The following is a 57,671-nucleotide window of genomic DNA, read 5'->3' on the forward strand; positions in this document are numbered from 1 at the left end:
CATCTTTTTCAACGACATCCCATTTATTAACAACAAAAATGGACGCTTTTCCAGCTTCATGGGCATAGCCGGCAATATGCTTGTCCTGCTCAATAATCCCTTCCTCACCGTTTATAACGATAAGACAAACATCAGCGCGTTCAATTGCCTTCATCGCACGCATAACACTATATTTTTCCGTTGATTCGTACACTTTGCCGCGCTTACGCATACCTGCTGTGTCGATTAAAACATACTTTTGTCCGTCCACTTCAAATGGGGTATCGATCGCATCACGCGTTGTTCCCGCAATATTGCTAACAATAACGCGTTCTTCACCAAGCAAAGCGTTGACCAGTGAAGATTTTCCGACATTCGGACGACCGATTAATGCAACCTTAATAACATCTTCTTCATACTCATCATCCTCTGGTTCAGGCAGCAATGAAGTGGCTGCTTCTAGCAAATCCCCAATTCCTAAACCATGTGCCCCAGAGATTGCAACTGGCTCGCCAAAACCAAGTCCATAAAACTCATAGATTTCCTCTTGACGGTTTTCATTATCCACCTTGTTTACCGCAAGCACAACCGGTTTTTTAGAGCGATATAACATTTGCGCTACTTCCTCATCGGCATGAGTAATACCAGTCTTCGCATCCGTCATAAAAATGATGACATCTGCTTCAGCAATAGCAAGCTCTGCTTGCATTTTTACTGAACGCATAATTTCATCATCACCATCAATTTCAATACCACCTGTATCAATAATACTAAATGGCTTGTTATTCCATTCAGCAGTACCATATAAGCGATCACGTGTAACACCAGGTTTATCTTCAACAATTGCCAGTCGATCCCCAATAATGCGGTTAAAAATCGTTGATTTTCCCACATTAGGTCTTCCGACGATTGCAATAACAGGTCTAGCCATACAGTAAATTCCTCCTCAATCTGTTCGCATGAAGTAGCCAAAACGACTTTCATACTTCGTAACCCATCATAGCAAAAAAGTGTGAAAATGGCTAACTTTTCATTCTATTGCTTAGTAATTGGACAATAAATTGTGTACCTTTATGCAGCATTCCCAGCAATAGTTTTACTAGCACAATGCTTGCCAGGGCTAACACAATAAAATCCCACCATGGCAGGTTAGCTACTTTTGCGCTATATTCTCCGCGCTGCTGCCACATTAGTAATAGCTCAGTTAAGCTAGTCCCCCAAAATAAAATAAGTATGAGCTCAGTAACGTTAAGCCCAATAAGACTGAGCAAAATTCCACTTACTAGCGGTAATTGCCAGCTTGAAAAAGTTGCTTCTGCCCATGGAGAAATCATCATTAATGCTCTTATCATTGTTAAAGCTAGCGCTAATGCTACTGTATATAACATAATTAACTTTGCATCAAACTGGGGTCTAGTTAACATCCAATAACAAAATAATAAAATATTAATTAATACAAAGGAAGCATTTAGCAGTAAACTAGTCTGTCCTAATTTGAACTGAAAATTCCATCCTTCACCAACTGTTAGCCAAATTATCAAAAGCGAGGGCAGCAAAATGAATAAGTTCATTTGCTTATTAAGCCAGCTGCTCCACCCCGTTAACAGCAAAATGATGAGCATAATGGTAACAAGCGCTGTCCAATAACCGTCTATCATAGCGATCACCCCTACATAATATGTACGAATAATCGCGGAATTATTGCATTACAAGCAAAAAGCCTCAAAGCTGGTAAGTTCCTCCACCAGTTTGAGGCTTTAACACAAGAGAAAAGACTATTTAAGCTGGCTAAGTTTATCACCAAAACGCTCTGCCAAAGAGTAGCTCATATTCGAACCGTTTAAGCTTACAGCAGAATTATTGATTTCCTTCAAGTCAGGAATTTCATCTGCTTCTTCTTGAGCTGGAGCCTCTTGCGTAGCTTTAATACTCAAGCTTACACGTTTGTCAGCAGGATTAAATTCAAGAATTTTAACTTCAACCTCTTGACCTTCTTTAACAACCTCATAAGGAGAGTTAACATGACGATGAGCAAGCTGAGAAATGTGAACTAAGCCTTCCACACCAGGAGCAATTTCAACAAATGCACCAAATGTTGTGATACGTTTTACTTTACCAGTTACAACATCATCAACTTTAAATTGACCAGCAGCTTTTTCCCAAGGACCAGGTTGTGCTGCTTTAATGGAAAGGCTAACTTTGCCTTTATCAGCTTCTACTTTTAATACTTTAACTTTAACTTCTTGACCAACAGACACGACATCAGCAGGATCTTTTACATGCTCCCAAGCAAGTTCAGAAACATGCACTAGACCATCTACGCCGCCAAGATCGACGAATGCACCAAATGGTGTAACACGTTGAACTGTTGCAGTTAGCTCTTGTCCTACTTTAAGCTCTGCAAGCTTAGCTGCTTTAGCTTTTTCATATTCAGCCTCAAGCACATCCTTTTGGGAAAGGATAACTTTGTTATTTTCACGGTCAATTTCTTTCACGATAACACGTAAAGTGCGTCCTTTGTAATCACTAAAGTCTTCAACAAAGTGACGTTCAACCATAGATGCCGGAATAAATGCGCGTACGCCTACATCAGCAACAAGACCGCCTTTAACAACATCGGCAACAACAACTTCAAATACATCACCTTGCTCATAATGCTTTTGAATTTCATCCCAGCCTTTTTCATTGTCTACAAGACGTTTGGAAAGTGTCATCGTTTCTTTTTCGTCATTAATTGACAATACTTTTAATTCAACCTCTTGTCCAACTTGTACAACATCGGAAGCTTGTTCTACATGTACGGAGGAAAGCTCACGAAGAGGAATAATTCCATCATATTTATAACCAACGCTTACATACGCCACGTTATCTTCAATTTTAACGATAGTTCCTTTAACAGTATCGCCTTTTTTCAAATTCACCATTTGATCAAGTGCTGCTTGATTTGATTCTTCAGCTGCAGAATTTTGAACATTGATTTCTTCTGACATGAAAATAACCTCCTCAATTCGTAACCCACTAAACTATATTTTTAAGCACAATGCAACGTTTTATTTAACTTGCACTGAACATTAAAACGAATGCTCTGCTTTAAGCCGATTAATGTGCTTCATTATTTCATCCGTAACCGCTTCATAAAGATCTTCTCCTTCAGCAGCTACTACAGATTTAATATCGATCGGCTTCCCATACACAATTTTTGTGCAACGGAAAAGCTTATAGCTGCCAATAATTGCAGCTGGTACAACCACAGCATTGCTGCGAAGCGCAATCATTGCAGTTCCTTTTTTTGCGCCTGCCGTAGCATGGCGTGATCCTTCAGGAAAAATACCAACTGTATGGCCTGCTTTAAGTAAATTGATTGATGATTTGATCGCATCGATGCTAACACCTCCGCGCTTTACAGGGTATGCACCAAACGCTCTAATTAATGAACCAAATACTGGAATTCTAAACAATTCCTCTTTAGCCATAAAATGAACTCGACGTTTAATGAGCACCCCTACGGCAGGAGGATCTAATAAGCTAATATGATTAGATGCAAGAATAACTGCGCCCTCTGACGGAATATTTTCTGTTCCAATAGCTTTAAAACGAAATAATAAACGATAAAGAATTCGTAAAATAACTCTGAAAATTTTATACAGCATTTATTTGCTAACCTCCATGAGCTTGGATTGGCTTAACTTAACAATGTAAGCGATAACTTCTTCAATACTCATGTCGCTGCTATCAAGCAGTATTGCATCACTAGCTTGTACTAATGGAGCAATAGCTCTGTTCTCGTCCATCTTATCGCGCTGAGCAATTTCAGCTTCCAATTGTTCAAGAGGCACGTAGTTGCTTTCGGTTAGCTCACGATATCGTCGTCTTGCTCGCTCTTTAACAGAGGCAGTTAAGAAAATCTTCAATTCTGCATCAGGTAACACATGCGTCCCGATATCTCTGCCATCCATTACAATGCCTTTTTCTTTAGCAAGTTGTCTTTGCATTTCACCAAGCTTGCTTCGAACATGTTCATTCGCTGCATACAGCGAAACCTGATTCGTAACTTTTCTTGAACGAATCAGTTCTGTAACATCTTCATTGTTTAACAATATTTTTTGTCCTGTATCTGTAGGAGTTAACTTCAGGTCAATGTCCGCTATAAGCGAGCGCAAAGCCTCACTATCAGTAGGTTCTATTCCTTGACGCTGTGCTAGCAGCGTAACTGCTCGATACATTGCTCCAGTGTCGACGTAAATATACCCTAACTTAAGTGCTACTCCACGAGCTACTGTGCTTTTCCCAGCTCCTGCAGGACCATCAATCGCAATATTAATGCGATCAACTTTTAACAATGTCATCGTTGTGGGCAACTCCTCTCAAAATGAACCCAAACAAAAAGCAGGCAAAGCCTGCATTTGTCGATTGATATTATACCACAGTTTCCCAATGGATGCAAAACTACGGTTGTTGAAGCGGCTTTCCTTCCCAGTAGTCAGTAGGAACGATTAGCACGCGTACCACATCAAATTGCAGTAAGATTTGCAGTAGGAGCATGACTAGTAAACCTATTACGACTAGCTTAATTGCTAGCACACTATATTTGTCAATCCACTTAATATAGTCTCGTTTAAAGTTCATCTGTCCTCCTGTCTTTTCAACTAGCGATCACGAAATTGAATTTGCTTTTCAAACAAGAAACGAATAATCTTTTGTCTTTCAGTTTCAGAGATTGTTTCAAACTTCAGCATTACAACTTTATTTCCGTTTTCCAAATCTCTGTCCCTTAATACTTCTCCAACAAATTGGCTATGTTCAATTGTTCCATTCCGATGCGGAAGCAACAACCAGCAGCTCAATTTTTCTCCAATCGCAAACGGTTGATTTTTTCGTGCGACAAACGAAGCGCCGCCACCACCAATATCTGATGTTCTGAATACATAACGCTTGCCATTTTCTGCTCGCACAGCAATATCGACTTCTATATCAATACGAAAATAATTTCGACGTTGAATTGAGGTCATTTCATCTTGACTTGGTCTAGCGACAATAAATAGAGGAATTTCTGCATCCTTTTTAGCTATCACGTAAGTTTCAAAAAAATGTTTAACTCCTGTTTCCGTAATAAAATAAGCATTTAACACATTGCCTGGATGCAACAATTTCATACGACCATTTTTCGTATTTATCGGAATTTCCAGTGATAATGTTTCCTCGTCTTCGTCCGCGACCCTTGTTTTATATTCTATTTCGTCTTCGGTAACCTCGTCTTTAATTTGAAAATAAACTACTTGCGTTACTTTTGGCACTATCACAACGACTCTCCTCCTCTCGCAAGGAATATTATAGCATTTACCGAAAGGAGGAGCTATATGAACTTTCTATTCAGTTGCTTTTTGATCGGCACGACTCATTTTTTCGATCGTCTCTTCAATACCCGAATCGGCATTGATATAGATCCGATATAGCTGATTATGAATCGTTCCAGTGAATTCATAGCATAAAACTTCTTCTCCCAGCTCTCCGACAATAATAGCCATCTTTTGATCCTTAATTTTCATTTCTGGGTTTAGTGCAGCAACAGCTTGATTTAAATTAATTTTAGGTTTATTTATCTGTCGTTCACGATGATTGCTTACATATTCTGTTGCTTGAAAACCAAGCACCTCTCCGTCATCTAATGCAATTTTAATCGTGATTTTATCGGGATAGACAAGTGTAGGTCCATCGAGCTGATGTACAAAGGTAAATGTGCCTGTATGTTCATACTCATCGTAGCTGACTACGACCATGTTTTCATACCCGCGATCAGATATAAACTGCTCGGCCTTTTTTTTCGCCTGCTCGATTGTCAGTTTTGTATTTGAAACGTCGCGATAATGAGCAAAGCTTATCAACTTTCCTCCTTTTGCGGTAATAGTCAGCTTCTTATCTCCATCAGCGTCATCTTTGACATATGCTGAATATGTTGGATAGCTGCTATCTTTGCCATTTTCCTTAATTTCGATATTCGATGCGTCTGTGCCAATAAATTTAGCAGCGATCTTTGCAGCTTCCTCTGCAGTAATCGGAGTACCGCTTAACATTTTTACCGTTTTATCCATATACATACTATTAACGGCAGGTCCCCAATCTACTTCTGCATATTTAGCAGCATCATCATTTACGGTCCGTAAACTGCTAACTACTGGGTTTATCGTTTCTTTTTCATTTACTGCGAGGGCTAGTTCAACATCCATCCATCGTAAGCTACTGCTCATTATATTGTTTTGCAAATCACGAAGCTGCTTTGAAATTTGATTTGAACTATCAAAAAGTGAATGCAACGTTTTAAACTCTTCATTGCTTAATGGCTGTTTGCTTAAATCACGAACTGCCGTTTTATAAGCAAAGTTAGAGACACGTGATAATAGATTTTCTGCATTTGCGAAGGGAACATAGCTTACTGGTAATTGACTAACCGCATGCTGAGCTTCACTTGCTATTTTCCATACGTTAACAAGTCCCTTTCGATGATAATCCATAGAAGTTGAGTTAACTGCTAGTGTGTTACCAAGCTCTTCATTTAGCTTATTCACGTAATATGTCAAATCACCAAAGGCTCGTTGATAGTTATTTTCAGCCTTGAGAAGCACCGCATTTTTCTCTTGATGTTCTTGATATCCCCAATATAGCGCTCCAATAAGGCAAATTGTCATTATCGGAAACAAGATGCTACTTAGCCGTTTATACATACAAAAAGCTCCCTTCAGTCCAATCTAAATGTTAGTTTGGATTGGAGAAGGAAGCTTTATACATTGAGCGTTGAACTTTCAAGGCTAGCATTGAGCTTCAAGTAGGAAATTCTTCAAATTCAAAATTGTCCGTATTATTACAAATGCACATCTTAAAGCCAGTTTCAAATACATCTCGATCTTTTCGTCCACGTAAAATGTATTTTTCCCCGCATACAGGACAACGAATTAATACTTTTATCCTTGACACGCTTAAACCTCCTATAGCTAATTCAGGTGAATTTAGCCATAGTATAAACATAAAAATTACATTTTAACCTCATCCTTAGAACGAACATAACGAAATGGAGATTTTACATGAGCTGATCTTATTTTCGATAGACCAAATAACCAAAGCAATATCATAAATGGAATGATAGCAAAAATCCAATCATGCTCTCGCACCACAATAATCCAATCAAATAAACCATGGAGAAAAAATGGAACAATAATTGAAAATGCTAAAAAGCTGTTACGTTTCTGCTTGTTTTGTGAAAATTTAGCTCTTCCTAAATAGTACCCCATAATTACGCCAAATAACATATGGCCTGAAACAGGCAAAATTGCACGCATTAACATTGCCCCAAAATCGGCCGGCATAAAAATAGAATAGAGCAAATTTTCTGTAGTTGCGAAGCCAAGCGACAATGCACCAGCATATAAAATCCCATCGTAAGGCTCATCGAATTCAATATGATTGTAAATCAAATGGAACAAGACAAACCATTTGATAAATTCTTCAACCCCGGACGATTGAATAAATGCCATAACAAAATTACTTTCGCCCAGCCATATTTCAATGCCTCGTTGCAACACCATAATAGGCACCACAAGTAAGATACCAATTAAAAATACCTTTAGTACTAAATGAATTGGCTCCGCCTCATATTTATCTCGTAGATATAAATACGTTAGCAATGATAAGCCTGGAGCTAACGCCGCCGATAAAATGGAGAATATGAGCATTTATTTTCCTGCTTTCATCGCGTACTGAACGCGTAAATTTAATCAATATTTCAAATCATAATCGATTATAGCTATATTATAACGAATAAACAAAAAAAAGAACATTGACTTTTTTAGTCAATGTTCTTTTTGTCTGTCGCACGTATATTAGGCAAAGTGATCACAGATTTGATTAATTGCATCCTCTGACATAATCACTTTACCGTATTCTTCTAGCATAGCGAAGGTAACGGATGTGGCTTCGCCGTATTCCGCTAAAATTGCGAGCACGGAGTTATAGCTTGGTGTATCTATATCTGATGGGTCAATTGATAAAATCCATTTATTATTATAGGAATATAAGGTTCCACCTTCAGTTAGCTGAGAAGACTTTAAATTTTTACACACCGCGATGACGTGCTCAAAATCATTAAAAGAAAACATAATGATATCGCTATGCTCCATTGTTACATCGAGGTCATAAATATCATCATCTAAATCGTCTTCTTCACCAAAGCCATCGACAGAATCACTGCCGCGCTTGCCTCGTGTTACTACAACAAACATTCCTTGCGCAGGCATTGCGTAGACTTCAACTGCTAACGGTCTGCCACTTGCCTCAAAACCAAGCTCATTATAAGCCTGCTCCATAAGTTCCATAAAAAGATCATGTAGCTTAGGAGGCTCTCGTAACATGTCTTCTTTTTGGATACCCCGCTCCAACAAATCGTCGTAAGTCAGGAAAATCCTAATCTTGTCCTGACCCAGTCTTTCGATCTTCATGACAGGATCCTCCTTTGCAGCATCTAACTATAGCTCTTGTATGGAAAATCATTTTTCTGCATACATTTGCTATATGTTTACTTTAACATGTCTTGCTTGCTAATGCACTACTTTAAGTAAAAATATGTAGGCTAATAGCTTATACGTCAGCTGGGGCGATTTGTTTCATATTAATATGATATGATAAAAAATAATTATTGTTATTGCAAAATATGCATGATTCGCCCATTTTAGAATATAATAATGTGATGGAGCTGACCCATTTTGAGTCAGCTCCTTTGTTAAAGTCATAAGATTAGTTATTAATGGACTGACTTCGATTCCTTTTTAATTTCTTCAACTGCAGCTTGCAGCTCTGGATCATTTTTAATAATTCCTTCAATTATTGAAGCACTCATCACAGGATTACTTGATTTTGAATTTTGCTGTTTGCCCTGACTCATCGACTTGCTTACTGATTTCTGCGCAGATGAGTTAGCTGATGAACTAGCTGAAGAGCTTGAAGAAGCTTGCTGCTGCGACTGTGGCTGCGATTGTGCCTGTGCTTGCGGCTGGGATTGCTGGGACTGCTGCTGGGATTGCGAATTTGCTAATTTCGACACCGCAGATGAAATGATATTGCTTTGAATATCATTTATTGCCCCCTGCATCACATTTGCTACGCCTGGCTTGCGCTTCATTAACGCAAATGCACCAACCATTCCAAGCAAACCACCTACAATAAATCCCGTCATTCTCATTAGTAACACCTCGCTTGATTTATGACTTCATCAGTAGCTTGACCTGCTGATGAATAAATCATTCGAGTTAGGTTTAGGTAAAATTGATTCAGTTTTCTTGAACCGTTGAATAATAATTGTTGCCATACCACAGCAAAAATAGAACTAGTGCCACAAATAAAAAGAAAACGACATTATAATAAATTTTCGTTAACTTTGCTTTCCTAGAGGGAAATTTCTTAGTTCTTGAGGGAAGCTTCCCTTCACTTTCCTCCTCAAACTCTTTATGAATAGCATTGCCAGTCTCGTGCTGCTTATTTTTTCTAGCTCGACGACTGAACTTTTCCATTCTACTCATTGGTTCTTATTTTCCCCTCCTATACCTAATCATTAAACCCATTATAAAATCAAATAAAAAATGTGCAATTATCGGAGTCCATATACTTCCCGTTTCAATATAGATATATCCTAGTCCATAGCTGATGCTAAAAACAAGTCCAGTTGGTATCCAATGCTTTAAATAGCGTACATGAATCAGTGCAAAAACGATACTTGTCCAATAAGGTCCTATTGCATGCTGAATTGCACCGCGAAATAATAATTCTTCACAAAAGCCAACAATTAAGCAAATGACAAAAATATGCCACAGAGGTCGATTCGCGAAAATTTTTTCGTTAATTCCTCCATCATCTACCGCTTCCTCTGACACAACTTTCGACACCAATAGATCGGCCGCGACTGCTAAAAGTGCCAATCCTATGCCCCATACGATAATTGTCGACAAAGAAGTATCAATCGTTAATAATTTAATAACATTTTGCCCTTGAAAAATGACCCATAATAAACCGATAATAAAAGTAAGAGCTTGCGTAATGTATAAATTGAGTAGCAGCACCTTATCATCAAGCTGATCGACTGAGACCTGGGTTCCCATTTTAATTTGAATTCGTCCCAACCGTTGTATCTTTAATTTTATTTTGTTTTTAATTTTCGTCAAAAGTTTTTTCATGTATTACACTTCCGATCCTCGGGATTACCATTTACATAAAGGAGAAATCAAATGGATAAAAGATTCACACGTAATGCGATGTTATTTAGTACATTATTTTTAGTCATGTTAGTTTTTGCTGTAGCTGCATTTTTCTACGGGTTAAATCTTGGCAGTAAAAAAACGGAGCAAAAATATGCTCATTTGCAAGAGACAGAGACTACTTCCACCGATTATGTTTATCAACAGCAAGATCTAATCTCATTTTATTTAACTGTTTACTCGCCATATCGCGAATTTCAAAACAATTGGACATCATCATTAACTAAAATTGCAAACAACGAAATTAGCAACGTAGCTTCACTTTACAAGGAAATTGCAAGTCAAGCAAGTAAAAAAGCGGAAGAAGCTGCAAGCACCAACTTTAAAAACGCCGGCTTAATCGGTGAAGCGCAACAAAGCTACATCCGCAGCTTGAAGCAATTTGCAGAAGCTGCTGAGGCATTGCAGCGTCGCAAACCTGCAAATTATGACGAAGTTATTCAAGCATTACAAAATAATGAAGCTTATATCTCTGCTGTATCACAAGCGTTAAATGGGCAATTGCAATTCTATAGTGCTATGCATCTATGGGGGAATTCTATAGATCCGAACATTCCAAGTGAATTTGACAAAAATGTTAACGTAAAATTTGATAATTGGAATAGTAAACCGCTACTTATCAAAAATGCAATTATCGCTCATTATTTGAATGATAAGAAAATTTTCGCAGACTATTTACCTCATGATTTAACAAGCAGTATTGATTATTTTATTACTTCAGGACAAGCTGAAAGTATGAATATATCAACGGTTGACGGAGTTATTTCACTATTATTAAACACTGGTGCGGTGCGCCCAGGCGACTATAATATGTATCGCAATAAATTATACAGTGATCAGTTTTTGCCGCAAATCCCATTTTTTTATCCTAATGTAGAGTAATTTCATTGTTTGTCAACTTTGTGAGCAAAAAACAACAAAATTCGTGTTTTGCTATCGAAATGTCACGATTTATTCTGTATAGAGGCATTGATTTTCTGAGTACTCTTGCTATAGAATAAGAGTGACCGTTACGTTCGTTGATGAAACTCTCGTCCACATCTTTCATCGATGCGGTGCGAGAGTTTTGCTGTTTATATTAATTGCGATTTATTTTCGCAACCAGGAGGTAGTATTGTAATGTTTAAAGTTCTAGTATCTGATCCAATTAGCGACCAAGGTATTCAACAGCTTGTGGATGCTGAAGACATCGTTGTAGACAAAAAGACTGGTTTATCCGAAGACGAATTAGTATCCATTATTGGCGAATATGATGCACTTCTTGTTCGCAGCCAAACTACTGTAACTGAAAAGATTTTAGAAGCAGGTAAAAAATTAAAAGTTGTTGGACGAGCTGGCGTAGGCGTTGATAATATCAATCTTGAAGCAGCTACTAAACTAGGGGTAATCGTTATTAATGCTCCTGATGGAAATACGATTACAACTTGTGAGCATACTTTTGCTATGATGATGGCACTTGCTCGTCACATTCCGCAAGCTCATAAAAAATTAACTACTGAGGGTGCTTGGGATCGTAAATCTTTCCTTGGCGTTGAATTGCGCAGCAAAACACTAGGTGTTCTAGGAATGGGACGCATTGGTAGTGAAGTTGCTAAACGTGCTAAAGCTTTTGGCATGAGCATTTTGGCATACGATCCATTCTTAACTGAAGAACGTGCGCAAAAACAAGGGGTTACACTAGCTACAGTTGATGAAATTGTTCGCAATGCTGATTTTATGACTGTTCATACTCCACTAACTCCTGAGACTAAGCATATGATTGGTAAAGCTCAATTTGAAGTGATGAAACCAGGTATGCGTATTATTAACTGTGCTCGTGGCGGTATTATTGATGAAGGTGCATTGATCGAAGCAATTGATGCTGGTGTCGTTGCAGGTGCAGCGTTTGACGTATTCGAGTCTGAACCACCAAAACCTGATCATCCGTTCTTGAATCATCCAAAAATTATTGTAACTCCTCACCTTGGCGCTTCTACTGTTGAAGCTCAAGAAAATGTTGCAATTGATGTTTCAGAACAAGTATTGCATATTTTACGTAATGAGCCATTTATGAATGCCGTAAATATGCCACCAATTCCAGCAGAAGTACGTAAAGTGCTTGAGCCTTATTTTGAACTTGGAGAAAAATTAGGTAACTTTATTGCACAAAGCACTGAAGGTGCTGTAGAAGATATTACAGTAAGCTACGCTGGTGAACTTTCTGATGTTGATACTCAACCGCTAACTCGCTATATCGTTCGCGGCGTATTGTCTCACTACTTAGGCAGCGATAGCGTGAATGTTGTTAACTCTATGCATATTGCAAAACAACGTTCTGTAAATATCGTCATTAATAAATCTCGTACTTCTCAAGACTTTACAAACCTTGTAACTGTAACATTACGCACAAATAAAGAAACTCGTTCTGCTGCAGGTACGCTTCTATCTGGATATGGTGCACGTATTGTTCAAATTAACAACTACAATATTGACTTAACACCAACTGGTAACTTCATTCTTATTTCTCATAACGATAAACCGGGTATCATTGGTCGCGTTGGTACATTGCTTGGTAATAACGATGTTAACATCGCTACAATGCAGGTTGGTCGTCAAGATGAAGGCGGTCAAGCAATCATGGTATTGCGTGTTGACAAACCAGCACCTAAAGAAGTTCTTAAACAACTTACAGACCTTCCAGAACTTCTAAGCGCTAAAGAAGTAGTACTGTAAAGCTATAAATAATTAGGGATGCTTAGATAGTCTATCAGTGACTATCTGAGCATCCCTTTTTGATATATTGCATAAAAAATAAGCAAAAATGTCCTTTTCGTATGACCCTCATATGAAAAGGACATTTGTAATAACCAGTTTAATTCATACAATGTTTCACGATTAACAAGATCTATCAACTTTATCTTATTAATGTCGACGAAATCAGCAATTCACTGATTTCGTATTATCTCGATATCTAACTAACCTTGTCTGACTCCGTCGATCATCGGATGCTTTCATGAATAGCTACTGGTAATAAAATGGTGAATGTCGTACCTTGGCCAACTAAGCTGTCTACAGCAATATTCCCCTTATGCTGTTCGATAATATTTTTAACGATAGCCAGTCCAAGGCCTGTACCTGAGCTTGTACCGCGTTTACGAGCTTTATCTGCCTTGTAGAAGCGTTCAAAGATATACGGAATATCCTCCGCTGGTATACCGTGACCTTCATCTTTGATTTTAATCTGTACAAACGCTTGATGATTTAAGCTAACTTCAGATGCTTCGATAATAACTCGCTTGCCAGTATCAGTGTGACGGAAGGCGTTATCTATTAAATTCGTCATCACCTGCTCTAGCCGATCCTCATCTGCATGCTGCAATACTAGCTGATTGCTGCTTGGGATATAAATTAGTTCTATTTCACGTTCTTTCGCAAATACGCTAAACTTGCGTATAATACGCGTCATCATACTGCTGACATCAACGAGCTGATGCTTCATATTCATATAGCCCGCTTCCATCCTTGCAATATCAAGAAAATCGTTTACTAATCTTCCCATTCGAACAGACTCATCATAAATCACTTGTACTAGCTCTTGTCTTTCCTCTGGCGATGCGACAATATCGTCTAGCAATGCCTCGCTATAGCCTTGTAACATTTGCAAAGGAGTACGAATTTCATGGGAGATATTCGCAAGAAAGTCTCTGCGGATTTTATCTACCTTTTCTTCCTCCGTAACATCACGCATAACCGCTACAACCCCACGCATTTTATCACCAGACATGAGCGGAGTAAATACAACTGACCAAACAAAGCTTTGTACATGAATTTTATCCGTACAATCTTTGCCATGTCTTAATACTTGAATATAATTTTCCCTTAACGGTGCAGGCACCTTAGGAAATCTCAAGCCATCCTCAGTATTTAGCTCATCCTCAATCAATTGCCATTGCTGAAGCAGCATATGACCCTGCGGATTTGTTAAAATGACCTCGCCATTAGCATCAAACGTAATTACCGCATCACCAATACTGCGAAGCACATTGGAAAGATGATTACTTTCATGATTCAGATCATAAATAAGCTTTTCCAGCTTTTCCGTCATCTCATTAAAGGTCATTGCAAGCTGACCGATTTCGTCTGAGGATACTACTTTAACTCGAGTTGTATAGTTCCCTTTAGATATTGAAACGGCTGCATCTTTTAATTGTAAAAGCGGCTGTTGAAGCTTCGATGACAAAAAGAAAGCAAAAAACGTTGAAAGCAAAAAGCCGATAATCCCTGTAATAATAAAAAGCATTTTAATATCGTGGGCATTTTCCGAGAATGACACATCAATGTATTGCAGTAAAAAAGAGCCCAAAATGAGCAGAACTACTGCAACGAGCACCATAATCGTAACCCATAGCTTTCCGACGACACTATGATACAGTAGATTAAAAATTTTACGCAGCCACTTCATTTTATTTTGGCACCTCTAGCTTATAGCCTACACCCCATACCGTCGTAATCATACTAGCAGCTTCTGCAGATACTTTGTTAAGCTTTTCACGCAAACGTTTAACGTGTGTATCTACAGTGCGCAAATCACCGAAAAACTCATAATTCCATACATCCTTCAAAAGTTCTTCACGCGAGAATACTTTATCAGGAGAGCTTGCTAAATAGTGCAACAGCTCGTATTCCTTAGGCGTCAAACTTACTTCATGACCGCCTGCAGTTACGCGGTGCGCATCATGTTCAATAATTAAATGTGGAAACACGATGCTGTTAGAAGTATTCATTTCCTTCGTTAGGAAGGCAGTAGCGGAAGAGCGACGCAAAATTGCCTTCACGCGATAGATGACTTCTCGAGGTGAGAACGGTTTAACTACATAATCATCAGCACCTACTTCAAAGCCTTGAACACGATTCATCTCTTCCCCTTTAGCTGTTAACATAACAACTGGTGTGGATTTAACTTGACGTAATCTTGAGCAAACCTCAATTCCATCAATACCTGGAAGCATAACATCAAGCAAAATTAATGCATAATCACGATTCATAGCGAGACTTAATGCTGTTTCACCATCTTCAGCTTCCTCGATTTCATAGCCTTCTTTTTCAAGATACATTTTCAATAAGCGACGAATTCGCTCCTCATCATCGACAACTAAAATACGATTAAAAAAATCAGTCATCGTCCTCCACCTCTCTCCGACTTAATTAAAACTAATTGACACCTGCATAAGAATGCAGACCTGCTACTAATAGGTTAACACCAACAAGTGTAAACAATACGATAATAAATCCGATTACAGCTAGCCAAGCTGAAGGTTTGCCATGCCAGCCGCGCGATAAACGGAAGTGCAAGTAAGCACTATAATAAAGCCAAGTAATGAGCGCCCATACTTCTTTCGGATCCCAGCCCCAGAAGCGACCCCACGCCTTCTCTGCCCAGATCATTGCAAAAATTAGTCCACCTAATGTGAAGATTGGAAAGCCAATAACAATCGCTCGATAACTAATTTCATCTAAATCATCTGGATCAATTCCTTTAAGTGCAGGCTGAATTGCTGCACCAAGCGGCTTTCTAATGATTAAACGAATAATTCCATAAATGATTAGACCAACAATAATTGACCATACCACTGTATTAAGCTTTCGTCCAGAGTAAACGCCATTAAACCATGATGGTGTTTCAAACAATCCATCCTTCATACCTAAAAACGGTGTTACCTCAACCGTTTCACTATTATATGGCTTGAAAATTGGCGGCATTGTGTACTCAACCGTAGATACAGATGTTGATAGTTCGCCTAATTCCGATACAGCAACATTTTCCTGATTGAATGTTGCTGTGTAACCCATCCCTTTAAAACCAAAGGCTGCCACAATAAACCCGATAACAATAATGATTGAAATTAACGTAAATTCTAGCCAACGGCTTGCACGTTTACCTAGCTTACTTTTATCACTGTAATCAACGATTTGAAGCAAATACATTAGCCCCGCTGCAAAACCAACAGCGAAAAAAGCTTCCCCTAACGCAGCCATCGTTACATGGATTTTTAACCAATGTGATTGCAGCGAAGGAATTAACGGCTGCACTTCACTAGGAAATACGGAAGCATAAGCAATTACGATAATCGTTAACGGCAGGGCAAACAAGCCTAACAACGGTTTTCTATAAATAACGAAGATGATCGTATATGCAATCATAATGGTCAAGCTTAGCAACGTAATAAACTCGTATAAATTACTTGTAGGAATTTGACCACTGCCAATCCAACGTGCAAAGAAATACAATAGATGGGCAACTAGCCCCAAGGTTGAAGTAGCAAACGCTATTTTTCCCCAACGAGCTTCATGAAGCTTAGGATCTCGCTTGCTCCATTTTTTCCCTGCCAATGTAACCATATAAAATACTGTGGCAATAACATAGATAAAAAATGCAGCACCAAGGCTAGAACTACTCAATTGTAACCAATTCATCCTTTATGTCCTCCATTGTCTAGACTTTTAGGGTCAAGCTCAATGCCACATTGCTTCAGGGCATAAGCTACGTCCGCTCTCAAGCCATACCAGTTTTTATTTGTGTGTGCACCGAGCGTTAATTGCCCATCGTCAATACGCAGCCATATTCTACGATGCTGCCAATAGGTTCCCATAATAAGGCCTAGCATACTGAAAAATGCACCAATCCATAAATATTTAACTGCTTTATCTATGCGAACATTTAAGTAGGTCGTAGCTGCTGAAAAATCAATATTTTCCATACCCTCTACACGAATATCTATTTTTTTAGCAAGCTCGCGATTAATGACATCCTGAGAAAAGCGAACCTTATCTTTTTCTAATGGGAAGTACATAAACACCTCACCATTCTCTGCAAGACCAGGACCTTTAATATTAAAGATAAACGCTGGGGCATTAGGATTATTGGATAATGTTATTGGCTCGCCTTCACTATTAATGGAAAAGTCCATATATTTGCTTAACAGCTCCAGCTTATAAGGGCCAACTTCATAATTTAGCTCAGGCTCCACCATTTTAAGATGAAAAGGACCAAAGCTTTCGCCTGTTTCAAGATTAATAATCATCGGTGAAACAGCATTTAATCGAGGAGTTAAATTATAGTCAAATTGATAAAGCTTCAATTCCTTGTATCGTAATGGCGAATTCACCAAAATGGAATGTCTATGTACTTCTTCTAATGTCGGTCTAGTTGTATCATCATTACAGTTATTTGTACACTCATACAAAATAACATCCGTTTGATATGTCTTAACGCGACCGCTATCCTTCATCTCTTGCGGAAGTTCTTCATTATTATACAGCTCTATTGAAAAGCCTTCACTTTTTACATAATAATTTGTACCAACAATCGGTACTGTATCTCCATCAGCAATACTAATATATTTATCGACATTCCAACCAGGAATGCTGCGAGCTAGCAGCACAAGTAAAAAGAGAATTAAACCGATATGGTTGATATATGGTCCCCAGCGGCTAAAGCGATTTTTTTCCGCTAACAGAGCTGTGCCAGATTGATCGATCGTCACCTTATATCTTTTTTTACGCAAAGCTTCACCATATTTAGCAGTCCATTCAATCGGCTCTTCTTTCAAAACGCCACTGTAGGTTGCTTTTTGCCGTTTTAAAAAAGAATGATGCTTGCGAATTTGTTGCTTACTAAGCGCTCGATATAGTGGCAATACGCGGTCAATACTACAAATTACCAGCGATGTGCCGATCATTACAAGTAAGGTAATAAACCACCAGCTTGAGTAAGTGTTATGCAAACCTAGCAAGTAGTATAGTTTACCTGAAAAGCCGTACTTCTCCTCGTAATAGACACTAGGATCAAAAGTGTTCGATAAAAAAGTAGATGCTTGCGGATAAATTGTTCCTAGCATCGCACCAATGAATGTAATAACGATCAAATAGATTGCCACTTTAACAGAAGAGAAAAAGTTCCATACTTTATCTAAAAAGTCGGGATTGGCTTTCTGTGATCGTCGTGCTACACCATCATAACGCATCTCTAATGGTTCATTACTTTCTAGTAGTTCTTTATCTAACGGTTTACCACACGATTCACATAACACAGTACCAACAGCATTTTGATGCCCACATTCACACTTCGTATTAACTGGTAATAACACAAACTACCCTCCTCAAGCCTTTCATACATTTCATTAAGTTGAGTGTTAAAACTAATTTTTTGCATGAAAAGCAGTGCATAAGCATAAGCTATTATTGAACGATTTGCTGAATATGCTCTTGTATTTGTGACTCCGTCATTTCTCCAACAAATACAGAGGAAAGCGTCCCGTCACGGTTAACAAAAAACGTCGTCGGGTACGAGCGAAGGCTGTATCGTTTTTCTGTCTTGCGATCTACATCGCGTAGTATGGTATAAGTAACACCGAGCTTTTTTACGTAATTCGATACTGTAATTGTATCTTCGCTTAAATTAATTCCTAAAATTTCTACTCCTTGATCCTTCCATTGCTCATACTGTCTTTCAAAAGAAGGCATTTCTCTTATACATGGCTCACAAAATGTTCCCCAAAAGTTTATGATAACTGGCTTACCTAAGTAATCTTCTAAAGCAACAGGCTCACCTTGTAAATTTGCTAAGCGAAATTGCGGAACATGTTCACCCTTTTTTACTATTCCACCTTCGTCTGCAGTAAAGGTTTGGATAATTGCATAGCCACCGAGTAAAAGTGCTAGCAATAATACAACAACCTGCACCTTTTTTCGATATTTACCCATTATGTATCACACCTTATTAAGTTTGTGACATACTAAGCCCAATTTAATTATAACGAAAATTCGACGGCATCATATGCCGTCGTTTCTTCTTATTTTTGAACTTTATGTGACTTGCGAGCTTCATTGCGCAACATGTTCACTTCTTGTTCAGTTAAATGACGAAATTTTCCTCGCGGCAATCCTTCTAAAGTAAGCTCGCCAAATCTTACACGCTTTAAACGTATAACTTTATGTCCAATTGAATCAAACATACGACGAACTTGGCGATTTCTGCCTTCATGAATCGTAATACGAATCGTGGCTTCATTTTTATCCATATCAACATCATGATACTCAACTTCTGCAGGAGAAGTCATTCCGTCCTCCAGCATGACACCATTTTGCAATTTTTCCAAAGCAGTTCCATGCGGTATTCCATTTACGGTAGCCAAATACGTTTTTGGTACATGATGCTTAGGATGAGTTAGCAAATTTGCAAACTCCCCATCATTTGTTAACAAAAGTAAGCCTTCTGTATCATAATCCAAGCGTCCAACCGGATAAACCCGCTCTTTAATTCCCGGCAAAAAGTCAGCGACAACTTTTCTTCCTTGCGGGTCCTTGGCACTTGTAATAACGCCTTTAGGCTTGTTTAACATCACATAAACTTTCTTTTCACTTCGTATTGGACGTCCGTTTACTGTAATCACATCAACATTAGGGTCTGCCTTTGTCCCTAACGTTGTTACAGGCTCACCATTTACTTCAACCGCTCCCGATAAAATTAACTCCTCGCATTTGCGTCGAGAAGCAACACCTGCTTGAGCTAATATTTTTTGCAATCGTTCCAAGTTTGTTCACCTCATCTACCATCATAACGATTAGAAACGAAAAGCACAAGCTTCACTAGTTAAATACGATCATACAGATGACAATAGCAGCGATAAAACCTACAAAATCCGAGAATAAACCTACTTTTAGCGCATATTTAGAATTGCGAATTGCTACTGCTCCAAAATAAACCGTTAGCACATACAGTGTTGTGTCAGTGCTGCCTTGAATCGTCGAGGCAATTCTGCCAATCATCGAGTCAGGACCATAAGTTGCAATTAGATCTGCAGTAAAAGCTAGTGATCCAGCACCTGTAATCGGACGTAAAATCCCTAGCGGGAATACTTCACTAGGAACTCCTAGCCAATCAAATATCGGCTTAACTAATGCAAGCATCGCTTCCATAGCACCTGAAGCGCGAAACATGCTTATTGCCACCATCATCCCTACTAAATGAGGAATAATGCCAATCGCCGTATCAAAGCCATCTTTAGCTCCATCAACAAACAACTCATACACTGGCTGTTTTTTGCGCACTAATGCATAAAGAGGTATAAAAACAAGGATTGCAGGAATCATATAGGCCGATATTTGCGACAAAAAATTAACCATGCGCCTCACCTCCTAGCCTTGGCAAGTCAGTTATATCGTTTGTATTAGGAGGAAGCGGCTTTTTATGTTTTTTAGATTGATTTCGATATGTAATTGGAACTGGAGGTCCTTTATCCCGATTGCGATACCAGCGATCAGCTACGATTGCAGCTCCTGTGGCAATAAAGGTAGCTGCAAGCGTCGTTCCAATAATTTCAGCAGGGTTGGCAGAGTTATAATTCATACGTATTGCAATTAACGTCGTAGGAACGAGCGTAATGCTCGACGTATTTAAGGCAAGCAGCGTACACATCGCTGGCGTTGCTGTATGTTTGTCTGGATTAAGAGTTTGCAGCTCCTGCATCGCTTTAATCCCCATCGGTGTAGCAGCATTGCCTAAGCCAAACATATTGGCACTTAAGTTGCTCATAATATATCCTAATGCGGGATGATTTTTTGGAATATCCGGAAACAGCCATCTTACGGCAGGATAAAGGAAGCGAGAGAGCTTATCCAGCAAGCCCGCTTCCTCAGCTATTTTCATCATTCCTAACCAAAACACCATAATGCTAATTAAACCGAAGCTTATTGTAACTCCTGATTTTGCCCCATCAAACGCAGCTTGTGTTATGGCATCAATATTACCGTTAATAATGCCAAAAATAACACTAATGACTATAAAAAATAACCAAATCCAATTAACCATCGTCATGCCTCCCCCTACATGATCGTATCTGTTCTGTATATTGCAGTAAGCAATTGAATTTATTGCAGCCATTCCTTGAGCGTGTTGTACAATGAGCTATACCAATGGTTTTGTTTCGTAAATTGGGCAAAGCTTGCTTCTGCCGATCGTTCGTTTAGCTTAATTCGCGGACTGCCCTTTTCATATAATGGAATAGAGCCAATTGGCACTCCATCGAGATAATAGTTCATTCTGCCACGCTCACCGAGTGAATAATGAATACTGTTCGCATCCACTAAGGAAACTTCAGCCTTAATCTTTTCTAGTTCTTCTTGTTCAAGCGGATAACGGAAATTTGTCCCATAAACAAGCTGACTTCCAGGCACCCGCTCTTCTGCCTCCGCTAAATTTGATAATGGGAAATGTTTAAAGCCCCAATTCAGCAAATTGCGATGATCACGCCAATCATCCCCATCATTTAATGTAACCACTGCAAGCTGCTGTCCATTGCGCGTCGCAGAACTAACTAGACAACGAAGTGCCTGCTTCGTATAACCGGTTTTAACCCCGTCCGCTCCTTCATACATAAACAGCATTTTATTTTTGTTACGCCATGAATAATTCCATTTTTCATATGGATTAGGAGCTTGTTTATATTTTGTTTTCACGATTTCCGCAAAAATTTTATTTTTTAGCGCATAGGCAGTTAATTTCGCTAAATCATTGGCAGAAGAATAATGCCCTTCCTCATCTAAGCCGTGCGGATTGCGAAACTGGGTATGCTTTAAGCCAAGCTCTTCCGCCTTTTGGTTCATTAAGTACACAAAGCCTGCCTCTGATCCTCCAACATGCTCAGCAATTGCGGTAGCTGCATCATTTCCTGAGCGAAGCATTAAGCCATACAATAAATTAGATAGCGTCATCTCCTCGCCAACCTTAAGATAGATGGATGAGCCTTCCTTTCCTGCCGCACGTCGAGAAACTTTCACCTTATCCTCAAGCCGCCCATGCTCAATTGCTACTATTGCCGTCATAATTTTTGTTAAGCTTGCGATTTTCGTCTCTACATCACCATTTCTGCTATACAATATTCGCCCAGATTGTACGTCAATAACGGCTGAAGCATAGGCATTTGTTCCAATATCTGGCGCTGAGTATACAGTTGGTGTGCCAGTCGCAGTGAAAATGATAAACGCAACAATAATTAAACTAATCCATCTCCTTAATTGCTTGTTCATTGATGTCCTCCTAACTCTTAGTTGTCTATTCGTAGTATATGCAGAGGCTTGTCATTGTAGACGAGCAATCCTAACATTCCTGAATCTGCTTAGATTAGTAAAAAAAGATGATCAAAAGGCCATATATGACGCTCTGATCATCTTAGGGAAAACTTATTGTATACAATTCGTTTGCTTTTACGCTTCTAGATTGGTTTACTCTTTCATCAATAATACGGTTTGTTTGCCTTATCCAAGTTATTGGACTGTACCATTGCCATTATGATTAAAGCTCATTACACTTGCCTGCATTCCGCTGTCGCTGCTTGCTTCTGCTGATGTGTTTGAACGAGAGGAGCCAGTAAATGCAGACGTCACTTTTTCAATTATGGCTGGTGCAGTATCAATGACTTTATCAAGCAGATGTGTTTGATTATCAAGTGGAACTACTTTTATTCCCTGCATCCCAACTACAAGAAAGGCGATTGGAGTGATGGATACACCACCGCCGCTTCCTCCGCCAAACGGCAACTGGCGATTTACCGATGCTCCTTGCTCGTGATGCTCATGCTCATCATGATTCATACGCAGCTCGCTGCCACCCGCAACAAAGCCTACACCAACACGTGAGATTGGTAAAATTGTATCACCACTTGGCGTATGAATTGGGTCACCAACAATTGTATTAATGCCGAGCATATCTTTAATTTGACTTAAGCTTACACCGACCAAGCCTTCGATTTGATTGGTTGACATCTTTTCTCCTCCTCGATAAGAAATTTAGGTCGTCTCCATGCAGTTGTATTGTTTCCAATACAGGCAGGTTGTATGTACCCTTCTCTCGTTACACCCTAGACACCAATGTCTTCCATAGCCGTAGGCTTTTGCGAAATTGTGTAAAATGAAACAGCAGATAAAAGCTTGCTACAATTAATGAACCGAGCTTAAGCTTCAACGTACAAGACCATTCCGTAATAAACACTTTATGTTGAAATTGAGGCTGAATCACTACATCAGGAGCATTCATTACCTTCATAAAGCGTGATATTCGTCCAAAGATAAGCCCTTTAATTGACCATAGCGCGCCGCAGCTTAACGCGGCAGACATCGCCTCTCCAGTGCCAACAACGGAATGCCAGCGCCAATTTAATAATTCTACCTTATACAAAAGATTGCGAAACCAAACCTTAAACTCTTTAATCATATCAAGCATATCAAGAATAAGTTCAAAATTTGAAATCGCTTCGTCCACTTCAAATTCGTGTGTTGTATCAGAACCATCTGACTTTTTTACCCGAAAGCCAATTCCTTTTGTGTTTAATTGCAATGATGGCATTTTTAGTGAAAATGAAACAAGTCCATATAACGCTGTAATCGTCATTTTCATTGCATCGTCTTCGTTTTTACGACGCACAAAAAACTTTAATTCTACTTTAGATAAAGAGAGAACAATAATGACGACAATAAAAAAAAGACCGATCCATAATAGCCAATAACTTGCAAGCATGCTCAATCTCCTCCTTAAGGATAAGCTAAGCAAAATTGCCATATGTGACTATAGTATGAACCAGTCTTATGTACATTATGAATATGATAATAATTGCATTAATCTTGTCTATGTTATTCTCTTACTTCGTCAATCGTCATTTGCCGTCCTTCAAAACGCTCGAATAGAAGCTGTGTTTGCTGATCCAGCTCTTCATCGTCCAGTGAAACCACTTTAGGCTCTGGCAAATCTTTAATCGACGCAAGTCCGAAGCTGTCTAGAAATGTTTTCGTCGTACCATAAAGAATCGGGCGGCCGATCGCATCTGCTCTGCCCACTTCTTCAATCAAATCTTTAGCGACAAGGGTATGAATCGCTCGTTCACATTTAACGCCACGAATTTCCTCAATCTCAACACGCGTAATTGGTTGCTTATAGGCAATTATCGAAAGCGTCTCTAAAGCTGCCTGTGAAAGCTGAGAACGTGTTGGTGTATAGGCCATTTTTTCAAAATAAGCCGCATGATCAGGATTTGTTGTTAAGCGAAATGCACCAGCAATAATACCGATTTGGACACCTCGTCCATCACGCTCTAGATCACGCTGCAGGTCAAGCACTAGCTCCTCAGCATAATCTCCGTCAATTGACATAATATCGGCAAGCTGACGCTTCGTTAACCCTTCCTCACCCGCCATAAACAGCAGTCCCTCAATAATCGACTTCAATTTCTGAAATTCCATCTACAGCCCCTTCTCCTCTCCACTGTATGACAATATCGTCGAAAAGTCCGTGCTGATAACAACGGATATGTTTCATCTTCATCAGCTCAAGAATAGACAAAAACGTAACGACGATCTCATGCTTTGCCATATGATCACGAATCAGCTTGGAGAAACGTACCGTTTCAAACTGTCGCAGCACTTCAACAATATCACGAATTCGATCCTTCACTGAAATTTCATCACGCTGCACAGTGGCGATAATATCTCTGCGATTAGCACGCTTTATCGCTTTTTGATAAGCAGCTACAATATCTGCAAGGGACACCCCTTGCAAAGGATTAATTGGCTGCTCTTTCATATATGCACTCATATCCTCAGGTTCCTTGGAATATACAAGGGAGCGCTGAAATTCTTTTTCCTTTAGTTCCTCAGCAATTTGTTTAAACTTGCGATATTCGATTAGCTTTTGAATTAGCTCCTCACGCAGGTCAGGTCCTTCATCAACCCATTCCTCGAAATCATGGTCTTCAAATACAGGAGGCTTCGGTAATAACTGCTGACTCTTAATGCTAAGCAGCGTTGCTGCCATTACCAAAAATTCGCTCGTAATATCTAGCTCTAATTCCTTCATCGCATGCAAATAATCCATATATTGTGTTGTTATTTCACTAATGGATATTTCATGTATGTCGATCTCGGCTCGATCAATTAAGTGAAGCAATAAATCGAGTGGACCTTCGAAAGAATCCAGCTTGTAATGTACAGACACTTTTCAACCCCCTGTTGCTCTCCATAACTTAGGACAACTAATTCTCACTAATGTAAACCGAACTTAGCTTACTATGCTTTTAGAGCTTTCGTCAAGTTCGCCATTTCAATTGCTGTAACAGCCGCCTCATAGCCTTTATTTCCTGCTTTCGTACCAGCTCGTTCAATTGCTTGTTCGATTGAATCAACAGTTAACACACCGAAAATCGTTGGCACGCCAGTTTTTAAGCCAACCGCAGCTACACCTTTAGCTGCTTCATTGCACACATAGTCAAAGTGTGGAGTAGCACCGCGAATAACAGCACCAAGTGTAATCACGGCATCATACTTTCCGCTTTCGGCCATTTTTTGCGCGATTAATGGAATTTCAAATGCGCCTGGCACCCAAGCTACCTCAACTTCATTATCCTCCGCACCATGACGCTTAAAGGCATCTAATGCACCTGCAAGCAGCTTGCTAGAAATAAATTCGTTAAAACGACCAACTACAACTCCATATTTTAGACCTTGTGAAATTAAATTGCCCTCATAAACGAATGCCATAATAAATACTCTCCCTTTATTTTAATAATTATTTTCTGCAAAATCATTAATTTTCTATCAATATTAGAATTTTAACAGATGTCCAAGTTTTTCGTGCTTCGTATGCAAATATTTTTCATTATGTTTGTTATGCTTTAATTGGATTGGAACTCGTTCCACTACTTCTAATCCGTAGCCCTCTAACCCTTTAATTTTACGCGGGTTATTCGTAAGCAGACGAATTTGCTTAACACCTAAATCCTTCAAAATTTGCGCACCGATTCCATATTCGCGCAAATCAGCAGGGAAGCCTAACTTAACGTTCGCTTCAACGGTATCATAACCTTCCTCTTGCAGCACATAAGCTTTTAATTTATTAATTAAGCCTATGCCGCGACCTTCTTGACGCATATAGAGCAATATTCCACTGCCCTCTTGCTCAATTCGCTCCAAAGCTGCTGCAAGCTGTGGACCGCAATCGCAGCGATGAGAATGAAATACATCTCCAGTTAAGCATTCGGAATGCACGCGAAGTAATACTGGTTTACTGGAATCAATTTCACCTTTAACTAAAGCAACATGCTCCTTGCCATCAATAACATTAGTATAAGCAACGATTCGGAAATCACCATAGTCAGTAGGCAATTTGCAGGATACTTCACGATTAACTAGCTTTTCCGTATGGCTGCGATAAGAAATTAAATCTTTAATTGTAATTAATTTTAAGCCATGTTGTTTTTTAAACTGAATCAAATCATCAAGTCGCGCCATTGTGCCATCTTCCTTAATAATTTCGCAAATGACTGCGGCTGGCTTTGCGCCTGCAAGTTTCGCAAGGTCAATTCCTGCTTCCGTATGACCAGCGCGTTGCAATACTCCGCCTTTTTTCGCAATTAAAGGAAAGATGTGACCAGGTCTGCGAAAATGTTGTGCTTTCGCTTCATCATCAATAAGTGCTTGAACTGTCATTGCACGCTCTGCAGCTGAAATACCAGTTGTTGTCGTAATATGGTCAACTGATACAGTAAACGCTGTTCCGTGATAATCGGTATTATGATTTACCATTGGCGGCAAATCTAGCTGCATTGCACGTTCCTCAGTAATTGGCGCACATACTAATCCGCGACCTTCTTTAATCATAAAGTTGATTGTATCTGCTGTGGCATATTGCGCCAGCGCAACTAAATCTCCTTCATTTTCCCGATCCTCATCATCAACAACGATAACAACTTTTCCTTGTTTTAAATCAACAATTGCATCTTCGATACTGTCAAATGGGTTATTCTCTGCTCCAATTCCATTATTCTCTCTCTCTGACATTTTCATTGTCCTCCCTTCGGGTCACTTACATAAAGCCGTGCTCTTGTAAAAAAGCTGCGGACAGCTTAGATGGCTGCTTTTTGGAGTCTCCTCGTTCCGTACCGACTCCGGCAAAGCCCAACAAATGCTCAACATATTTACCGATAATATCACACTCAATATTAACGACATCACCAGCTTTTCGATATTGCAATGCGGTTTGCGCTAAAGTATGAGGGATGATTGAAACAGAAACAAATTTTTCCATTACAGCAACGACGGTTAAGCTAATGCCGTCGATGGTAATAGAGCCTTTAGGAATGATATAGCGCAGCTGCTGCTCATCTTCAAGCTCTAAAGTGTAAACAACTGCATTGCCATCCACATAACTATCTTTAACTGTCGCTAATCCATCGACATGCCCTTGTACAATATGCCCACCAAAACGTGAGCCTATTTCCATCGCCCGCTCCAGATTAACCATTGCACCTTTGCTTAAATGAGATAAAGAGCTGCGTCGATATGTTTCAGGCATAATATCTGCTGTAAAGCTATCTTGATTGTATGAGGTAACTGTTAGGCACACACCGTTAACAGCAATACTATCTCCTAGCTTTACCCCATCAAGCACCTTTTTAGCCGCTACTGTAAGCTGCATTGCTTCTCCTTTGCTTCTTACTTGGCTTACCTTGCCGACTTCCTCCACTAAACCTGTAAACATATAGCTTCTTCTCCTCTCCAATTCATGCTATTGCTTGCCTCTCCGATAACGCGGATAACCGATTACCCGTATATCTTCTCCAACAAGCGATACCTCAACCTCCTCTAAGCTAAAAGCCTCCTCCATCTTCGCCACCCCTTCCATATCGAAGAGGGATGGGGAGGAGCTGCCGCCAACAAATTTCATTCCATAATAAAGAATGATTTTATTAATTAATCCTGCCTCCAGCATCGCACCATTTAATTTTCCTCCACCTTCAAGCAAGATCGAGCTAATCTCATGCTCGCCAAGCCAAGCCATTGCCGCAGATAAATCTACTTTGTCACCTTCGCCGCAGCGAACGACAGTTGCACCTGCCTCCTCTAGCAGTGCCTGCTTTTCGCGGCTGGCATCATTTGTTGTGAAAATGATTGCCTTTGAGTTGCTTAGTTTAAGCGCCCTTGCACTTTCTGGTGTACGGAGCTTAGCATCAACGATAATCGGAACAGGTTGTTTTGCAGCAACCTCTAACCTTGTCGTTAATGAAGGATCATCGGCTAATAACGTATTTACTCCTACCATGATCCCTTGGTACTGATGCCGCAGCGCATGTACCTCTGCTCGAGCAGCCGGTCCGCTAATCCATTGCGAACTTCCAGTTTTTGTCGCTAGTCGTCCATCTAGCGTAACTGCTGACTTTAATGTAACGAACGGACGCTTTGTTGTAATATAGTGATTAAATTTTTCATTTAATTTTGTTGCTTTTTCTTGTAAAACACCAACAACAACTTCAATTCCTGCCTTCTCTAAAAGAGCTACTCCGCTGCCAGCTACAAGTGGATTAGGATCCAGTGTAGCTATTACGGCACGTTTTATCCCTTTTTCGATTAACAAATTTGCACAAGGCGGTGTTTTACCAAAATGACTGCATGGTTCCAATGTGACATAAGCGGTTGCGCCCTCTGCTTTTTCGCCTGCCATTTTAATAGCCTGCACCTCCGCATGACCTTCGCCACGCTGCAGATGTGCGCCCATACCAACAATACTGCCATCTTTCGTAATTACACAGCCGACGACTGGATTAATTCCTGTTTGACCGATAGTTTTACTCGCCATTGAAATCGCTAAATCCATGTAGTATTCATCATTTATAACTTCAATCAAAACAAAAACCCCCGAAACGACAAACTGCCATTCGGGGGGAGATTGATTAATTTCGACAGCAAATAAACATGCTTGCTCTCATTTGTTAGAGTCGCTACCATGATTCTTGTGAAATTCTGCACATATAAAATGCAAAATAGATTCGTGTCCTCACTTTTTAATAATGAGAGCACAATGTCGAAAGTTCTCCTTCTCCCATCCAGACTTTACTGTCGGTTCTAGACTTGCACTAGATCAGCCAATTTATATACCACATATAAATTGGGTCACGGACTTACGAGACAGGAGCAACACTCAACTTTCTCGATCACCGCCGGTTGGGAATTTCACCCGACCCCGAAGGAGCTTGCTTTGTATTATTAACTTATTAATCATTGTTAGATGAATTCATACTCGAATATTACCATTATTCCGAAGCAAAATCAAGGCGCCAGCTATAACTTTATCTCAGCTGTTTTCTGTTGCTTTCTTTAACACACCATTGTAACCAAGCTACATATGAGCATTGTACTTAAAAAGGCTTAGCTAACTTGCAAATACAAGTGTTGCTAAGCCTTCCATATACAAGACTGTCCTAATCAAAAATGGCTGTTTACGCGTTTTCTACTAAACCTCGTAAACTTCAACAGATTCCATTTTCGAGCCATTGGAAAGAGCATCAACAAATTCCATGCCTTTCACAACTTTACCAAAGACAGTATGATGTCCATCAAGATGTGGTTGTGGTTGGTAGCAAATATAGAACTGGCTACCGCCTGTGTTACGACCAGCATGTGCCATCGCAAGCGATCCACGCTCATGTTTATTAGGATTAATTTCACAGTTAATTGTGTAACCAGGACCACCAGTACCTGTGCCGTAAGGGCATCCGCCTTGAGCAACAAAACCAGGGATTACACGGTGGAAAATTAATCCGTTATAGAATCCGCTATTAGCAAGCTTTTCAAAGTTTGCAACTGTGTTTGGTGCATCTTGTTCAAATAGGTCTAGAATAACCTCGCCACCTGCTGCAAGTTTAATTTTCGCTTGTTTTGCCATGATTTACATCTACCTTTCTTCATTTAGATAACAATACGTTACCAATTTCCTGCTTATTTCGCAAGTGAAGATTTTTGTAGACGCTCAGGAATTAGATCATTGCATACAATATTTTCAAGAGATTCGCGCTGTACAACTAGATCAGCTTGACCATCTTTAACAAATACAACTGCTGGACGACGAATGCGGTTATAGTTACTTGCCATTGCATAGTTGTATGCACCAGTACAGAATACTGCTAGCAAATCACCTTTTTTAGCTTCAGGAAGCTTCAAATCCCAAATAAGCATATCGCCGCTTTCACAGCATTTACCTGCAATCGATACAACTTCAGTAGCTTCTTCATTTGCACGATTTGCTAGAATTGCTTCGTATTTAGATTGATACAATGCAGGACGAGGATTGTCAGTCATACCGCCGTCTACTGCTAAATATTTACGAATTCCAGGAATATTTTTACTTGTTCCTACAGTATATAGTGTAGTACCAGCGTCGCCTACCATACTGCGGCCTGGTTCTACCCAAATTTCTGGCCAAGGATAATCAGCAGCCGTAAAGTTTGTTTTAATTGCATCAGCAATTGCATGAACATATTCTGCAATCGGAAGCGGTGTATCTCCCTCAACATAGCGAATACCGAAGCCGCCGCCAACATTAATGACAGAGAATAGAATACCAAACTCATCGCGTACACTTACGGCAAATTGAGTAACTTTTTCTACTGCCATACGGAAGCCTTCAACTTCAAAAATTTGTGAACCGATATGTGAATGTACACCTAAAAGTTTAAGATTTGAAAGCTTGCTCGCTTGAATAATCGCTTCACGAGCAGAACCGTTGCCTAAGTCGAAACCAAATTTAGAGTCTTGTTGACCAGTGGAAATATAATCATGTGTATGCGCTTCAACGCCTGGCGTAATGCGAAGCAATACATTAACTACTTTATTTTTGTTTGCTGCCAGCTCATTTAATGTATGAAGCTCAATAAAGTTATCAACTACGAAGCAGCCAATGCCAACTTCTAATGCCATATTAATTTCTTCTTCAGTTTTATTATTGCCATGGAAATGAATACGCTCAGCAGGGAAACCAGCTTGGATCGCTGTATACAATTCCCCATCAGATACAACATCCAAGGATAAGTTTTCTTGTTCTGCAAGCACACACATTGCTTTTACAGAAAATGCTTTACTTGCATAAGCTACTTGAAACTTTAATCCTGTAGCTTGAAATGCATTTACATATTCACGTGCGCGTTGACGAACTAGCGCCTCGTCAACAATATATAGCGGCGTACCAAATTGCGCTGCTAGATCAGCAACATCTACTCCGCCGATTTCTAAATGGCCTTTATCATTAATTTTACTCGTTCCGTGTAGATACATAGTTCCCCTCATCTTTCTTCTATCAATACTAAAGATAGACCCATAATATCGTTTTCAACAGTATAACCTAATGATGAACGTTGAAGAAATGGATATTTTCGTAATTAGTTTGTATTTTTAGTCTTATCTCCATTAGAATCCCGATCATCAATTGGCATCCGTTCATATTGCTGCGGCTTATTAATATTAGGTCGAGTACGATTATACAACACCGGCTTGCGAATGAGAATATTTATTGCAGACTTTATATCAAATGGTATAAGCGGCCATAAATATGGACGATTAACAGAACGTTCCAAAGCTAAAGCAACGATAATTAACGTTAACGGTATCGTTAAACCTGCCAAGCCAAATGCGGATACGGTAACAATTAGTAATAATCGTACTAAGCGATTCGCAAGTCCCAGCTCATAGCTCGGAGTAGCAAACATCCCTACTGCTGCCACAGCGATATAAAGAACAACTTCTGTTACAAATACACCGGTTTCAACAGCTACATCCCCAATTAAAATAGCTGCTACTAATGACATAGCTGTAGCGAGTGAACTTGGCGTGTGAACTGAAGCCATACGCATCAAATCAATACCTAGCTCAGCGATCAAAAACTGGGCAACTAACGGTATTGCTCCTGTCTCCTTTGGTCCTAAAAAATCAAGCGGAGCAGGTCGATACTCTGGATGCTGTACAAACAAAATCCAGAGTGGAAGCAAAAGCAACGAAGCCATTATACCAATAAATCGCACCCAGCGTAAATATGAACCTACTAAAGGGGTTTGTCTATTTTCTTCTGCGTGCTGCATTAAATCGGCATAGGTTACAGGCAGCATCATTACACTAGGCGACGTATCAACAAAAATTGCAATTGAACCTTCAAGCAAATGGGAGGCTACGATGTCTGGACGCTCAGAATAACGAACAAGCGGAAAAGGATTCCAGCCTCGTTTAATTGTTGCCTCCTCCAGCTGTTTATCTGCAAGCGGAAGACCATCAATTTTGATCATTTCAATTTTTCGTTTTACTTCCTGGAGAAGCTGCTTATCAACAATATCATCAATATAAGCAATACAAACATCCGTTTTTGTCCTTGCCCCTACCCTGAGCAGCTCGTAGCGCAGCATAGGATCTTTTAACCGACGACGTACTAACGAAATATTAACCATCATCGTTTCAATAAATCCATCACGAGAACCGCGCACGACCTTCTCAAGTGACGGTTCTTCTGGACCTCGTGCTGGAAAATTGCGCACTTCAATAATTAAAGCAGTAGTATCTCCATCTACAAAAATCGCACATTCTCCGCCTAAGACAGAAGCTAATACTAAATTCCAATCTTCTTCTTTACGAACTTGAGCTGTCGGAATATAGTATGTAAAAAAGCTTTCCAACGCATCATTTTTTAAATCATCACTTTGTAAATAAGTCAAACGTTCAATTGTTTCCAGCAAAATGGAAGAATTGACAAGACCGCTCATAGCCAGAAAAGCAACTCGCTTCGAAGCAATCGTCATTTCTCTAACCGATACATCAAAGCTCGTTTTATAACCAAGCTCATCTTCTAGGCGCTTTAAAATGTTATCCAAAGTGCCTGGTATCGGCTCTAAATCTGCGGTTTGTATTTGCTGCTTTTGTTGTTGCTGATTATGTTGCGAAGTTGTATCTGAAGTTCCACTTGCAGGCTTCCAAACTCCCTTTTCAACTATATTGCGAAAACCGATCTGAACATCATTTTGATCACTATATTGCTGTTGTTCAGCCTGTCCATTACTCTCGTTATCAGCTTCTGCTTGTAAAGAGCGCGGCTCCAACTGCGATGGATGAAATGATTGTTGCGTAGAATGTTGTTGCTCTTGATCCCTCATCAATAACACCCTTTCTTCAAATATAAAAGCTCACCATTGAAACATAAGCCAGTCAATTAATGAGCCTGTTATTTTGCCAAGCACCATCGCCATCATCAATGCAGTAATTGCCGCAGAGAGGCGAAGTCGTTTCGCTAAAATAGGCAACACATTTAACACCTCGGTTAATGCTGCTGCCAGCATCCCGACAAACATGCCATTTAATAAACCTGATACAATGCAAATCGCTGCATAAGGAAGCTTTATCGTTAAATCAAAAAAATCTGTTACCGTAAAGTACAGTGCTCCTAGCATAATCGCAGCCTCAAAAATATACGAAAGATGATAGGCATTCGATAGCTGCGCCAAACGGGGAACTAAGTCAAAAATAACAAGTAATGCTACAAAGCTCGTACCTACAACGATGCCGCCAGCCAAAGCCAAAAACACAGTTAAAGCTACTAAAGAAGCATTAATCATATCCTTCTTCTCCTAGCTTTTCTCTTTGCTTTTTACCTCGTTTACGTATTTCTTCTGCAATAACATAGGTGTTTACATTTTCCTGATACATAAACATTTCTACTTCTAAAGGATTAGGCTCCTCATTAAATTTCTTTTTGAAAATATGGTTAAAGAACAATACCATCCCTATGCCAACCCCAATAGAATATGGGATTTGAAACCATAATGGATGGTCGACTCGCTCGCCTGTAATCAGCTCAACAATACGAATATGTGTTTCTTTCATATTTACATCAGCATGAAAATTCATTAACGCTAACCCCGAACCGCAAAATAACAGAAGCCAGCATATAACAAGCAGCAAATAACGCGGCTTATTTGGTTTCTCGGATATCATAACTAATATTTGCGGATCACCATACACTTCAATTTGTATATTAAGCCAACGAGACTTGATAAGATCAATAATTTGCAACAAATCAATGACCACACGATTTCCGTCTTGCTGCTGATGTTTATATAACACTAAGTTTTTCAGCTCTTGCTCTATATTTTTATCTTCACAGAGTACATGTGCAGCATCACTGAGTTTGACTTCTTGGTATTTTCTTATGCTTATTCTTTTTTTAAGTCGGATAAAAATAGTTTTTGCCTGTGCCTCCGTTGCCATAGACACGCCTCCTCTTCGTCTATGTAGCCTCATGTTAGTATGAGCAAATCTTGAATTTTTATCCTAATGGCTAAAAAGGAAGGCTATTGCAAACCTCGATCAAGGTAGCTAGTTACACATAAAAAGCTGGGCAGAAATCGGCTTATTCCTCCTTCGCTTCGCAGGTAGAATTTAAAATTCTTCCTGATGCTACAAGAGAATACTCCATGTTTCTGCCCAGCTTATGACAGGCTAAAGCTTAGCTTCTTATATAGATCAGCTAAGCTTTAGCCATAGTATATTTCTATAATGCAATCTGATCTTTGATCATCTTCAAAATTTTCTTTTCAAGGCGCGATACTTGAACTTGAGAAATTCCTAAGCGGCTCGCAACCTCTGATTGCGTTTTATCTCTAAAGTAACGTAAATAAACTATGGTTCGTTCCCGTTCACTCAACCCTTCAATCGCTTCAGCAAGTGCCATTTTGTCAAACCAATTTTCTTGTGACTCATCCGCGATTTGATCCATAAGTGTGATGGGATCGCCGTCATTTTCAAAAACAGTCTCATGAATGGAAGTAGGAGGCTTATTGGCCTCTTGCGCAAAGATGACATCCTCTGGTGTAATTCCTAATCGCTCGGCTACCTCCGAGATTGTTGGCAGTCGTCCCAATGTTTTGGATAACTCATCCTTCATTTTACGAACCTTATTAGCCAATTCCTTTAATGAACGACTAACCTTGATCGTTCCATCATCACGCAGGAAGCGTTGAATTTCGCCGATAATCATCGGTACGGCATACGTAGAAAATTTTACGTCATAGCTTAAATCAAATTTATCTACTGATTTCAATAGCCCGATACAACCTATCTGAAACAAATCTTCAGGCTCATAGCCACGGTTCATGAAGCGTTGAACCACCGACCAGACGAGTCTAATATTGGATTGAATAAGTCGATCTCGTGCGCCCATATCGCCCGCCTGCGCCAATGCTATTAACCGTTTTACTTCTGCATCATCCAGATAAGGCTGGCCTGTTTGCTTCAAATCCACATTCATGAGGTTCAACCCCTATGCCCTAACTAAAGAGCGCTTTTTTTGATGCGATGCGCTTCATCATCGATATTGTTGTCCCACCGCCAAGTGTGCTAGTTACTTCAAAATGATCCATAAAGTTCTCCATGATGGTAAATCCCATTCCTGATCTTTCCTCTTCAGGTCTTGTTGTAAATAACGGTGTGCGGGCAAGTTCCGTATCTTCGATCCCGACACCGTAATCAATAATTTCAATTGTCACTTTTCCATCTTCAATAACACCATTCATGACAATTTGCTTGCTTGGGTCGTTGTTGTAGCCATGAATAATACTGTTCGTGACTGCTTCAGAAACTGCAGTTTTAATATCTTCCAGTTCCTCCATTGTCGGATCAAGTGTAGAGACAAAGCTAGCAATGACCATTCTGGCAAAGCTTTCATTACAGGATTGAGCACTAAAAGTTAGAGAGAATTTATTATTGGCGCTCATGATACCACCTCCAGGCTTGAAAGCGCGTGATACTCATCATCAGTGCTTTCAATGATTTTAAATAAGCCTGATATTTCGAGAAGACGATTTACGGTACGATTAGCATTGCAGATAATCATCTTGCCGCCTCTTGCCTTCACTTGCTTATATCTGCCTAGGATGATCCCAATACCAGAGCTATCCATAAAGTTTAACTGCTTCAAATCCATTACTACATGCTTTACATGCTCTTTCATCATCGCTTGTTCAATTAAGCTTCGTACTTTGTCAGCATTATGATGATCTAACTCGCCCTTTAAGCGGACAATGATCGCATTTTGATGATGCTCAATATTTGCTAACATACTCACTACACGCTCAGCTCCTCTTTGTTATTTTTGTCAAAGGTGCATAAGTTGTTAGAGTATGATTCAACAATGAAATTAACTTTTCCTGCCACCTGACAAAACTAGAAGAAAAGCGCTAAAAGCTTATTTTTTATGCTAATGGAACAAGCTTTTTGTCGAACGTTTCAATAATCTCCACCAATTGCTACGTTCAATTGTTTCTGGGGCTAATAGCTCATATTCTTTCATTAGAACATCCCCTTGATAAATCATTAGCTTGCCAATTGGCTGTCCTTTAACAATAGGTGCTTTAACAGATTCATCCATATCTAGCTCATAATGAATTTGTTCAGTGTTGCTACCGCGTTTTACAAGTATGCTAAAGTTGCGAGGTGCTACAATATCTACCTTGCTTTCCATACCTTTTTCAATGTTTAAAGTTCCGATTAAGTCTCCCTTCTTAAAGATCGGAAAATTCATATATTGGGCAAAGGCGTAATCTAGCATTTGAGTAACTTCAGCGTTTCTCACCTTAGTTGAAGGAGCTCCCATGACAACTGCGATTAATCGCATGCCATCACGCGTTGCAGATGCAGATAAGCAATATTTTGCTTCACTTGTATAGCCAGTTTTTATACCGTCTGCACCGTCATAAAAACGAACTAATTTATTCGTATTGACTAGCCAGAAAGGATTATCTGTATCTTTACGCAAATAATCCTGATATTTCCCCGTAAAGTTGCGAATTAAATCATATTTCATTAATTCACGTGACATAACCGCAATATCATATGCACTAGAGTAATGGTTTTCTGTTGGCAATCCATTTGAATTCATAAAATGAGTGTTTTTTAAGCCTAGCTGTGATGCGCGCTCATTCATCATAGCAACAAACTGTTCTTCGGTTCCGGCTATTTTTTCTGCAAGTGCAACAGATGCATCATTTCCTGATGCCATTGCTACTCCTTTCAGCATATCCTCTACAGTCATTTGCTCGCCAACCTCTAAAAAGATTTGCGAGCCACCCATTGATGCAGCACGCTCACTTGTTGTTACCATATCAGTCAGCTTAAGCTTACCTTGATCAATTGCTTCCATGACGAGCAACATCGTCATAATTTTAGTAATTGAAGCGGGAGGTAATTTTTGATGGCTATTCTTCTCAAAAATTACGGTTCCACTCTCGGCATCCATTACGATTGCAGATACAGCATTTTGTGCTAAAGCAGGACCAGAATTGCTAGTGCTGCCGGTTTTGGCTGAATTTGATTCTTCTGCTGCAATCGTAGGTGCAAAAACGTTACTTGCCAGCAACATACTGAAGATTAATAACGAAACGGTAAACTTTTTCAACTCATGTCCCTCCATTAGGAAATTAGATTGAATGCTGTTGCATTATGTAACTTAGTTACTCATTATTGCCTATTACAACCTACTTTATTCCAAAATAAAGCAAGGCAAAAAAGAGGTGCCTGCCAGCTCTCAACAATATGAATCATTGTTACAAGAGCATCACATGCACCTCTAAAATAGGTTTATTTTCTTTTTATATGATTTTTTTCTCTATCTATGAACTCCCTGCAACTTTAAAAACGTTGCACACCTTCCTTAGTTACGATCGCTTGCAGCAAAGGTTTAAGTGCTGGCGGCTCTTGAGCTATCTGAAAAGCTTCTTGCACCATTTTCACGACCTCATGATTTTCATCAAGTTCAGTATTGGTATAGAGTGTTGCAAGCACATCCTCTGCTGCAATCTGCTGTCCTACCTTCTTGCGTAATACAATACCTACTGCATGATCAATTGGATCTTCCTTTTTCGCTCGTCCAGCACCAAGCTTCATTGCCGCTAACCCTAACTGCTCAGCGGCAATTGCTGTAACGTAGCCATTACGTTGCAATGCTGTTACCTCATAGCGATATTTAGCCTGCGGCAAGAGAGCTGGATTGTCGATTACGCTCGAGTCCCCTCCCTGTGCAGTAATTAGCTGACGCAGTTTGTTTAATGCTTCCCCACTGTCTAACACTCTCTCAACCAATTTGCGAGCTTCTTCAACATTATGAGCTTTTTTACCAAGCACAACAAGCTGACAAGCAAGACTTAAGCATAGCTCGGTTAAATCCTTCGGCCCTTCACCCTTTAATGTCGCAATAACTTCAGCAACCTCAAGTGCATTTCCGATTGCAAAGCCAAGCGGCTGATCCATGTCGCTAATAACTGCTACAGTTTCTCTGCCTGTTTCAGTTCCAATTGTCACCATTGCTTGAGCTAGCTTTATGCTATCCTCAAGATTTTTCATAAACGCACCATTTCCCGTTTTCACATCAAGTACAATCGCATCTGCACCCGCTGCTATTTTCTTACTCATAATTGAGCTTGAAATTAGAGGAATCGATTCTACGGTCGCTGTCACATCTCTTAAAGCGTACATTTTTTTATCTGCCGGAGCTAAATCTCCACTTTGACCAATGAGAGAGACACCTATGGAGTTCACTTGATCGACAAACTGCTTTTGCGTTAATTCAGTATGAAAACCTTTAATGGATTCAAGCTTATCGATTGTTCCCCCAGTATGTCCAAGTCCTCGACCAGACATCTTCGCAACAGGGACTCCAACCGCTGCTACGATCGGAGCGATAATGAGACTTGTTTTGTCACCGACACCACCAGTCGAATGCTTGTCCACTTTAATACCTTCAATAGCAGACAAATCAACTTGATCCCCTGATTGTGCCATCGCTAACGTTAATGCAGCAACTTCCTTATCTGTCATGCCATTAAAGTAGACAGCCATCGTCCAAGCTGCCATTTGGTAGTCAGGTATTTCACCCTTGCAATATCGTTCAATCCACTCATATATGTCTTGAGTAGAATGCTCTTTCCCATCGCGTTTCTGTTGAATGAAATCTACGGCTCTCATCGTTTCCTCCAGTATGTGCTTTGCGTAATTATTAGGTGAACGTTATAGTGCGCATTCGTACAACGACATCTTTCCTTTCAAGTACTGTGCCTTAAGCACGTATTCATCTAAAAGCTGACTAATCGCGATGACATCCTTATGCAACAGACTTCCTCTTTGTGCCGCTGTAACTTCCATTTGCTTGCGCAGCATTTCAATCTTCTTGTTCAATTGACTGTCCATTTCGTTTCGCAACCATCCTCACCTAAAACATTTCAAAAAATTTGCTTGATTGATTCCTTTCGACATCATGCCAAATTCTTCTAGCTGCCATGTCCTGCAAACGCAACAGAACAAACAAATTATACGATAATTGTCACGACGAAGGTTGTCAGAAAAGGGCAGGACAATTGTGAACATTCTGTGACGGATAAGTTATATTTTGGCGATTAATGACGTTACAAGCTCTAAAAACTGAGATTTTACACGATTCGTCGTTTCCATAACTTCTTCATGCGACAATGGTTGATCCAAAATACCTGCCGCCATATTACTAATACAAGATATACCAACAACTTCAATTCCGCTATGTCGAGCAGCGATCACTTCTGCAACTGTCGACATACCTACAGCATCAGCTCCTAAAATACGCAACATGCGAATTTCAGCCGGCGTTTCATATGACGGACCTAACAAGCCTGCATATACGCCTTCCACCAAATGAATCCCTTTTTCTTCAGCAATAGACTTTGCAATTCCACGTAATCGTTTGCTATAAGCCTCTGACATATCAGGAAAACGTACGCCAAGTTCATTATCATTTGGACCAATTAATGGATTTTTGCCTGTTAAATTAATATGATCAGCAATTAGCATCAGATTGCCCGCGGCAAATTGCTCATTAATCCCGCCAGCAGCATTTGTTACGACTAACGCTTTAACCCCTAATGCTTTCATAACACGTACAGGAAATGCAGTAGTTTCAGGTGCATAGCCTTCATACATATGGAAACGACCACGCATTAATACAACTTGACGTCCTGACAATGTGCCGATCATCAATTCACCAGCATGTCCTTCAACTGTCGAAATTGGAAAATGTGGAATTTGCTCGTAGGGAATAACGATCGCATTTTCAATATGATCGCCTAAAACCCCTAACCCAGAACCAAGAATTAATCCGATCTCTGGTTTGCTTGTTAGTTTTTGCTCAATGTATTGAGCAGCTTCTTTAATTTGTTGGCTAGCAGATTGATTACTCATTTAAACCTCCTAAAAGTTACATTTAATAAAATTACAACGGATTACTTTAATAAATCTAAAAAGCTTTTCCCATTTGGCGGAGCGGTGACCTGAAAATTATGAGCGATTGTAGCTCCTAGATCAGCATAAGTCTCTCTTGTATCCAGCTTAGTTGGCTGTTTAAATGCAGGACTGTATACAAGAAGCGGTACATATTCACGCGTATGATCAGTGCCGTGATGGGTTGGGTCATTACCATGATCCGCAGTAATAACCAGCATATCATCTTCTGTAATACAATTAAGTATGTCTGGAATCGCCGCATCAAATTGTTCAAGCGCTTTGCCATATCCTATCGGATCGCGTCGATGACCGTAAAGCGAATCAAAATCGACTAAGTTCGTAAACAATAGACCATTAAAATCGTTTTTTAACAGTGAGATTGTTTTTTCGATACCATCAGCATTGCTCTTTGTTGGATTAGAAACTGTAATTCCTTCTCCATCAAATATATCGGAAATTTTTCCAACTGAAATAACATCATAGCCTGCATCCTTTAGAGAATTTAACACAGTCGGCTGAGGAGGCTTAACAGCATAGTCATGTCGATTTGGCGTTCGAGTAAAGTTACCAGGTTCACCAACGTATGGTCTAGCAATGACACGACCAACGGAGAAACGCTCGTCCATCGTTAGTTCACGAGCAATTTCACAAGCGCGATATAGCTCCTCTAGCGGAATAATATCCTCATGTGCGGCGATTTGTAATACGCTATCGGCACTTGTATAGACAATCCATGCACCAGTTTCCATTTGCTCTTTACCAAGCTCTTCAAGAATTACCGTTCCACTAGCTGGTTTGTTGCCAATTACTTTGCGTCCAGTTCGCTGCTCGAAAGCAGTAATGAGCTCTTCTGGAAAACCATTTTCAAACGTCTGGAACGGTTTTTCGATTTTTAATCCCATAAGCTCCCAATGACCAGTCATCGTATCTTTCCCAACCGATACCTCTGCCATTTTCCCGTAATATGCGGTCGCTGGGAAAGTATTATCCGGCTGCCAATTATGAATAGAGGCAATGCGATCTAGACCAAGCTTTCGTAAATTTGGTAGCTGCATATTGTATTCACGCGCAATATGACCTAAAGTATGACTTCCTACATCGCCAAATGCTGCTGCATCTGGCAATTCTCCAATTCCAACACTATCCATGACGATGACTGCAATTCGCTTAAATTTCATAACTGCCTCCTTATGTCTAGTTCGTTTATTAAGCTCAAGAGCGATTGCTAAGCGCGCGGATGTGCGCTGCGATACGCTTCCTTCATTCCGTTTTTAGGAATTTCTGTATATTTCATTGTGCTTATAATATCAACATGTCCAAGCAGCTCTTGGACTACATGAACATCCGCCCCATTTTGCAATAGATGAACTGCTACAGAATGACGCAACGTTTGCGGAGTAATATCCTCCTCTATACCTACTTCCTTGCCATATTTTTTTAATATTTTCCAGAAACCTTGACGAGTCATGCGACTGCCAAGATGATTGAGAAACAGCACTTCAGCAGTTGTTCGCTCAGTAACAAGCTGATCTCTACCTTTGCTTAAATACTCCTCTACAGCTTGCTTAGCATAGCTGCCAAATGGCACAAAACGCTCTTTGCCACTTGGACTAATACATTGTAAGTAGCCAAGTGATAAATTTACTTGATCAATATTTAGCGCGACTAGCTCTGAGACACGTATGCCTGTTGCGTACAATAACTCCAACATCGCTCGATCACGTAAGCCGCTTGCTTTTGAAGTATCAGGAGCATTTAACAACGCTGTCGTCGTTTCCAGCGTAATAATATGCGGTGTCTGTCTATCGGGCTTTGGCGGCTCTAAGTATATCGACGGATCATATATAATATGATCATTTATCATTAAAAAATGAAATAATGCCCGAATTGAGACAATATGTCGTGCAATTGTCGCTGGCTTTAGTCCCGTTTCTTTCAGCATATTTATATATTTCAATAAATGATGCTTATGTACACTGCTCCATTTTGTTACTGCTTGTCCCTGTAAATATTGAATAAATTTTACTAAGTCTCTTTCATAGGACTGATAGGAATTATGTGAAAGCTTTCGCTCATGCTTTAAATAGTTTAAATATTGCTGAAACTGCTCATCCATCCTATCACTTCTTTCATCCTTATTCTCCGTATCGCAAAAACCAGATTAATCGATCTGGAATGCTGTACTCCTCCAGTCTTTCATAGGCTTTAAACGCTTTTACGGCATCACCGCTCGGCATATCATAGGGTGAGCCAAAGCTAAACAAGCTATTCAACCACTGATAAACAATTAATACTATGATGAGGATTACTACAAAAAGCAAAAAAAACATAAAGCGTCCTAGCATTTCTTTCATCATCTGCGCTAACCTCCCCACAAAATGCACCTTTCCCTAGAAAATATGTGCCTGATGAGCATTTTATGAAGGTTGTCTAAGCGACCATTAGAAAAAAGGCCTGCACTTCCTTTGTTCGGAAAGCAGGTCTCATATTATTTCCCATCATTTTTAGTTCGACAGCTTTTACATATTCCATGAAAATCAAGCCGATGATCCAAAGTCTCAAAACCCATTTGCTCAAGTAGTCGTTCTTCAAGCGGCAAGAGCCAATCATCTTTAATTTCACTGACGACTCCGCATTGTACACAAATTAAATGGTGATGGTGATGACGATTGCTATCACCACGCAAATCATATCTCGCAACTCCGTCACCAAAGTTTAACTTCTCAACAATATGTAAATCAGTCAACAATTCTAAGGTTCGATATACAGTAGCTAGTCCGATTTCAGGAGCAATATCCTTCACCATTAAAAAGACATCTTCAGCACTGAGATGATCTTCTTCATTCTCAAGCAAGATGCGCACAGTTGCCTCACGCTGCGGAGTTAACTTGTAGCCCTGAGCTTGAAGCTGCTGTTTTATTTTATCAATTTGGGCTTCCATAATATCCTCCTGCCTACATCTCCTACTAAAATATGTTTTCATTATATTAGTTAAAATAGGCAGAAGTCAAACGTTATCCTTTAAGTTTTCTCAAATTGTATCCGTTATATACCAGTTTACTAACTGCGGCGAAACATAAACTTCGATCAATGTCGCCACTGCTAGCAATAATAGCATCGTCATTGCAACAGTCGAAAAATGAATAACTTGTTCTTTCATATTGCCCCCCAGCTTGCGAATCCGTTGATTAAATAAAAAGCCGGCAAAGCTGATTGCAGAGCTGCTAATAATAATAAGAGCAGGGATTACAAGTAAATTGTGAGGAGCGACACTTAAAATGCTTAACCACGCCCCGTCACTGCCCAAAGATTGAATAAGCATATAGATCGAGCTTCCAAGTAAAAAACCCTTTATAAAATTTAATATAACGATGACTGGCACCCCAATCATAGAAATCCCAAGGATAATGAGGACTAATGCCCATTGTACATGTTTGAAAAAAATATCCCAAAACAGCATAGACGGCTCTAGCTCAGGCAATTGCTCCAGCCATGCTGCATATTGAACTATTCCTTCATTTAATCTCTCTTGTTGTTCAACTGGCAATGCTTGTAAAAAAACACCGCTGCAAATTGCTCCAATTAGCATTACAACTGCCAAGTAAATCCACTTGTTCCAGTAGTTACGCATCACTCTCACTCCTCTAATCTAGCTTCTCCTTAAATAAATATGCTAGATTGATAGAGCTTATGCCTGTCCAATTGCCCCGCTATGCCTCGCTATAATAAATGAAAGTACTACTGCAGCTTACCGGTAGCTTGCAGCAATTTCCATGCGTATACCGCTAATAAAGTTTTAGCGTCACTAATATCTCCACTAGCAATGTAATGTTCCGCTTCCTCTAGTGTAATTAGCTTTACAATAACATCCTCATCTTCATCCAGATTTTGCTTGCCAAGCGTTACTTCGTCTGTGAAATAAATGTACAATAACTCATCTGCAAAACCTGGAGATGTATAAAATTTATGTAACAGCTTTAAATTTGCTGCTATATAGCCAGTTTCTTCTTCCAGCTCTCTAGCCGCCGCAACTTGTGGCTCTTCATTTGGGTCAAGTTTACCTGCTGGAATTTCGACTTGTGTTTTGCCTAGCGGCTTACGAAACTGCTCAACTACGATTAGTCTGCCTTCATGCAAAGCAAGCACGGCTGCTGCTCCTGGATGACGAATAATTTCACGAGTGGCTGTTCTGCCATCAGGCAATTCAATTGTATCTACTTGCAAATCTATTACTTTGCCTTTGAAAATTTGCTTAGTAGCAATCGTTGGTTCATGCCAAATTTTTTTCTCAGTATCCATTGATAATACCTCCAATACAATCTTAATTAAACATTTGGACTAGCTGTCATATTATTCAAACTAACCTCATAAGCTGAAAGCAAATTCATTTCTTATGAGGTGGGAATAATGGTTAAGCAAAATGTGTCGCAAAACGGCTTGCTGCTCCTTGGAAAAGCAACAGAAATAAAAAAATCACTCCATGCCCTCATCAAAAGCAAAGGCGAAAGAACTACCTTACCGCAGCTTGTAAACAGCTCAAGGAATCCTTTACAAAACTAAGCTTATGAATGAGCAGCATGAAGTGTTATTATTAGCAGCTAGCTTTTAAAATGAGCCGATTGTTTCAGCAATTCAACAACTAATTGCGATGTCTTCACAAGATTTTCGACTTTAATTTGCTCATTTGTTGTATGAATATGCTCATAACCTACTGCTAAGTTAACGGTTGGCACACCTAAGCCATTAAATACATTGGCATCACTGCCTCCGCCAGAATGGAATGTGCGCGGGGTAGCGCCAATTGCTGTAATAGCACGGCTAGCAAGTTTAACGACATCACTTTCTTCTGTATGCTCATATGCAGGATAAACGATATTGCTTTGGAATTTGCATGTTGCACCAAAATGAGCGACCGTTTCTTCAACGACTTGCTTCATATGAGCAACCTGTGCATCAAGCTTTTCCTGCTTAATGCTACGCGCTTCTGCAGTAAGCTTCACATAATCACATACAATATTTGTTGGGCCTCCGCCTTCAAAACGTCCGATATTAGCTGTTGTTTCCTCATCAATTCTTCCAAGCTTCATCGCACTAATGCTTTTGGCAGCTACTTGAATCGCACTGATACCTTTTTCTGGACTAACACCTGCATGAGCAGATTTCCCGAATATTTCGATAAAAATTTGAGCCTGTGTCGGCGCTGCAACAGCAATATCTCCGATATCTCCATTAGAATCAAGCGCGTATCCATATGTTGCTTCCAGCATCGCAGGATCGATTGCACGCGCACCAAGCAAACCTGATTCTTCGCCTACAGTAATTACGACTTGGACACGTGCATGTGAGGCATTGCTTTCTTTAACAACTTGTATTGCTTCAAATAAAGCCGCTATGCCTGCTTTATCATCACTGCCGAGAATCGTTGTTCCATCAGAACGAATATAACCATCCTCATCAATTTGCGGCTTAATCCCTTTACCTGGAGTCACAGTGTCCATATGGCAAGTAAAAAGAATTGTTGGCTGATCCTTAGCATCCTCAGTTGCTTCTAAAATAGCAAATAAGTTATTTGCGCCATGACCAGTAATCTCTTTAGCATTATCTTCAATCACCGTTAAGCCAAGCTCTTGCAATCTTTGCTTAAGCACAACGCTTATTGCTGCCTCATGCCCTGTTTCACTGTCTACTTGGACAAGATCAAAAAATTGTTGAATTAACCGTTTTTCTTGGACCATTTACTTTCCTCCAACATGCAAATTCGTATACAATAGATATATACGTTAATTGAAATTCATATAAAGGAGATAATCAACTATGCGTCAACAAAAATTGATGAAGATTATTGCAATTATTGTAACTGCAGCATTGCTAATTACTACTTTGTTTGCAAGTATAGGCTCCTTCTTCCTATAAGATGGAGCCTATACTATTTCTATTAAGAAAGCTAATTCAATTATTCGAAACCAAAACGTTTTTTAAATATTGGCTCAATTTGCTTTGCTGCCTCTTCTACAGTCAAATTAGCTCCTGTTAAATCATTAAAGGAGGTTACACCGTATTGTTGAATTCCGCAAGGAATAATTCCGCTAAATCCTTCCTGAGCGATTCCCGCTTTAATATTTAAGGCAAAGCCATGACTCGTTATAAAACCTCGACGTTGCTTTGATCTGTTAAATTTGACACCGATAGCAGCAATTTTTTCATCGCCAACCCATACACCTGTATATTCTGGCTTGCGTCCGCCTTGAATTCCATACTCAGCAAGCCAATCAATAATCACTTGCTCTAGATTGCGCAAATAACCATGTAGATCAAGACCTACTGCATCCAAAAATATTAATGGGTAACCAACCAATTGTCCTGGGCCATGATATGTAATATCTCCACCACGGTCAATATTATATACAGAAATACCTTTTTTCTTAAGAGTCTCATCATCAAGCAATAAATGTTCCGGATGACGATCTGACCCTAATGTATATGTCGGTGTATGCTGAAGAAGGAGCAGCGATTCCGCACGCTCCCCCTTGTCTATTTGTCCAACATATGTTTTTTGCAAATCCCAGGCCTCTTGATAGTCGATGATACCGATATATGTAGTATCTAATTGTCTGCTTGTATTGTTTACTTCTGCTAACATCTATCCTGCATCCCCTTTGCTTCACAATACAACTATTATATCAGTATATTGAACTTTCGAGGTTAAAACTTTCAAGATTTTCTTTAACACGCTGCAAAAATCTTCCGCAAATGACTCCGTCCAAAATTCGATGGTCAAGCGATAAACAAATATTCGCCATCGAGCGCACGGCTATCATATCGTTAATAACAACAGGCTTTTTAACGATCGACTCAAATGTTAGAATTGCAGCTTGCGGGTAATTAATAATAGGATAAGAGAGAATTGAACCGAATGATCCTGTATTATTTACTGTAAATGTGCCGCCTTGCATATCAGATAAAGTCAGCTTGCCTTCGCGCGTTTTACGTGCCAGCTCCTCGATCTCTTTGGCAATTCCAGCAACATTTTTATGATCGGCATTTTTTATGACTGGTGTCATAACAGAGTCCTCTGTTCCAACCGCAAGCGAAATATTAATATCTCGTTTTACGATAATTTTATCAACTGCCCAAACAGAGTTCATAATTGGAAAATCTCGAATTGCATTTACAACTGCTTTAATTAGAAAAGCGAGATAAGTTAAATTAACCCCTTCACGCTTTTTAAATTCATCTTTATATTTATTGCGCAGCAAGACTAGATTCGTGACGTCCACTTCAATCATAGTCCAAGCATGCGGTATTTCACTCACACTTTGGCGCATATTACGGGCAATAGTATTGCGAATTGGTGTGACATCAATATATGTTTCACCGCGACCTTGCAAATACGACGTATCATCTATTTCAATTGTTGGAATACGAGGTGTTTCAGATAAATGAATACCACTTGTACGCACTTGCTGAGTAGCAGCATTTACCGGCTCAGCTGGCTGAACAACTTGCTGAGCACCACTTGCTACATAATTTAATACATCCTTACGTGTAATTCGTCCGCCTAACCCTGTACCTTGCACTTTTGTCAGATCAATTCCATGCTGAGCTGCTAACGTTTGAACTGCTGGAGAGAAGCGATGACGCATTGCTTGTCCATTCTCGCTAAGCTGTGCATTGGCAGAAGCCGTAACGTTAGGTGCTGCAGAAATTTGATCCGCTGCCGGATTTTTGTTTCCAGAAGTTGCAGTTGTTTCAGCAGACGTTTGCTTAGCTTCGCTTTCAATAATACAGATCGCTGTGCCAACAGGCACATCCTCGCCAGTACCAACTAATATTTTTGTAAGTTTCCCTGCGACAGTTGACGGGATTTCAGCGTTAACCTTATCTGTATTTACTTCACAAATTGGCTCGTATACCTCAACCCAATCGCCCGGCTGCTTTAGCCAACGCTCGATTGTCGCAGAGATTTGCGATTCTGCAAGCTGCGGTAACGTTATTTCATTAATCACACTCATTTACTTTCACTCCTAACAAGTTGGCACAATTAAAACTCTGCAAGCTGCTTCATTGCTGCCTTCACTTTTTCCGTATTCAGCAAGAAGAATTTTTCGCCTGGAGGATTAATTGGCATAGCTGGCACATCTGGACCACATAAACGCATAATTGGTGCGTCAAGCTCAAATAGCAGCTCCTCAGCAATAATCGCTGCAACCTCTGCACCGACTCCGCCCGTTTTATTGTCCTCATGAACAATTAAGACCTTACCTGTTTTTCTTACAGCTTCAAGAATTGCAGGCTTATCAAGCGGTTGAATTGTACGAAGATCAAGGATATGCGTGCTAATCCCTTCTTGTGCAAGCTCTTCGGCTGCCTGCTCAACAAAACGAAGCGGTAAACTATAGCCAATTACCGTAATATCTTCACCTTCGCGTAGCACATTTGCTTTGCCTATTTCAACGATATAATCGCCGTCAGGCACTTCACCGCTGACTAATCGATAACTTTTCTTATTTTCAAAGTAAATTACCGGATCTTCGTCACGAATGGCTGCTTTTAGCAAGCCTTTCGCATCGTATGGTGTATATGGGGCTACAATTTTTAAGCCAGGAGTGCCAAAAAACACTGATTCTGGACATTGAGAATGATATAATCCGCCGAATACACCGCCGCCAATTGGCGCACGAATTACGACTGGACAGTTCCAATCATTATTAGAACGATAACGAATTTTAGCTGCCTCGCTAATAATCTGATTTGTTGCTGGGAACATAAAGTCAGAATATTGCATTTCCGCAATTGGACGCATGCCATACATTGCAGCACCAATAGCTACACCAGCAATCGCTGATTCAGACAACGGCGTATCGAGTGCGCGATATTCGCCAAATTGCTCGTACAATCCTTTTGTTGTCGTAAACACTCCGCCTTTAACGCCTACGTCCTCTCCTAATACAAATACATTTTCATCACGTTCCATTTCTTCTCTCATCGCAGAAGTAATGGCCTCAATATAAGTCATTGTTGGCATTATCGTTTTTCCTCCTTACTTACATCAGCATACACATGATCTAATACCGACTCAGGAGTAGGGAAAGGCGCATTTTCTGCATACGTACATGCTTCATCCAGCTGCTTTTTAATCTCATTGCGCAGCTCTTGCTCCTGCTCCTCGCTCCAAATGCCAAGCTCATACAGATATGATCTAAATTTAGGCAAGCCATCCATTGCACGGTGGCGTTCAACCTCTTCCTTCGTACGATACACCATATCATTATCTGATGTAGAGTGTGGAGAAAGACGATACATCATCGCTTCAATTAAGGTAGGACCTTCACCTTTAATTGCACGCTCACGCGCTTCTTTTACGACACGATAAACCTCAAGGGCATCATTGCCGTCAACTCGCTCACCATGAATTCCATAGCCAAGCGCACGATCAACGATGCGACCTGCTACCTGTTTATGTACAGGCACAGAAATAGCGTATTGATTATTTTCACACATTAATATGACAGGTAGCTTATGAACACCAGCAAAGTTACAGCCTTCATGGAAATCTCCTTGATTGCTCGATCCCTCACCAAACGTAACAAAGCTAACAAAATCTTTTTTCTTCATTTTTGCCGCTAAAGCAAATCCTACGGCATGAGGGACTTGTGTCGTTACAGGACTAGAGCCTGTCACAATTCTTAGTCGTTTGCTCCCGAAATGGCCAGGCATTTGACGACCACCGCTGTTAGGATCCTCTGCTTTTGCAAATGCACATAGAAACAATTCACGTAACGTCATGCCAACTGAGAGCACAAAGCCATAATCACGATAATAAGGAAGAAAATAATCATTGTTTCGATCCAGCGCAAAGGCAGCGGCAACCTGTGCGACCTCTTGGCCGATACCAGACACATGAAAATTTACTTTCCCTGCTCGCTGCAATAGCATCATTCGCTCATCATACATCCTTGCTGTGAGCATTTGCGTATACATTTCAATTAAGGTTACATTGCTAAGCCCTAATTGCTGATGGCGTTCTAGCTGACTCGTCGAAGACAATAATGACATATTATCTTCCTCCTCTACTAACAAATTAAAACCTGGTACTAATACCACGTCATATTTATATTATACTCCTTAGTTACGAAAAATAATATGTGACATTTATAATGAAATTGATCGTCCGTCTACACCTAGCATTGCTTCGGCAATCGCTTCAGATAATGCTGGATGCGGATGTACCATAGCTCCGACTTCCCACGGAGCAGCATTTAACCAGCCAGCGAGGGCTGCTTCTGAAATAAGTTCTGTCGCGTGCTCGCCAATAATATGTACACCTAAAATATCATCGCTTCCTTTATCGGCAATAACTTTAACAAAGCCTTCTGGATGTCCAGCTACAATCGCCTTGCCAATCGCTGCAAATGGTACTTTGGCTTTCTTTATTTCGAAGCCAGCAGCAACCGCAGCAGCTTCTGTATAACCATATGAAGCAATTTCAGGGAAAGCATAAATACAACGCGGAATTTGATGCTGTGCAACTGGAATAATTTCTTTTCCGCACAAATGATCCACTGCAACAATGCCTTCATGAGCGGCTGCATGCGCAAGTTGAACACCACCGATTACGTCGCCAATTGCATAAATATGTGGCTCACTTGTCTGACAATATTCATTAACGGCAATAACGCCATTTTTTATACGTACATCTGTATTTTCTAGACCGATATTGTCACAATTAGCTACTCGCCCAATGGAAACTAACATTTGATTTCCTTCTAGTACTACACTTCCCTCTGGAGTTTGCGCATGAATGCGAAAAGCTCCATCTGTTACTTGATAGCTGTCTACATCTAGTTGCACACTCGTTAATACACGAATACCACGCTTCGTTAGCTGACGTGTCATCTCTAGCGATATTTCGGCATCTTCGCCAGGCAGCAATCTTGCACCTAGCTCTACAATTGTTACATTTACACCAAAATCATGAAGCAAGGATGCCCACTCTACCCCGATTACACCACCGCCTACAATTAACATGCTCTCTGGCAGCTTGTCCATTTGTAAAGCATGGTCACTATTTAATATATGAATCCCATCTGGTTCTAGTCCTGAAATTTCACGAGGTCTAGATCCAGTTGCAATAATTAATTGTTGACCTACTACTGATTCCATGTCCCCATTTTCAAGTTCAACTGCTAATGCCCCGCTTCGCGGTGAGAAAATAGATGGCCCCGTTACACGTCCTTTTCCTTTAAGAACTTGAATCCCATTACGCTTCATTAAACCTTGAAGCCCTTTAAATAGTTGATCAACTTTTTCCTCTTTTACACGTTGCACTGAGCTAAATTGAAAACTACTTGCATCTGTTGCTAGCTCAATACCATATTTCGCTGATTCTAAAATTGTACGATAAACCTCTGCACTTCTTAGCAGTGCTTTGCTTGGAATACAGCCGCGATGCAAACATGTTCCACCAACTTTATCCATCTCAACAATAGCAACTGATTTTCCTTGCTGAGCAGCACGAATCGCTGCAGTATATCCGCCTGGTCCTCCACCCAAAATCGCCACATCAACCTGAATTGTCATATAAATCCTCCTAAAACTTTTGTAACTGCTTTGAGTTACTTCCATGCAACAAAAGTTACTTCGGAAGCATATTCTCAACTTTTGACTAATAAACGAGAACGATAAAAGCAACAATCCAAAGCGCTGGAATTAAATTTATCGTTATAAGCTGAGCAGCTCTTAGCTTCTTTAGAAAAATCCAAGAAAGTGTAGTACAAATGATAAACGCTATCGGATATAAACCGATTGCAACCACCAATAAAAATTGCCCAGAGCGATATGCCATTGTCAAATGCCATATCCCATTACAATAAGCCATGACAGCAACAAAATACCATAAATTATCTGCATAACAATGAATGTTACTTTCATAGTAGGCCATCGCATTGATTAAAATCTTCCTAGTCTAACCGAGATACATATTTACAGTTTCATCATGATTATTACTTTGTAATAAATTACTCCCTTCTCCTCAAATTATTGACATGCTACATCACTGAAGAACCCTTTAAGAACAGTCATAATTTATGAAAATACTTTGTAAGTACTTATAGATTTATGTAAATTGTTACCGCCATTTTATAATTGTAACTCTTTTTTAATCTTCTCGCACGGTTATTGTGAGGGGACTACATTTGACTCATGATTTATGATACGATATTGTCAGCGATAATCAGCAAATTTTGTCATTCAAACTTCGAATTACGATGAAATAAGGAGATGCTTCATGAAACTAACGATTCAACGACTAATAGCTATCATTTTGTTAGTCGTACCAGGTATTGTTGCATGCTTTGGCTTTCTTAAAATGAAAGATTCGTTATTCCTATATTGGACTTCCTTTGCTGATGAGGCAGATTATTCTGGCTTTCAGTGGGGTAAGTTTTTACTAGGATTAATTATGTTTGCTGCAGGCGCAGGCTTTATTGGGGGCTGGATCTTCTTTCGCGATCGCAAACGCAATTATGTTGCCCCGCGTTTTAAAGAAAAACGTAATAAACCACCAAAGCCTACTAGGACTAGTCAGCAATAATTTACAACTTATTCACACTTCGTTAATGTTTCGTTAATCTTTCTCCTCTATACTTAGCATAAAGATATAGAGGAGGGATAAATATGAATGTTATCGTTTATGATGTCATTGTAAATGGTCAAAAAATCGAAACGCTACGTCCAAAGACTTCTCGCTTAAGAGAGCTGCGGCAATTTATCGAACAACAAATTGCTATTCTTGAAATGAAATACGGAACAGATATTTATTTAACGAGACGCTTCGAGTATTAACATCGAGGCGTCTTTTTATATGTCTAAACACAAAATAGATAAAATATGTATTGATAGTTAACAGACATAAATAAAGCGCAACAAATCCCTCTACGAGTCTTCGTTACGCTTTCTTCATTGTCGTTTTATTTTCTATTCTAACTTGTAATTTTCTTCACAAAGCTTAGCAATCATTACCAGCTCATCATCTTCCATTTCAATATCAATATATTTGTTAGTGTCGGCAGTTAGAAATTCATACTTTACAATTTTCCCTTCCCCATCAACAACCGCATAAACTACTCTTAGCTTTACACCAGCCTCATGATAAAGCTCATCATCTTCTTCAACTTCTAGGTCAAACATAAATTCATAGCGCTCTCCACTTAATATTTTAAACGGATCAGCAACTGCCTCGACAGAATATTCTTTAACAGTAAACATGTATTCTCTCCTTCAATACCAACATTTAGTACACGTATTATAGCATTTCAAAAAGGAAATTGCTATGTAACTTGTTGCTCCTAGTTCTATTGAAGGATGATTTTAATGGCGAGAACTTGCTGCCGCTTGAACAAAGCTTGAAAATATTTTTTGACTAGCTTGATCCTGCTCGTATGAAAACTCAGGATGCCATTGTACTGCCTGTAAATAACGATAACTTGGATGTTCTATCGCTTCAATTAAACCATCACTCGCACGTGCCATTACCTGACAACCAGGCGCCAAATCATGAATCGCTTGATGATGATAGCTGTTTACTTGCAGCTTTTCGACACCGAGCAAACGGTGCAGACTGCTGCGGCGCTCAATTGTAACTTCATGGACAGGCTCATAATATGGCGGTTTTTGAACATGTACCAATTCTGATGGACGCTCTGTCGGCAAATCCTGATAAAGCGTTCCTCCCAGCAAAGCATTAAATAACTGAATACCTCGGCATATGCCAAGCATTGGCAAATCAATTACAAGTGCTAGCTGAAACAATCGCTTTTCCATTTCATCACGTTCGACAATTACCGTGCCGCATTTCTTTGAAGGTGATTGCCCATATAGAGAAGGACTAATATCATGCCCTCCTGTGAATAGTAGGCCATCTATTGTCATAACTAGCTGCTCTAATATTGAGGAATCATTTGTAAGGGGAAGCATAATAGGAATCCCCCCTGCTGCTTCAATCGCTTTTAAATAACCTGGCAACATCCAGTAGCTGTCTTTAAATTCGTCTACAAGCGGCATGACACCAATAAGTGGTTTTCTCATTGCCCTGCCTCCTATCCTAACTATATGTATTGTCTATGTTAGTTTTTAATTTTAATTTTAAAAGGGGAATTGGGTTCAATGAATATACTACGTAGATGAAGATTTACACTTGTTGTATATTCCTTTTAGATTCAGCAAATTCACAGTTCATTTAAAACTATTTTAGTAGTAAAATAGTTTATAGTTTTGCGAAAATCAGCTGAAATGTAGAAAGGAAAACAAGATGAGATGAAGCAAATTATCCGCTATTTACGACCACATTGGCTAGCTGCATTACTTGCCCCACTGCTGATGGTCATTGAGGTGGCGATGGATTTATTACAACCGATGCTAATGGCTAGCATTATTGATAATGGTGTGCTCGCAGGTAATCAATCCCACATTATTACGACTGGCCTTAGTATGATTGGTGCAGCACTTATTGGCTTGATCGGCGGTGTCGGCTGCACGATTTTTGCCTCCATTGCTTCCATGCGATTTGGGGCTGATTTACGTAATGATGTTTTTACTAGAGTTCAAGGCTATTCGTTCCGCAATATGGACAAATTAGAAAATGGCTCTATCATTACTCGATTAACCAATGATATTGTACAATTACAAAATATGGTATCGATGATGCTTAGAATACTTGTTCGTTCTCCGCTTTTGTTAATTGGTAGCTTAATTATGGCTGTTTATATTAGCTTAAAGCTATCCGTCATTGTCGCAATCTCTGTTCCGCTTCTATTTATTATTATGTTTGTTATTATCAGACAAACGTTACCTTTGTTTTCGAAAGTACAGAGCAAGCTAGATCGTATGAATACGGTATTACAGGAAAACTTAAAAGGCATTCGTGCAGCTAAAGCTTTTGTGCGCTATGACTACGAGGAGCAGCGCTTTGGCAATGCGAATGAAAGCTTTACAGATTACAGTATAAAAGCCCAGACGCTTATCGCCCTTAATGGTCCACTATTAACAATAATACTTAATATTAGTATCGTTGCTGTTCTATTACTTGGCGGTCGAGAAGTAATGATTAACGGTTTTGAAGTAGGTTTGCTCGTTGCCTATATTAACTATGTAACTCAGCTATTATTTGCGATTTCTTCTGTAGCCAATCAGCTTGTCCGCTTAAGTGCTGCCAAAGTAAGCGGCGACCGTGTCGCAGAACTATTAAACACTGCATCAGAGATTTCAAACACGGGAACAGTAGAAAAGCAAATCGAAGGCAAGCTTGAATTTCGCAATGTTTCTTTCCGTTACGATCAGTCTTCTGCTAACTATCAATTGCAAAATATTAACTTTACAATCGAAGCTGGCAAAAAGCTTGCGATTATTGGCGCGACTGGCTCAGGTAAATCTAGTTTAATCTCTTTAATTCCTCGGCTTTATGAGGTCAGTAGCGGAGAAATATTTATTGATGATATTCCTATACGAAATTATTCTTTGGCATCACTTCGTTCACAAATTGGTTTTGTGTTGCAACAAAGTATTTTATTTACCGGTACAATTGCCGAAAACATCGCACTTGCGAAGCCTGACGCAACGTTAGAGGAAATAAAAGCGGTGGCTAAGGCAGCACAAGCTGATTCCTTTATTAGCTCTTTCCCAGATGGCTATGAGACTATGCTTGGCCAACGCGGAATTAACTTATCCGGTGGACAGAAACAGCGGATTGCGATTGCACGCGCTTTGCTTACAATGCCAAAACTGCTTATTCTCGATGACAGTACAAGTGCAATAGATATGCGTACTGAATCCTATATTCAACAAGCTATTAACGAAATGATGAAGCATAGTACCGTTATTATCGTTGCTCAGAAAATAAGCTCTGTGTTAGATGCTGATCAAATCTTAGTTATGGAGCAAGGAAAAATCATCGCCCAGGGCAACCATGAGCAATTAATGGCTGCTTCGCCTGAATATCGCGAAATCTATCAATCTCAGCTTGGTCAGCAGCCTGCGATTTAATGTTACTATTTAACAGCTGGATAAATGGTTGAAATATTAGGAGGTTAGCTATGTCTAACAAGTCGTCATCAAATATGCCCGATTTTAGTATGCGTGGTCCTGGTCGTGCAATTGGTGCACCTAAAGCGAAGGCCGCCAATACTTGGGGTACTGTAAAGCGATTATGGCAGTATTTAAGTCATATGAAACGAGGAATGATCGCAGTCGTCAGCTTTACTGTAATTGCGACCATTCTAAACTTAATTACTCCTTATTTATTAGGTGTATCAATTGATACGTACATTATGAGCCACGATTGGCAAGGTCTAATAAAGATTGCTATTGTTCTACTATTACTCTATCTCGGTTCTTCTTGGTTTACTTGGTTGCAGCAAAAAAAGATGGTTGAAGTTGCTCAGTTTGCTGTGCAGCGGATGAGGACTTCAATCTTTGCTGCAATGCAACGCTTGCCTATTTCTTATTTTGACAAACGTACCCATGGCGAGCTAATGAGCCGTGCAACAAACGATATTGAAAATGTATCTGCCAGTCTTAACCAAAGTACAACAGGAATTATTTCCAGTATTATTTCATTAATCGGCACGGTTGCTTTTATGCTTTATATGAATGTATGGTTAACTTTGCTTTGCATGGTCACCATACCGCTAGTTGCCTTATTTACGAAATATGTTTCTTCCTTTACGAGAAGATTTTTTAGTGATCAGCAAAAACATCTTGGAGCGTTAAACGGTTTTGTCGAGGAAACAATTTCCGGGCAGAAGGCTGTGCAACTTGCTCGGCGAGAAGAATTTGCAATAAATGAATTTAGACAAAAAAATAAGTCTTTAACTTCGGCAAGTATTAAAGCACAAATCTTTTCTGGTGTCGTTGGACCTGTAATGAACGTCCTAAATCATACGAGCTTTACAATTATCGCTGCTATTGGCGGCTGGATGGCTTTTCATGAGTATACTACTGTTGGAATAATCGTTGCCTTCATGAATTATTCCAAGCAATTTCAACGACCAATTGTAGAGCTTGCCAATCAGTTTAATATGATTCAATCTGGGATTGCTGGTGCAGAGCGCGTGTTCGAGGTTATTGACACTGAACATGAATATACTGAACAAGGCAATTGGCGCAAACATAAAATTCAAGGGGATGTTGTCTTTGATCATGTAAGCTTCCGTTATACCGAAGAAAAAAGCGTGCTGACGGATATTAACTTACATGCTAAAGCAGGTCAAA

Annotated in this window: 65 protein-coding genes and 1 riboswitch (2 of these 66 cut by a window edge); of the genes, 7 read left to right on the forward strand and 58 right to left on the reverse strand. The window is 39.8% G+C overall.

The window, feature by feature from the left end:
• The 14 genes from der to AC2TDL_RS00595 all read right to left on the reverse strand — a co-directional run.
• Positions 1-910: the 5' portion of a ribosome biogenesis GTPase Der gene (der, locus tag AC2TDL_RS00530; RefSeq protein ID WP_484698017.1), read on the reverse strand. 413 nt of this gene lie to the left of the window's left edge; the window shows 910 of its 1,323 coding nt (coding positions 1-910); it begins with the start codon at positions 908-910; its stop codon lies off the left edge, out of view.
• Positions 911-1,001: 91 nt separating this feature from the next.
• Complete coding sequence (locus tag AC2TDL_RS00535) at positions 1,002-1,637, reverse strand: hypothetical protein (protein WP_484698018.1); 636 nt, start codon at positions 1,635-1,637, stop codon at positions 1,002-1,004.
• A gap of 117 nt (positions 1,638-1,754) precedes the next feature.
• Complete coding sequence (rpsA, locus tag AC2TDL_RS00540; protein WP_484698019.1) at positions 1,755-2,969, reverse strand: 30S ribosomal protein S1; 1,215 nt, start codon at positions 2,967-2,969, stop codon at positions 1,755-1,757.
• Positions 2,970-3,050: 81 nt separating this feature from the next.
• Positions 3,051-3,629: a lysophospholipid acyltransferase family protein gene (locus tag AC2TDL_RS00545; RefSeq protein ID WP_484698020.1), complete on the reverse strand. Its 579-nt coding sequence runs from the start codon at positions 3,627-3,629 to the stop codon at positions 3,051-3,053.
• Positions 3,630-4,325 (reverse strand): (d)CMP kinase, encoded by a 696-nt coding sequence (gene cmk, locus AC2TDL_RS00550; protein ID WP_484698021.1) that lies wholly within the window; start codon positions 4,323-4,325, stop codon positions 3,630-3,632. It lies immediately after the preceding gene.
• Positions 4,326-4,425: 100 nt separating this feature from the next.
• Positions 4,426-4,605, reverse strand: a complete 180-nt coding sequence (locus AC2TDL_RS00555) for a hypothetical protein (RefSeq protein ID WP_484698022.1) — start codon at positions 4,603-4,605, stop codon at positions 4,426-4,428.
• 20 nt (positions 4,606-4,625) lie between these two features.
• The gene (locus AC2TDL_RS00560) at positions 4,626-5,279 is read right to left on the reverse strand and encodes a flagellar brake protein (RefSeq protein ID WP_484698023.1); all 654 of its coding nucleotides are present in this window, start codon (positions 5,277-5,279) and stop codon (positions 4,626-4,628) included.
• Between the two features lie 66 nt (positions 5,280-5,345).
• The gene (gene ypeB, locus AC2TDL_RS00565; RefSeq protein WP_484698024.1) at positions 5,346-6,698 is read right to left on the reverse strand and encodes a germination protein YpeB; all 1,353 of its coding nucleotides are present in this window, start codon (positions 6,696-6,698) and stop codon (positions 5,346-5,348) included.
• Between the two features lie 97 nt (positions 6,699-6,795).
• Complete coding sequence (locus AC2TDL_RS00570) at positions 6,796-6,948, reverse strand: hypothetical protein (protein ID WP_484698026.1); 153 nt, start codon at positions 6,946-6,948, stop codon at positions 6,796-6,798.
• 56 nt (positions 6,949-7,004) lie between these two features.
• Complete coding sequence (gene prsW / locus AC2TDL_RS00575; RefSeq protein ID WP_484698027.1) at positions 7,005-7,703, reverse strand: glutamic-type intramembrane protease PrsW; 699 nt, start codon at positions 7,701-7,703, stop codon at positions 7,005-7,007.
• A 147-nt stretch (positions 7,704-7,850) separates the two neighbouring features.
• Positions 7,851-8,465, reverse strand: coding sequence for a genetic competence negative regulator (locus AC2TDL_RS00580; RefSeq protein ID WP_484698028.1), 615 nt, complete (start codon positions 8,463-8,465; stop codon positions 7,851-7,853).
• A gap of 302 nt (positions 8,466-8,767) precedes the next feature.
• The gene (locus AC2TDL_RS00585; RefSeq protein WP_484698029.1) at positions 8,768-9,199 is read right to left on the reverse strand and encodes a hypothetical protein; all 432 of its coding nucleotides are present in this window, start codon (positions 9,197-9,199) and stop codon (positions 8,768-8,770) included.
• A 94-nt stretch (positions 9,200-9,293) separates the two neighbouring features.
• Positions 9,294-9,542: a hypothetical protein gene (locus AC2TDL_RS00590; protein ID WP_484698030.1), complete on the reverse strand. Its 249-nt coding sequence runs from the start codon at positions 9,540-9,542 to the stop codon at positions 9,294-9,296.
• Between the two features lie 6 nt (positions 9,543-9,548).
• The gene (locus AC2TDL_RS00595) at positions 9,549-10,118 is read right to left on the reverse strand and encodes a CPBP family intramembrane glutamic endopeptidase (RefSeq protein ID WP_484701335.1); all 570 of its coding nucleotides are present in this window, start codon (positions 10,116-10,118) and stop codon (positions 9,549-9,551) included.
• Positions 10,119-10,244: 126 nt separating this feature from the next.
• Between AC2TDL_RS00595 and AC2TDL_RS00600 the strand changes: the two genes are divergently transcribed.
• Complete coding sequence (locus tag AC2TDL_RS00600) at positions 10,245-11,156, forward strand: hypothetical protein (protein ID WP_484698031.1); 912 nt, start codon at positions 10,245-10,247, stop codon at positions 11,154-11,156.
• A gap of 237 nt (positions 11,157-11,393) precedes the next feature.
• A complete protein-coding gene (serA, locus tag AC2TDL_RS00605) occupies positions 11,394-12,986 on the forward strand; it encodes a phosphoglycerate dehydrogenase (RefSeq protein WP_484698033.1) in 1,593 nt (530 codons plus the stop codon).
• A gap of 265 nt (positions 12,987-13,251) precedes the next feature.
• Here serA and AC2TDL_RS00610 read toward each other — a convergent pair whose 3' ends face one another.
• The 35 genes from AC2TDL_RS00610 to AC2TDL_RS00780 all read right to left on the reverse strand — a co-directional run bounded on the left by AC2TDL_RS00610 (position 13,252) and on the right by AC2TDL_RS00780 (position 44,705).
• Entirely contained in the window at positions 13,252-14,715 is a 1,464-nt protein-coding gene (locus tag AC2TDL_RS00610) for a HAMP domain-containing sensor histidine kinase (RefSeq protein ID WP_484698034.1), read from the reverse strand.
• A gap of 1 nt (position 14,716) precedes the next feature.
• Positions 14,717-15,433, reverse strand: a complete 717-nt coding sequence (locus AC2TDL_RS00615) for a response regulator transcription factor (protein WP_484698036.1) — start codon at positions 15,431-15,433, stop codon at positions 14,717-14,719.
• 31 nt (positions 15,434-15,464) lie between these two features.
• A complete protein-coding gene (gene ccsB / locus AC2TDL_RS00620; RefSeq protein WP_484698037.1) occupies positions 15,465-16,727 on the reverse strand; it encodes a c-type cytochrome biogenesis protein CcsB in 1,263 nt (420 codons plus the stop codon).
• A complete protein-coding gene (resB, locus tag AC2TDL_RS00625; RefSeq protein ID WP_484698039.1) occupies positions 16,724-18,400 on the reverse strand; it encodes a cytochrome c biogenesis protein ResB in 1,677 nt (558 codons plus the stop codon). Before resB ends, ccsB begins: the two co-directional genes overlap by 4 nt.
• A gap of 91 nt (positions 18,401-18,491) precedes the next feature.
• The gene (locus AC2TDL_RS00630) at positions 18,492-19,016 is read right to left on the reverse strand and encodes a redoxin domain-containing protein (RefSeq protein ID WP_484698040.1); all 525 of its coding nucleotides are present in this window, start codon (positions 19,014-19,016) and stop codon (positions 18,492-18,494) included.
• An 89-nt stretch (positions 19,017-19,105) separates the two neighbouring features.
• A complete protein-coding gene (locus tag AC2TDL_RS00635) occupies positions 19,106-19,846 on the reverse strand; it encodes a pseudouridine synthase (protein WP_484698042.1) in 741 nt (246 codons plus the stop codon).
• Positions 19,847-19,901: 55 nt separating this feature from the next.
• Positions 19,902-20,438, reverse strand: coding sequence for a spore maturation protein (locus tag AC2TDL_RS00640; protein WP_484698043.1), 537 nt, complete (start codon positions 20,436-20,438; stop codon positions 19,902-19,904).
• Positions 20,431-21,123: a nucleoside recognition domain-containing protein gene (locus AC2TDL_RS00645; protein WP_484698044.1), complete on the reverse strand. Its 693-nt coding sequence runs from the start codon at positions 21,121-21,123 to the stop codon at positions 20,431-20,433. The genes AC2TDL_RS00640 and AC2TDL_RS00645 overlap by 8 nt, the downstream gene beginning before the upstream one ends.
• 59 nt (positions 21,124-21,182) lie before the next feature.
• A complete protein-coding gene (locus AC2TDL_RS00650) occupies positions 21,183-22,340 on the reverse strand; it encodes a D-alanyl-D-alanine carboxypeptidase family protein (protein ID WP_484698045.1) in 1,158 nt (385 codons plus the stop codon).
• Positions 22,341-22,577: 237 nt separating this feature from the next.
• Complete coding sequence (ytfJ, locus tag AC2TDL_RS00655) at positions 22,578-23,075, reverse strand: GerW family sporulation protein (protein WP_484698048.1); 498 nt, start codon at positions 23,073-23,075, stop codon at positions 22,578-22,580.
• Positions 23,076-23,163: 88 nt separating this feature from the next.
• Complete coding sequence (locus AC2TDL_RS00660; RefSeq protein ID WP_484698049.1) at positions 23,164-23,826, reverse strand: DUF2953 domain-containing protein; 663 nt, start codon at positions 23,824-23,826, stop codon at positions 23,164-23,166.
• 113 nt (positions 23,827-23,939) lie between these two features.
• Entirely contained in the window at positions 23,940-24,545 is a 606-nt protein-coding gene (scpB, locus tag AC2TDL_RS00665; RefSeq protein ID WP_484698050.1) for an SMC-Scp complex subunit ScpB, read from the reverse strand.
• Complete coding sequence (locus AC2TDL_RS00670) at positions 24,514-25,296, reverse strand: segregation and condensation protein A (RefSeq protein WP_484698051.1); 783 nt, start codon at positions 25,294-25,296, stop codon at positions 24,514-24,516. The genes scpB and AC2TDL_RS00670 overlap by 32 nt, the downstream gene beginning before the upstream one ends.
• Positions 25,297-25,367: 71 nt before the next feature.
• On the reverse strand, positions 25,368-25,838 hold the full coding sequence (gene ribH / locus AC2TDL_RS00675) for a 6,7-dimethyl-8-ribityllumazine synthase (RefSeq protein WP_484698052.1): 471 nt from the start codon (positions 25,836-25,838) through the stop codon (positions 25,368-25,370).
• A gap of 63 nt (positions 25,839-25,901) precedes the next feature.
• Positions 25,902-27,137 carry a bifunctional 3,4-dihydroxy-2-butanone-4-phosphate synthase/GTP cyclohydrolase II gene (locus tag AC2TDL_RS00680; RefSeq protein WP_484698053.1) on the reverse strand — a complete coding sequence of 412 codons (1,236 nt, stop codon included), beginning with the start codon at positions 27,135-27,137 and terminating at the stop codon, positions 25,902-25,904.
• A gap of 25 nt (positions 27,138-27,162) precedes the next feature.
• Entirely contained in the window at positions 27,163-27,837 is a 675-nt protein-coding gene (gene ribE / locus AC2TDL_RS00685; protein WP_484698055.1) for a riboflavin synthase, read from the reverse strand.
• 27 nt (positions 27,838-27,864) lie between these two features.
• The gene (gene ribD / locus AC2TDL_RS00690) at positions 27,865-28,980 is read right to left on the reverse strand and encodes a bifunctional diaminohydroxyphosphoribosylaminopyrimidine deaminase/5-amino-6-(5-phosphoribosylamino)uracil reductase RibD (protein WP_484698056.1); all 1,116 of its coding nucleotides are present in this window, start codon (positions 28,978-28,980) and stop codon (positions 27,865-27,867) included.
• A 183-nt stretch (positions 28,981-29,163) separates the two neighbouring features.
• A riboswitch (FMN riboswitch) is annotated at positions 29,164-29,328 on the reverse strand.
• A gap of 258 nt (positions 29,329-29,586) precedes the next feature.
• Positions 29,587-30,018 (reverse strand): peptidylprolyl isomerase, encoded by a 432-nt coding sequence (locus AC2TDL_RS00695; protein WP_484698057.1) that lies wholly within the window; start codon positions 30,016-30,018, stop codon positions 29,587-29,589.
• 53 nt (positions 30,019-30,071) lie between these two features.
• Complete coding sequence (gene lysA / locus AC2TDL_RS00700; protein WP_484698059.1) at positions 30,072-31,403, reverse strand: diaminopimelate decarboxylase; 1,332 nt, start codon at positions 31,401-31,403, stop codon at positions 30,072-30,074.
• 104 nt (positions 31,404-31,507) lie between these two features.
• A complete protein-coding gene (locus AC2TDL_RS00705; RefSeq protein ID WP_484698060.1) occupies positions 31,508-33,262 on the reverse strand; it encodes a spore germination protein in 1,755 nt (584 codons plus the stop codon).
• Between the two features lie 30 nt (positions 33,263-33,292).
• The gene (locus tag AC2TDL_RS00710) at positions 33,293-33,721 is read right to left on the reverse strand and encodes a stage V sporulation protein AB (RefSeq protein ID WP_484698061.1); all 429 of its coding nucleotides are present in this window, start codon (positions 33,719-33,721) and stop codon (positions 33,293-33,295) included.
• Positions 33,714-34,373 carry a stage V sporulation protein AA gene (locus AC2TDL_RS00715; protein ID WP_484698063.1) on the reverse strand — a complete coding sequence of 220 codons (660 nt, stop codon included), beginning with the start codon at positions 34,371-34,373 and terminating at the stop codon, positions 33,714-33,716. The genes AC2TDL_RS00710 and AC2TDL_RS00715 overlap by 8 nt, the downstream gene beginning before the upstream one ends.
• Before the next feature lie 283 nt (positions 34,374-34,656).
• Entirely contained in the window at positions 34,657-35,412 is a 756-nt protein-coding gene (gene sigF, locus AC2TDL_RS00720) for an RNA polymerase sporulation sigma factor SigF (RefSeq protein WP_484698064.1), read from the reverse strand.
• A 19-nt stretch (positions 35,413-35,431) separates the two neighbouring features.
• Positions 35,432-35,878, reverse strand: a complete 447-nt coding sequence (gene spoIIAB / locus AC2TDL_RS00725) for an anti-sigma F factor (protein WP_484698066.1) — start codon at positions 35,876-35,878, stop codon at positions 35,432-35,434.
• Positions 35,875-36,222, reverse strand: a complete 348-nt coding sequence (gene spoIIAA, locus AC2TDL_RS00730; RefSeq protein WP_484700961.1) for an anti-sigma F factor antagonist — start codon at positions 36,220-36,222, stop codon at positions 35,875-35,877. Before spoIIAA ends, spoIIAB begins: the two co-directional genes overlap by 4 nt.
• Positions 36,223-36,360: 138 nt before the next feature.
• On the reverse strand, positions 36,361-37,572 hold the full coding sequence (locus AC2TDL_RS00735) for a D-alanyl-D-alanine carboxypeptidase family protein (RefSeq protein WP_484698069.1): 1,212 nt from the start codon (positions 37,570-37,572) through the stop codon (positions 36,361-36,363).
• Positions 37,573-37,790: 218 nt separating this feature from the next.
• Positions 37,791-39,122, reverse strand: a complete 1,332-nt coding sequence (locus AC2TDL_RS00740; RefSeq protein ID WP_484698071.1) for a pyrimidine-nucleoside phosphorylase — start codon at positions 39,120-39,122, stop codon at positions 37,791-37,793.
• A gap of 42 nt (positions 39,123-39,164) precedes the next feature.
• Entirely contained in the window at positions 39,165-39,356 is a 192-nt protein-coding gene (locus AC2TDL_RS00745; protein ID WP_484698073.1) for an aspartyl-phosphate phosphatase Spo0E family protein, read from the reverse strand.
• 180 nt (positions 39,357-39,536) lie between these two features.
• Positions 39,537-40,364, reverse strand: a complete 828-nt coding sequence (locus AC2TDL_RS00750) for a purine-nucleoside phosphorylase (protein WP_484698076.1) — start codon at positions 40,362-40,364, stop codon at positions 39,537-39,539.
• Between the two features lie 41 nt (positions 40,365-40,405).
• Entirely contained in the window at positions 40,406-41,584 is a 1,179-nt protein-coding gene (gene deoB / locus AC2TDL_RS00755; protein ID WP_484698078.1) for a phosphopentomutase, read from the reverse strand.
• 47 nt (positions 41,585-41,631) lie between these two features.
• On the reverse strand, positions 41,632-42,522 hold the full coding sequence (gene xerD, locus AC2TDL_RS00760) for a site-specific tyrosine recombinase XerD (protein WP_484698080.1): 891 nt from the start codon (positions 42,520-42,522) through the stop codon (positions 41,632-41,634).
• Between the two features lie 19 nt (positions 42,523-42,541).
• Entirely contained in the window at positions 42,542-42,763 is a 222-nt protein-coding gene (locus AC2TDL_RS00765) for a DUF4227 family protein (protein ID WP_484698082.1), read from the reverse strand.
• Between the two features lie 131 nt (positions 42,764-42,894).
• Positions 42,895-43,347, reverse strand: coding sequence for a ferric iron uptake transcriptional regulator (fur, locus tag AC2TDL_RS00770; RefSeq protein ID WP_484698083.1), 453 nt, complete (start codon positions 43,345-43,347; stop codon positions 42,895-42,897).
• Between the two features lie 90 nt (positions 43,348-43,437).
• Entirely contained in the window at positions 43,438-44,037 is a 600-nt protein-coding gene (gene spoIIM / locus AC2TDL_RS00775) for a stage II sporulation protein M (RefSeq protein WP_484698085.1), read from the reverse strand.
• 107 nt (positions 44,038-44,144) lie between these two features.
• Positions 44,145-44,705 carry an NUDIX hydrolase gene (locus AC2TDL_RS00780; RefSeq protein WP_484698088.1) on the reverse strand — a complete coding sequence of 187 codons (561 nt, stop codon included), beginning with the start codon at positions 44,703-44,705 and terminating at the stop codon, positions 44,145-44,147.
• A 108-nt stretch (positions 44,706-44,813) separates the two neighbouring features.
• On the opposite strand from AC2TDL_RS00780, the gene AC2TDL_RS00785 reads away from it, so the two are divergent.
• Positions 44,814-44,966 carry a hypothetical protein gene (locus AC2TDL_RS00785; protein WP_484698091.1) on the forward strand — a complete coding sequence of 51 codons (153 nt, stop codon included), beginning with the start codon at positions 44,814-44,816 and terminating at the stop codon, positions 44,964-44,966.
• A 38-nt stretch (positions 44,967-45,004) separates the two neighbouring features.
• Here the strand turns inward: AC2TDL_RS00785 and AC2TDL_RS00790 are convergent, their stop codons facing one another.
• From AC2TDL_RS00790 to AC2TDL_RS00820, 7 genes are all read right to left on the reverse strand, one after another.
• Positions 45,005-46,141, reverse strand: coding sequence for a M20/M25/M40 family metallo-hydrolase (locus AC2TDL_RS00790; RefSeq protein WP_484698092.1), 1,137 nt, complete (start codon positions 46,139-46,141; stop codon positions 45,005-45,007).
• Positions 46,142-46,359: 218 nt separating this feature from the next.
• Complete coding sequence (lipB, locus tag AC2TDL_RS00795; protein WP_484698094.1) at positions 46,360-47,046, reverse strand: lipoyl(octanoyl) transferase LipB; 687 nt, start codon at positions 47,044-47,046, stop codon at positions 46,360-46,362.
• A 40-nt stretch (positions 47,047-47,086) separates the two neighbouring features.
• Positions 47,087-48,418, reverse strand: coding sequence for a dihydrolipoamide acetyltransferase family protein (locus AC2TDL_RS00800; RefSeq protein WP_484698095.1), 1,332 nt, complete (start codon positions 48,416-48,418; stop codon positions 47,087-47,089).
• A gap of 29 nt (positions 48,419-48,447) precedes the next feature.
• Entirely contained in the window at positions 48,448-49,431 is a 984-nt protein-coding gene (locus tag AC2TDL_RS00805) for an alpha-ketoacid dehydrogenase subunit beta (RefSeq protein WP_484698096.1), read from the reverse strand.
• The gene (locus tag AC2TDL_RS00810) at positions 49,431-50,462 is read right to left on the reverse strand and encodes a thiamine pyrophosphate-dependent dehydrogenase E1 component subunit alpha (protein WP_484698097.1); all 1,032 of its coding nucleotides are present in this window, start codon (positions 50,460-50,462) and stop codon (positions 49,431-49,433) included. The genes AC2TDL_RS00805 and AC2TDL_RS00810 overlap by 1 nt, the downstream gene beginning before the upstream one ends.
• A gap of 96 nt (positions 50,463-50,558) precedes the next feature.
• Complete coding sequence (gene lpdA, locus AC2TDL_RS00815; RefSeq protein WP_484698099.1) at positions 50,559-51,986, reverse strand: dihydrolipoyl dehydrogenase; 1,428 nt, start codon at positions 51,984-51,986, stop codon at positions 50,559-50,561.
• Between the two features lie 85 nt (positions 51,987-52,071).
• On the reverse strand, positions 52,072-52,347 hold the full coding sequence (locus AC2TDL_RS00820; protein ID WP_484698100.1) for a hypothetical protein: 276 nt from the start codon (positions 52,345-52,347) through the stop codon (positions 52,072-52,074).
• 345 nt (positions 52,348-52,692) lie between these two features.
• On the opposite strand from AC2TDL_RS00820, the gene AC2TDL_RS00825 reads away from it, so the two are divergent.
• Positions 52,693-52,998, forward strand: coding sequence for a DUF2627 domain-containing protein (locus AC2TDL_RS00825; RefSeq protein ID WP_484698101.1), 306 nt, complete (start codon positions 52,693-52,695; stop codon positions 52,996-52,998).
• Positions 52,999-53,081: 83 nt separating this feature from the next.
• Positions 53,082-53,249 (forward strand): mechanosensitive ion channel protein MscL, encoded by a 168-nt coding sequence (locus AC2TDL_RS00830; protein WP_484698102.1) that lies wholly within the window; start codon positions 53,082-53,084, stop codon positions 53,247-53,249.
• Positions 53,250-53,381: 132 nt separating this feature from the next.
• On the opposite strand, the gene AC2TDL_RS00835 is transcribed toward AC2TDL_RS00830, so the two are convergent.
• Together AC2TDL_RS00835 and AC2TDL_RS00840 are read right to left on the reverse strand one after the other, a co-directional pair.
• Complete coding sequence (locus AC2TDL_RS00835) at positions 53,382-53,672, reverse strand: DUF6509 family protein (RefSeq protein WP_484698103.1); 291 nt, start codon at positions 53,670-53,672, stop codon at positions 53,382-53,384.
• A gap of 102 nt (positions 53,673-53,774) precedes the next feature.
• A complete protein-coding gene (locus AC2TDL_RS00840; RefSeq protein ID WP_484698104.1) occupies positions 53,775-54,491 on the reverse strand; it encodes a gamma-glutamyl-gamma-aminobutyrate hydrolase family protein in 717 nt (238 codons plus the stop codon).
• 228 nt (positions 54,492-54,719) lie between these two features.
• Between AC2TDL_RS00840 and AC2TDL_RS00845 the strand changes: the two genes are divergently transcribed.
• Positions 54,720-56,444, forward strand: coding sequence for an ABC transporter ATP-binding protein (locus AC2TDL_RS00845; protein WP_484698106.1), 1,725 nt, complete (start codon positions 54,720-54,722; stop codon positions 56,442-56,444).
• Between the two features lie 50 nt (positions 56,445-56,494).
• On the forward strand, positions 56,495-57,671 hold the 5' portion of the coding sequence (locus AC2TDL_RS00850) for an ABC transporter ATP-binding protein (RefSeq protein WP_484698107.1). 647 nt of this gene lie beyond the right edge of the window; 1,177 of the gene's 1,824 nt are visible here — the first part of the coding sequence; the start codon lies at positions 56,495-56,497; its stop codon lies beyond the right edge, outside the window.

Source organism: Paenibacillus sp. plas6 (genome assembly GCF_057221655.1).

Bases quoted from the DNA above. Each gene is read 5' to 3' on its own strand.
- AC2TDL_RS00535 (WP_484698018.1), bottom strand. From the start codon at position 1,637: ATGATAGACGGTTATTGGACAGCGCTTGTTACCATTATGCTCATCATT.
- rpsA (WP_484698019.1), bottom strand. From the start codon at position 2,969: ATGTCAGAAGAAATCAATGTTCAAAATTCTGCAGCTGAAGAATCAAAT.
- AC2TDL_RS00545 (WP_484698020.1), bottom strand. From the start codon at position 3,629: ATGCTGTATAAAATTTTCAGAGTTATTTTACGAATTCTTTATCGTTTA.
- cmk (WP_484698021.1), bottom strand. From the start codon at position 4,325: ATGACATTGTTAAAAGTTGATCGCATTAATATTGCGATTGATGGTCCT.
- AC2TDL_RS00555 (WP_484698022.1), bottom strand. From the start codon at position 4,605: ATGAACTTTAAACGAGACTATATTAAGTGGATTGACAAATATAGTGTG.
- ypeB (WP_484698024.1), bottom strand. From the start codon at position 6,698: ATGTATAAACGGCTAAGTAGCATCTTGTTTCCGATAATGACAATTTGC.
- prsW (WP_484698027.1), bottom strand. From the start codon at position 7,703: ATGCTCATATTCTCCATTTTATCGGCGGCGTTAGCTCCAGGCTTATCA.
- AC2TDL_RS00580 (WP_484698028.1), bottom strand. From the start codon at position 8,465: ATGAAGATCGAAAGACTGGGTCAGGACAAGATTAGGATTTTCCTGACT.
- AC2TDL_RS00585 (WP_484698029.1), bottom strand. From the start codon at position 9,199: ATGACGGGATTTATTGTAGGTGGTTTGCTTGGAATGGTTGGTGCATTT.
- AC2TDL_RS00590 (WP_484698030.1), bottom strand. From the start codon at position 9,542: ATGAGTAGAATGGAAAAGTTCAGTCGTCGAGCTAGAAAAAATAAGCAG.
- AC2TDL_RS00595 (WP_484701335.1), bottom strand. From the start codon at position 10,118: ATGGGAACCCAGGTCTCAGTCGATCAGCTTGATGATAAGGTGCTGCTA.
- AC2TDL_RS00600 (WP_484698031.1), top strand. From the start codon at position 10,245: ATGGATAAAAGATTCACACGTAATGCGATGTTATTTAGTACATTATTT.
- serA (WP_484698033.1), top strand. From the start codon at position 11,394: ATGTTTAAAGTTCTAGTATCTGATCCAATTAGCGACCAAGGTATTCAA.
- AC2TDL_RS00610 (WP_484698034.1), bottom strand. From the start codon at position 14,715: ATGAAGTGGCTGCGTAAAATTTTTAATCTACTGTATCATAGTGTCGTC.
- AC2TDL_RS00615 (WP_484698036.1), bottom strand. From the start codon at position 15,433: ATGACTGATTTTTTTAATCGTATTTTAGTTGTCGATGATGAGGAGCGA.
- ccsB (WP_484698037.1), bottom strand. From the start codon at position 16,727: ATGAATTGGTTACAATTGAGTAGTTCTAGCCTTGGTGCTGCATTTTTT.
- AC2TDL_RS00630 (WP_484698040.1), bottom strand. From the start codon at position 19,016: ATGGGTAAATATCGAAAAAAGGTGCAGGTTGTTGTATTATTGCTAGCA.
- AC2TDL_RS00640 (WP_484698043.1), bottom strand. From the start codon at position 20,438: ATGGTTAATTTTTTGTCGCAAATATCGGCCTATATGATTCCTGCAATC.
- AC2TDL_RS00645 (WP_484698044.1), bottom strand. From the start codon at position 21,123: ATGGTTAATTGGATTTGGTTATTTTTTATAGTCATTAGTGTTATTTTT.
- AC2TDL_RS00650 (WP_484698045.1), bottom strand. From the start codon at position 22,340: ATGAACAAGCAATTAAGGAGATGGATTAGTTTAATTATTGTTGCGTTT.
- ytfJ (WP_484698048.1), bottom strand. From the start codon at position 23,075: ATGTCAACCAATCAAATCGAAGGCTTGGTCGGTGTAAGCTTAAGTCAA.
- AC2TDL_RS00660 (WP_484698049.1), bottom strand. From the start codon at position 23,826: ATGCTTGCAAGTTATTGGCTATTATGGATCGGTCTTTTTTTTATTGTC.
- scpB (WP_484698050.1), bottom strand. From the start codon at position 24,545: ATGGAATTTCAGAAATTGAAGTCGATTATTGAGGGACTGCTGTTTATG.
- ribH (WP_484698052.1), bottom strand. From the start codon at position 25,838: ATGGCATTCGTTTATGAGGGCAATTTAATTTCACAAGGTCTAAAATAT.
- AC2TDL_RS00680 (WP_484698053.1), bottom strand. From the start codon at position 27,137: ATGTCAGAGAGAGAGAATAATGGAATTGGAGCAGAGAATAACCCATTT.
- ribE (WP_484698055.1), bottom strand. From the start codon at position 27,837: ATGTTTACAGGTTTAGTGGAGGAAGTCGGCAAGGTAAGCCAAGTAAGA.
- AC2TDL_RS00695 (WP_484698057.1), bottom strand. From the start codon at position 30,018: ATGGCAAAACAAGCGAAAATTAAACTTGCAGCAGGTGGCGAGGTTATT.
- lysA (WP_484698059.1), bottom strand. From the start codon at position 31,403: ATGTATCTACACGGAACGAGTAAAATTAATGATAAAGGCCATTTAGAA.
- AC2TDL_RS00705 (WP_484698060.1), bottom strand. From the start codon at position 33,262: ATGAGGGATCAAGAGCAACAACATTCTACGCAACAATCATTTCATCCA.
- AC2TDL_RS00710 (WP_484698061.1), bottom strand. From the start codon at position 33,721: ATGATTAATGCTTCTTTAGTAGCTTTAACTGTGTTTTTGGCTTTGGCT.
- AC2TDL_RS00715 (WP_484698063.1), bottom strand. From the start codon at position 34,373: ATGGCAACGGAGGCACAGGCAAAAACTATTTTTATCCGACTTAAAAAA.
- sigF (WP_484698064.1), bottom strand. From the start codon at position 35,412: ATGAATGTGGATTTGAAGCAAACAGGCCAGCCTTATCTGGATGATGCA.
- spoIIAB (WP_484698066.1), bottom strand. From the start codon at position 35,878: ATGAGCGCCAATAATAAATTCTCTCTAACTTTTAGTGCTCAATCCTGT.
- spoIIAA (WP_484700961.1), bottom strand. From the start codon at position 36,222: ATGTTAGCAAATATTGAGCATCATCAAAATGCGATCATTGTCCGCTTA.
- AC2TDL_RS00735 (WP_484698069.1), bottom strand. From the start codon at position 37,572: ATGGAGGGACATGAGTTGAAAAAGTTTACCGTTTCGTTATTAATCTTC.
- AC2TDL_RS00740 (WP_484698071.1), bottom strand. From the start codon at position 39,122: ATGAGAGCCGTAGATTTCATTCAACAGAAACGCGATGGGAAAGAGCAT.
- AC2TDL_RS00750 (WP_484698076.1), bottom strand. From the start codon at position 40,364: ATGAGTAATCAATCTGCTAGCCAACAAATTAAAGAAGCTGCTCAATAC.
- deoB (WP_484698078.1), bottom strand. From the start codon at position 41,584: ATGAAATTTAAGCGAATTGCAGTCATCGTCATGGATAGTGTTGGAATT.
- xerD (WP_484698080.1), bottom strand. From the start codon at position 42,522: ATGGATGAGCAGTTTCAGCAATATTTAAACTATTTAAAGCATGAGCGA.
- AC2TDL_RS00765 (WP_484698082.1), bottom strand. From the start codon at position 42,763: ATGATGAAAGAAATGCTAGGACGCTTTATGTTTTTTTTGCTTTTTGTA.
- fur (WP_484698083.1), bottom strand. From the start codon at position 43,347: ATGGAAGCCCAAATTGATAAAATAAAACAGCAGCTTCAAGCTCAGGGC.
- spoIIM (WP_484698085.1), bottom strand. From the start codon at position 44,037: ATGCGTAACTACTGGAACAAGTGGATTTACTTGGCAGTTGTAATGCTA.
- AC2TDL_RS00780 (WP_484698088.1), bottom strand. From the start codon at position 44,705: ATGGATACTGAGAAAAAAATTTGGCATGAACCAACGATTGCTACTAAG.
- AC2TDL_RS00785 (WP_484698091.1), top strand. From the start codon at position 44,814: ATGGTTAAGCAAAATGTGTCGCAAAACGGCTTGCTGCTCCTTGGAAAA.
- AC2TDL_RS00790 (WP_484698092.1), bottom strand. From the start codon at position 46,141: ATGGTCCAAGAAAAACGGTTAATTCAACAATTTTTTGATCTTGTCCAA.
- lipB (WP_484698094.1), bottom strand. From the start codon at position 47,046: ATGTTAGCAGAAGTAAACAATACAAGCAGACAATTAGATACTACATAT.
- AC2TDL_RS00800 (WP_484698095.1), bottom strand. From the start codon at position 48,418: ATGAGTGTGATTAATGAAATAACGTTACCGCAGCTTGCAGAATCGCAA.
- AC2TDL_RS00805 (WP_484698096.1), bottom strand. From the start codon at position 49,431: ATGCCAACAATGACTTATATTGAGGCCATTACTTCTGCGATGAGAGAA.
- AC2TDL_RS00810 (WP_484698097.1), bottom strand. From the start codon at position 50,462: ATGTCATTATTGTCTTCGACGAGTCAGCTAGAACGCCATCAGCAATTA.
- lpdA (WP_484698099.1), bottom strand. From the start codon at position 51,986: ATGACAATTCAGGTTGATGTGGCGATTTTGGGTGGAGGACCAGGCGGA.
- AC2TDL_RS00820 (WP_484698100.1), bottom strand. From the start codon at position 52,347: ATGGCCTACTATGAAAGTAACATTCATTGTTATGCAGATAATTTATGG.
- AC2TDL_RS00825 (WP_484698101.1), top strand. From the start codon at position 52,693: ATGAAACTAACGATTCAACGACTAATAGCTATCATTTTGTTAGTCGTA.
- AC2TDL_RS00830 (WP_484698102.1), top strand. From the start codon at position 53,082: ATGAATGTTATCGTTTATGATGTCATTGTAAATGGTCAAAAAATCGAA.
- AC2TDL_RS00835 (WP_484698103.1), bottom strand. From the start codon at position 53,672: ATGTTTACTGTTAAAGAATATTCTGTCGAGGCAGTTGCTGATCCGTTT.
- AC2TDL_RS00840 (WP_484698104.1), bottom strand. From the start codon at position 54,491: ATGAGAAAACCACTTATTGGTGTCATGCCGCTTGTAGACGAATTTAAA.
- AC2TDL_RS00845 (WP_484698106.1), top strand. From the start codon at position 54,720: ATGAAGCAAATTATCCGCTATTTACGACCACATTGGCTAGCTGCATTA.